This window comes from Pontimicrobium sp. MEBiC06410, assembly GCF_053601615.1.
In genome coordinates, this window is record NZ_JBSHNT010000161.1 from 230686 (window position 1) to 287330 (window position 56645).

Below are 56645 nucleotides of genomic sequence, written 5' to 3' on the forward strand. Positions count from 1 at the left end.
TACGTGCAATACTTCTATTTTATGAAGTTTTACCATATCTACCAACTTACTCGACAAAGCAAGTTCGTACGGCTGATAATGGAATAAAGGATACTCTGGTACATTAACCTCGTGGTAGTGTACATTGTTTCCTAATAATTCTAATCGAACAGGTTGATTATAGGTTATAAAATGAATGTTGTGACCTCGTTTAGATAGTTCTAATCCTAATTCTGTAGCTACAACTCCACTACCTCCAAACGTGGGGTAACATACTATTCCTATTCTCATGTTTTATATTACTGTGTTTTTTTGATTGATTATATTTTATTACAGTTTATTCTATAATGGCATCATAGATAGCCGCTTGAATGTCTGTTCTTATGTTTTCTCTTAATAACCTATTTTTCCCTTTAGATGTTGGGTATGTTCTATTTGCTAAAAATACATATACCAATTCTTGTTCTGGGTCTGCCCATGTATAGGTTCCTGTAAAACCTGAGTGACCAAAACTCGTCATAGATACACAGCCGCAAGTTGGTCCTTCTTCTCCTAACTGAGGTTTATCGAACCCAACTCCTCGCCTCACTTTCTTACTGCAATAATAACAAGTGTTAAACTTATTTATTGTTTCGGTTTTTAAATAACGCTTACCTCCATAATATCCTTTTTGCAAGTACATTTGCATGATTTTAGCAATATCGTTAGCGTTACTAAAAACCCCAGCATGTCCTCCTACACCGCCTTGCATTGCTGCTCCCATATCGTGCACGTAACCGTGTACTTTTTGAAATCTATAGTAATCGTCTATCTCTGTCGGAACTATATGCTTATTACTTACATTTTTGTATGGATTATATACTGTATAATTTGCGCCTAGGGATTTGTAAAAATGATCTTGGACTAATTCATTTAATGGTTTATCGTAATGTTTTTCTATATAACGCTTTAAAATATAATAAGGTAAGTCGCTATAACGATAACGTAAACGGCGTAACAAATCTGTATCTTTAATTAGTTTTGGTATAGAATCTTGGTAATCGCTACGCATGTATAGATTATTAGCCACTTTTACATTAAACTTTTTACTTTTAGTTTTACTGTAATATTCTGGAGATGGTTTTTTGGTTACAGAGTCTAATGTTGCATAATAAAATGGAATCCAAGGTTTTAGTTGTGCATAATGCGACAACATTTTCTTTATTGTAATATCCTTTTTATTCGATTCTTTATATTCTGGTAATATTGTTGATAATTTAGTATTTAATGAGACAATGCCTTTTTCTTCTAATTCCATTAATAATGGTAATGTTGCTACAATTTTAGTTAAAGAGGCAATATCGTAAATGTCATTGTATTTTACGTTTTCACTATTTTTATCATACGTATGTTTTCCAAAGTTTTTATTGTAAATAACTTTCCCTTTTCTTGCTATTACTAATTGAATTCCTGGTGTCATTTTGGCACTTACGGCATAATTAGCGATAGAGTCTATTTTTTTTAGCTTTTCGGAGCTAATCCCTACGCGTTCTGGTACAGTATAGCCTAATCGTTGAATTGCTGTGTTATGTATTCCTTCTCCTTCTTTAAAATATTGTCCTGCTGATACTGGTAGGTTTCCTTTAGAGGCTAATGCTCCAAAAATAATTTGTGCCGATTTTTCTTGTGCTATTTTACTGTTTTGATAGCTTACTATTACACTTTCTATGTTTGTAATTGTTTTAATATCTAGCAGCGCATAAGGTTTTGCAAAAACGTTTAAAATAACATTATTTGTTCTTGCTATTTCGTATAACCATGTTAGCTCTTTATTAGAAAATTTATGATCTTTCCATGGGTTTGCATTAGATTTATGATATCCAATAATGACTGTATTATACGCTCTTAGGCGTGCTATTAATTCATCTAAATTATCTGCTTTTATCTCGTGTATTTCTGTGTAGTTTTTAAGTGTTCTTAAAAACGGTTTACCATCATCGTCCCCTAATTTAACGTAGGCAATTTTTTTAGTTTCTAAATGACGTAAAGGCAGTACTTGGTTAGAGTCTTTTACTATTGTAATAGCATTTTCCATTAGGGTTTCGTAAAGGATATCGTCTTTTGCTCTATTTAAATCTTTTACTAAGTTATGGATTCCTATTGGAGAGTATTTATTTAATCCTACTTTATACTTTGCTTGTAATACTTTTTTTACAGAGTGTGCTAAACGGTCTTCGGTTATTGTTCCTTTATTATATGCTTCGGTAAGTTTTTCTATACCTATGGCTACATTACTAGACATTAACATGACATCGTTTCCTGCCAAAAAGGCCACTAAATCTATATCTCCTGGTTTGCTAAAATTAGACGCTCCTTTCATTGTTAATGCATCTGTAAAAATAAGCCCTTTAAATCCTAGACGTTCTTTTAATATAGTAGTGACTATGTTTTTAGATATTGAAGATGGGTACCCATCTCTAGGTTCTAAACTTGGTATATTTAAATGCGCTACCATAACGCTAGACAAGCCTTCTTTTATTAATTTTTTATACGGGTATAGTTCTACTGAGTCTATTCGTTTTTCATCGAAATCTACCGTTGGCAATGTTTTATGCGAATCTGCCGAGGTGTCTCCATGTCCTGGAAAATGTTTTGCATTAGCTAAAACGCCAGTGCTTTGCATCCCTTTCATAAATGCTAATGCTTTATTGGTTACATTGTCTCTGTCCTCTCCAAAAGAACGGTTCCCTATTATTGGGTTTTTTGGATTGGTATTAATATCTACTACTGGTGCAAAGTTAAAATGAACTCCTAAACGTTTGCAATGCTCTCCTAACTGCTTCCCTGTTTGTTCTATTAGTCTATTATCTTTTATAGCTCCCAACGTCATATTCCATGGAAAAGAATATGTAGAATCTAAACGCATACTTAGCCCCCATTCTGCATCCATACCTATTAATAATGGTATTTTAGAAACTGCTTGTAATTTGTTATTTAATCTTGCTTGGCGGACTGGACCTCCTTTTGAGTAGATAATCCCCCCTATTTTATGGTCGTTGATAAGTTTTACTATTTTCTTTTTTTCTTGGGGTGTTTGACTAGAAAAAACCTGAACCATGTATAGTTGCCCTATCCTCTCTTTTAACGATAGTGAATTATAAACACTGTCTACCCACTTTTTTTGACCTTCAACGTCTTTTGCTAGTAATGGATTATTTGTAGTTTGAGCATAGAAAGTGCTCGTTATTAAACTGAAAAATATAAGAAAAAATAATTTGCGCATAAATAATAGGGTTTAATAGTTGTTCTATTAGTATTTACAACTAAAAACTATGCCAAATTAGTATATTTCCTACGATTATTAAAGACTTTAAGATAGTTTTATAAAGAAGTAATTAACCATTATAAAGTTTTATACACGATTATGCGACTTTAGATACAAATTGCGTAGCTTCTGTATACATTTTTCTGTATTAAATCTGTTTGTTAGCGCTGTTAAACTAATCTTTTTTATATGCTTTACCTAGTCCGTTTAAAGGTTTTTCACCCTCTATTATTAAGTCGTTTGAGAGGTTGTGCTTTGTTATAAAACTAATAACTTCTTCTTTTCGATTTTTTAAACTCAAATTAGCTGACAATTAGCTATTCAGGTTCTATTAAAATCAAAATAGCCAAACTCAATATTAAAATAATACCGTTTTTGGCTATTGTTATTTTTAATTTAAAAAACGATTATGCCAACTCTCGCAAGCTGGTACTTCCCAGTTTTCTTTTAACTCGGCAATGTTTGTAACTAGATTATTGAATACTATTGTTTTTTTAGAAACTGCTTTTTGCTTAGCCATTGTTCTAAAATCTGTTAATGTTTTATGCGCTACAAATTCACCTTGCTTGTAAGAGACATTCATTTTATCCATTAAATCAACATTATATGCTTTTTCTAACTCTTGAATAAAATGTACAGAAGCATCTATAGAACAACCTGTTGCTGCTTGTATATCTTGGTCTAAAGCGATTATTATAAATCGTTTATATCTAATTTCGTATCCTGCTTTTAAGTCGCTACCATGAGCTGTCCAATTAGTAATAAATATATTAAGTTTTTCTTTTATTTCTTCTAATTCAGCTTCTGAAAATGAACGATTGGCTTGGTAAATCCAGACTCTTGACGTTTCTGGTAAAGTGTTAAATTCTACTAACATATATATTGTGCTGTATTTTTAAATTGTTTGTTGTACAAAAATACGATTTTACATCCAATCTAACCGTTGAGATTCTACCTTATACAATAAGTAATCTGCTATTGTTTTTGCTTGTTGCGCCTTAACATAAGGAATAGTTATTGTTTTTGATGATGTTGCAATTTTTACAGATGCTATATATCTACGTTTTTGAAAAATACTTTGTACAATACTTACAGTTTGTATTTTATGAATTTCTAACAGCTCTATACTAGAGCTTAATACACCTCCACTACCTACAGATAAATAATTGTCGTCCATAGTATAAAATGCTTTGTTGTATCTAGATTGTATTGCTAATATTAGGTATGGAATAAATAGTAAGTTAACCAACCAAAAATAGATTTCAAAAAAACTAAAAGCTAGTGTATTAATGATAATTAAAACAGGAATTGTTTTTAAAATTAAAATTCTTTTATAATACCATTCTGGTTTATAGCGCTGCAAATCTTTATTAAATGTACTATATAAACGTTGTACTAAATAATCTATTTGTGCTTTTCCTAATCCTATAATTGAAAAATGTTTCTGTTCTTTTTTTGCAACCATAGCTTGTTTAAAGTTCATGGTGTGCAATCCAAGATATTGCTTTACTTTATTTGTTGTAATTTGAATATTTTGTATTCTAGATGGTGTAAGGTTTAAAGACACTTTATTTAATAAGCCTTTTGTTATTTCTATACTTTTGTTATTGTCAACAACTTTTAGGTTATAATTAACAATTACAGTTTTTATTAGTGATACTAAAAAAGTGGTGATTACTAAAACAATTATAATAAAAGAGTTAAACAGAAGCATTTTTAGAAACGAGCTTTCATCCATTTTAAACCATTCTCCAAAATAATCTTGCCAATCCAATTGCTTTACAAAATCCTTAAAATTAGTGTAAAGCCCGCCTATAAAGGCTACAATAATAAAGAAACTCTGTAAATGATTTTGACTAATACCTTCTAGTAATAGTTTTTTTATAGAGGCTTCATAAAACACATTATTTTTAGCGCTTTCTCTCTCTTGGGGTTCAACAATTTCTGTATCTATTATTTTAGAGTTTAAAAATAGGGCTTCTTTTAATTGTAATGCTTTTTTACGTTGTAATGCTGCTATAGAAATCTCTGTACTATTGTCTCCTGCTGTTTCTATATTTACTTGTACTACATTTATTAATTGCTGAAATATATTTTGTTTTATATATACGTTTTGAATTTTTGATTTTGGTATTAAAATGGTTTCTTTTTTTAAAATACCAGTAGATAAATGGAAATCGTCCTTAGAAATGTAAAATGTAAAGTTTAAGTATTTTAAAATTGCCTTAATTAACATTATTAAAATAACACCTGCAAATAGTAGCATTATACGGTTTTTTGAAAACCCAAAGACACTGCCTTTTTGGAATAGACTGTACGTAAATACAAGCAGTAACGTAATACTCTTTTTTACAAATTTATAGGTATTAAGTACAAATAATACTAGAATTCCTTTAACAGATTGCCGGCTAGGGTTACTAAAATCAAAGTCATTCATTTAACTTACTTGTTATATGATCGTTTAATCTATTTGCAACATCTATTGGTAAGCCTTTTATAGATAAATCTTCTCCTGAGTCTCCCGCAGAATAGATATTAAGTGTTGCTAAATTTAATTTTCTTGCTAAAAAGGATCTAGAAATTTCAATATGTTGTATTCTAATAAATGGTAATGTAGTAATCTTGTTTACCAAAAGCCCTTTAGTGTATATTATATCGTGTTCTCTTAAGGCATAGCCCCGTTTAGAAAATGCTAAAATGGTTGTAATGCTATTTATAAGAAAGGCTGCGCTAATAGTAATTATCACGGGTATAAAAGAAAACTCTATTTCTTTAAATTTTGGAGATTGTTTTAATACAAAAAGTACCATTATTATAATAGCGTATATAATTACTCTATTAAATAATAGTACTTTTAAATATGTTTTAGAAACAGGTTTATATGTTATAGATTCTAGTGTTGGTAACTCGTCTATATTTATCTGTTCGTTTTTAAACATTCATAATTATTTAAAATATTTAGGTGCCATACACCTACCTTTTATAAATCTTTTGCATTAGCAATTAATTCTGCTATATCCATGACTTCAATGTCTCCTTCTTTTTCTTTCCCTTTTACTCCATCTGTCATCATTGTATTACAAAAAGGACAACCAGCTGCTATAATTTGTGGTTTAGTTTCTAGTGCTTGTTCTGTACGTTCTATATTAATGTCTTTATCTCCTTTTTCTGGCTCTTTAAACATTTGCGCTCCTCCAGCTCCACAGCATAAGCCTCTAGATTTACAGCTTTTCATTTCTACTAGTTCTGCATCTAACTTACGTATTAAATCTCTTGGAGCTTCGTATACATTATTTGCACGACCTAAATAACATGGGTCATGAAATGTTATACGTTTTCCTTTAAACTGACCGCCTTCTATAGTTAACCTTCCGTCATCCAGTAATCCTTTTAAAAACTGTGTATGGTGAACAACATCATAGTTACCACCTAATCCAGGGTATTCATTTTTTAATGTGTTAAAGCAATGTGGACATGCTGTAACTATTTTTTTTATTTCGTAAGCATTCATTACCTCGATATTAGTAACGGCTTGCATTTGAAATAAAAATTCGTTTCCTGAGCGTTTCGCCGGATCTCCTGTACAACTTTCTTCTGCTCCTAAAACAGCAAATTCTACATTTGCCTTATTTAACAATCTTACAAACGCTTTAGTTATTTTTTTAGCTCTATCATCAAAGCTTCCAGCACATCCTACCCAAAATAGTACTTCTGGTTGTTTGCCTTCTGCCATAAACTCCGCCATTGTAGGCACCTTTAGTTGTTCGCTCATGATTTGTTAATTAGTTTTTGTTTGTTTTTTACTCTCTAACATTAAATTTTGATTGTATGCTTTAGCATTTTCAAGAATTTCTACCGATAATATTTGAAAAAAAATTGGTGAGTCTGGATCGTAATTTAATGTCTTCCACGACTTATTTGTTGAATCGTCTTTTATAAAAATGATTAGTCTATCTTTCATTAATACATTCAATGTATTGGTTGATAAAAATTCTACATCCATGCCTTGAATTTTCATCATTTTCTTCATTGTCTCTTTTTGCTCGTCTGAAAACGTCTTATTATTAAACGTCATTTTCATTTTTAAATCGTAAGATAAAAAAGCATAGTCTGCCTTAGTTTCTTCATCTTTGAATATACCTGACAATTTATAGTTAGGAATCTCATTAGGAATTTCTATTGCAAATTCATCGTTACCCTCAAACATCGATTTTATAATAGGCAACATCGATTCTTTTGGAACTATTTCGAAAAGCTTTGGGTAAGTCATGTCTAATAAAGTGTCAAAATCTTTATTATTTACACTCTCAAATATTTTTATTGCAATTGTATCTAGTTCCTGTGATGCTTTATCATCTTGAGCATAAAGCTCTGCAAAGCCAGTAACTAAAAACAGAGTAACAATTAATGTTTTTATTATATTCATGAACTTACTTTAATTAGTCTTTTTGGGTATCATCAAAAACTTGAATAGTTACGTTTTTATCTACTAAGTCTGTAAATTTCCCTTTATATCTAGTTGCTTTTACTAAATGGTTATCTATCCAATGGTAATTACCTCCTCTAGGTTTTCCCATTAATAAACTATGGAATTTAAATCCATGTTTGTTTAACCAATCTGTAGTAACAGTACGATGCTCTTCTGTTCTAGAAGTAAAGAAACAGATCATGTGTCCTTCATCATACCATTTGTTACATGTTTCTAATGCGTCTGGGAATGGTTCGCATGTAACCATACGTTCTGGTTCTTCGTTAGGTACGTCTTCTGTAATTGTGCCATCTATATCTACTAGGTAGTTTTTTACTCCTTCTGGTAATACTGGGCTAATTTTTTCTCCAGCTTCAACTTTTTCGTGTAGTAGTTTATCTGCTTCTTCGCGTTTCATTCCTTTAGTTTGATGTTTATCTTAGTCTCTTTGGTTATAGATTTAAAATCTTCTTTAGAGATTCTTATATATATAGCTAATCGTTTTTTTCCGTTCTCTAATTTATTTTCAGGATAATATTTTTCTAAATCTGCTCTTCTTAAAGCTTCTTCTCCTATACTTTTTGTTTGTTGTTTTGTACAGTAATCGCAAAATACTTTTTTAAGCTTTATATTTGTCGCTTTACTACTCTTATATGCTATTTCTGTATAGACTTTTATTTGAAGAGAGTCTTTTTTATAGGATTGCGCAAACATTGTATTAAGTCCTAGACCTAGGAATATAAACAGAGTACTGTATGTTATTTGAGTTTTACTCACTTGTTTTTGTTATAATTAAAACAAACAACATTGTTACAACTTATAATAATTGTATTAAATGTTATAGTAATCATTAAAGCTTTTATAGGTAATGAGTACAATAACAACCAATATTTATTCGTCTTTCCAATTTAATCTATCCATCTGATTATATGGCCATGGCGCTCCATTATTTTCAATATTTGTCATCATATTATTTAATTCCATAGGGGCTGCCGATTCTTCCATTACCAAGTAACGGCGCATTTCCATAATAATATTTAGTGGGTCTATACTTACTGGGCAAGCTTCTGTACAGGCATTACACGATGTACACGCCCAAAGTTCTTCTTTTGTAATATAATCGTTTAATAGCTGCTTACCATCATCTTTAAATGCTCCTTTATTAGCATCAATATTTTTACCAACTTCTTCTAAACGGTCTCTTGTATCCATCATAATTTTACGAGGAGATAGTTTTTTACCTGTTTTATTAGCTGGGCATTCGCTAGTACAACGTCCACACTCTGTACAAGTATATGCGTTAAGTAGGTTTACCCACGACAGGTCTTGTACATCGCTGGCTCCAAATTTAGCTGGAGGTTCTTCTGTTTCATCTTCTGCTGGCGCTGCAAATGGATCTGCATTAGGATCCATCATTAACATCACTTCTTTTGTTACTGCTTCATTATTTGAAAATTGACCTTTTGGGTTTAAATTTCCATAATATGTATTTGGGAATGCTAAAAGAATATGTAAATGTTTTGAATAGTATAAATAATTTAAGAATATTAAAATCCCTAATATGTGTAGCCACCATGCAGAACGTTCAATAATGTGTAACCCGCCTTCTGATACTCCAGAGAAAATCGGTGTAATGTATTGACTTATAATATTTCCTGTACCTAATTCTTGAAATGTTGTGTCTGTTGCATTCATGACTAGAAAGAGTGTCATTAACACCATTTCGAAATATAGAATAAAGTTTCCGTCATTTTTAGGCCAACCTTTCATTTCGGCACTCATAAAACGTTTAAGTTTTACAATATTACGTCTAATCCAAAAAACGACTACTGATACAAATACTAAGGCTGCTAATACTTCAAAACTACCTATTAAAAAGCCATAAACAGATTCGGGTAAGACTTTTAACCCAATACGGTGCGTTCCAAATAACCCATCTATTATAATTTCTAGAACTTCAATATTTATAATTATAAAACCAACATATACTACAATATGAAAAAAACCAGCTACAGGGCGTTTCACCATCTTACTTTGCCCTAAAGCAATCATAGCCATGTTTTTCCAACGTTGCGATTTGTTATCGCTAACATCTTTATCTTGCCCTAGTTTTACATTTCTCCACAGTTTTTTTACGTTTCTAGCAAAATAGCCAATGCCAAAAATTAATGCTATTGCAAAAAGTATATTGGGTATATAATTCATAAGTTAATTAGGTTGGTTTACTCTCTTTCGTCTTCAGGTTTAACGTATCCTTTTTTATCTTTTCTTCCAAATACAGAGACATTAATGTAACGTTTTGGATTTAACTTAAAGTCTTGTAATAATTCTTTTAATTGGCCAGAAGCTACTTCTAAGTTATTATATAACTTTTCGTCTTTCATTAATTTTCCTAATGAGCCTTCTCCTTTTTCAATATTTGCCAATACATTATTTACACTTGTCAATGTTTTATCTAAATTATCAACAGTTTTAGATAGTTCTACATCCTTTAAATCATTAGATAATACTGCAAGATTTTTACTTACTGCATTAAAGTTGTTTATGGTAGCTGTTAAACTATCTTTATTTTTTGTTACTACAGATTTAAATGAGTTTGATAAGGATTTAAAAGATCTTAATGTCTCATTTAATTCTGCTATAGTTGTTTTTAACCCTTTTTCAGAATCATCTACTAGTATATTGTTTAAGTTTACTAAAAGCGTATCTGCAGATTTTAATGTTGTATCTAGTCCTGCGCTTAAATCTGAAAAATTGCTAGAAAGGTTTTTTACTAATCCTTCTTCAACTTCCGATGTTATAAAATCTCCGCTTTCTGCAATTACATTGTCTTCTGCATCTATTATAGCCAAACCATTTCCACCCATTACACCTAGCTCATACATTCGTATTTTACTATTTTTTGAAAACTTTAGTTGCTCGTCTACAATAAATGATACTCGGGTTTTTCCTGTTTTAAAATCGTATATAATTTCTGTGACTTTACCTATATTATTCCCTTTAATTGTAACTACAGATGCTTCTGTAAGACCATTGTAATCGAATTCTGTGTAGAATACATTTGAGGATTCAAATAAATTTTTCCCTTTTAAATAATTAAAACCGAAGATAAAAAAGACTATTCCTAATATTACTAATATCGCTGCTTTTACTTCTCTAGAAATTCTCAATGTGTATTAGGGTTTGATTAAACAACAAAAATAAAAATAATTTACTAAGAATGGCTCTAATTAGCGTCTTGTTTTAGAGCTTTTTCTAAACTTATACGTTTTCCATTCTTAAAAGCAACTAAGTAACAATCTTTATATCCCTTTTTCTTGGCTGTAGATTGTAATTTTTGGGCTTTAATATAGTCTGATGTATAGCCATAATAGTATTTATAGAAGCCGCCTTGTTTTTCTCTAGATACGTTTTTTAAACCTTTAAAATTGTACGATTTAGGTTCTAGTTTTTTTGAACTTGCTGCTAGTTGTACTTTAAAAACAATGTTTTTATATACTTTTTCTTTAGAAGATGCTGCTTCAATTGCGGTACTCTCGCTATCATAATCGAAAGTTCCTGTATTATCGTCTACTCCTTTTTTATATTTAATAATGGCTTTTTCTATTGCCGATGCTAATTCTAATTGTCCTTTTTTAGAGTTTAGGTACTTCCCTTCTTTAGTATTAGTTATAAATCCTGTTTCTACAAGTACACTTGGCATTACCGTTTGGTGTAGTACAATAAAACCTGCTTGCTTTACGCCTCTGTTTTTTCGTTTTAATTTTTTTGTAAAATTATCCTGAATGTTTTTAGCTAATTGAATGCTTTGGTCTAAATACTCTTCTTGCATTAGGGTTAAACCTATAAAGGATTCTGGAGAATTGGGGTCGTAACCTTCATAATTTTTCTTATAATCTTTCTCTAAAAAAATTACTTCGTTTTCTGCTTTTGCAACGTTAAAGTTTGTTTTATTTCTATGCACTCCTAATACGTAAGTCTCAGAACCATAAGCTTGTGTATGGTGAGCATTGCAATGAACGGAAACAAATAAATCGGCATTTGCTTTATTAGCTATTTTACCTCTAACAAATAAATCTACAAATACATCTGTTTTTCTTGTATAGACTACTTTTATATTTGGATGCTTAGATAATGCTTTCCCTACTGCTAAAACAATTTTTAAAGCAATGTCCTTTTCCTTGTAACCATATTTTGATGGTTTTCCAGGATCATGTCCTCCATGTCCAGCGTCTAACACCACCACAAATTTCTCATTATTGGATTGTGCTGTTATTGTTGTAGTAGCCGTAAATGTTAATAGTATTATAAAGGATACGAAAAAGGTTTTTATATACGTTAGCATAGATATTATAAACAAATTTTAAGCAATTATTATTATTTCTTATTTTTTTACGAATAATAAATTAATCATAAAAAATATATTTAATTTTGGCAATTCAAAAACCGAGCCATACTTTAGCAAAAATACATTTAAAAGCATTGCACACAAATAGATTTTATATACTTTTAGCCTTAAGTTTTACAGTGTTTATCAACACTTTTAGTTATGCACAAGTTGATGGTGGCGAAACTAAAGGAGGAGAAATACCTCCTGTTCAAGTAAAAGAAGAGACCATTAAAGAAAACGACTCTTTAACTCAGGTTAGTATTCAAGACCTTGTTCTTAACGAAAAAAAAAGCGATAGTACTGTAACAGACTCTGTAAAACCTAAAAAGGAATTATTAGAAGGTATTATTACTTACAATGCTAAAGACTATACTTCCTTTAACAGGAAAGAACAAAAAATGTATTTATATAATGAAGCCGAAGTTTTTTATAAAGACATGGAAATTAAGGCGGGTATTATTGTTATAGATTACAGTAAAAATGAAGTCTATGCCGGACGATTAAAAGATTCTGCAGGAGTATACTCGCAACTTCCAGTTTTTAAACAAGGGCAATCTGTTGTTGAACCCGATTCTATTAGGTTTAATTTTGATACTAGAAAAGCTTTAATTTGGAACTCTAGAACAGAACAAAATGGTGGTACTATTATAGCGGAGTTAACTAAAAAAGAAAACGACTCTGTATACTTTATAAACAGAGGAAAGTTTACTACTGCTAAAGATTTAGAGGATCCTGAATACTATTTCTTGTTACGAAAAGCTAAAATTGTTCCAGATAAAAAAGTCGTTACTGGGTTAACTAACTTATTTATTTACGATGTACCTACTCCTATTGGTTTACCTTTTGCCTTTTTTCCTTTAAGTAAAAAGCGAACTGCTGGTGTTATCTTCCCTAGTTTTGGAGAGCAAAACGATAGAGGGTATTTTCTACAAAATGGTGGGTACTATTTTCCTATAAGCGAGTATGTAGATTTGGCCATACTTGGAGATTATTATACTAATGGAAGTTATGGGCTTAGAATAGAAAATAGATATGCCAAACGCTATAGATTTAACGGGAATTTTGCTTTTAGATATGAAAATCTTATAAATAGCGAACGTGGATTTCCAGATTATTCAAAGAATACAATATATAACTTACGTTGGGCTCATAGTCAAGATGCTAAAGCAAACCCCAATTCTAGGTTTTCTGCTTCTGTAAACTTAGGAAGTAGTAATTACTATCAACAATCAAATAATCAAGTTAATACTGCAAGTTTCTTAAACAACACATTATCGTCTTCTGTTTCATATTCAAAAACCTTTCAGGGAGAACCTCAGGTAAATATGAGTTTAACAGCTACGCATTCGCAAAACACACAAACAGAATCTATTAACCTAACATTGCCTACACTTCAAGCTAGTGTTGGTAGAATATTCCCTTTTGCGCCAAAAGTAGGTAGCAAAAAAGGATTAATTCAAAATATTAACTTACAATATAATGTTAGAGGTGAAAATAGAATTACAACAACCGATTCTTTATTCTTTAAGAAAGAAATGTTTGATGATGCAAAAGTAGGTATGCGCCATTCTATTCCATTATCTACAAACTTTAAAGTACTACAATATTTTAGTTTTAGTGCTACAGCAAATTATGAGGAAACTTGGACTTTAAACACTATTAATAGATTTTATGACGATGTAAGAGAAGAAAGAGTTACAGAAGAGCTTAATGGGTTTGACTCGTTTAGAACCTATAATTTTTCTACTAGTGTTGGTACTACTATTTACGGAATGTTTCCGCTTGAAAAAGAAGGGCAAGATAAAAAAATTAAAGCTATACGTCACGTTATTAGACCTGCTATAAGTTATAATATAAACCCTGCTTTTGATAGGTATTATGATACTTATGTGGAAACGGATATAAATGGAGACCCTGTAAATGTTGAATATTCTCGCTTTGAAGGGAGTTTATTTGGCTCTCCTAATAGAACCTATTCAAGTTCTATTGGTATTAATGTTTCTAATAATATTGAAGCAAAAGTTAGAGATAGAGACACCACCAAAACTGAGGCCAAAAAAATAATATTATTAAATAATTTAAATTTCTCTACATCTTATAATTTGGCTGGAGACTCTTTACGTTGGAGTCCTGTACGTATGTCTGGGGGAACACAATTATTTAACAATAAAATGAATATTAATTTTGGTGCTACTCTAGATCCGTATGCACTGGATAGTAATAATAATAAAATAGAGAAGTTTAACATTAATAATGGTGGCAGCTTATTTAGAATGACAAGTGCTAACCTTACTATTGGTTACAGTTTAAAAAGTAAAGGCGCTAAAGACAGTAAAACGAGTAAAGCGAGTAGAAACGAAACACTACAAAGTGGTGGTCGAGACGATGATTTATTTGGTAGGTCTCAAGATTTTGCAGATCAGCGATATAATGAAGAAGATGATGATGACGAAGAAGAAACTATAGGTAAACTCTATAATTATGGTATTCCATGGAGTTTACGTTTAGCTTATGCTCTAAATTACTCTAATGCAAGGAGACAACAAGAAATATCTTCGCATTCTTTAATGTTTTCAGGAGATTTAGATATTTCACCGAGATGGTCTGTTGGTGCTTCTTCTGGTTACGATTTTAAAAATCAAGGCTTCACATATACTCAATTACGTTTTTCCAGAGATTTATTAAGTTGGAGAATGAATTTTAGTTGGATTCCTTTTAGTAATAGAAGTTCTTGGAATTTCTTTATAGGTATTAAATCAAACATTTTAAAAGATATTAAATACGAAAAACGTAGAAGACCAGATCAACGTTTATAGTATTCATCACAAATTTTTAATATCATTATGAAAAAAATTATAACAACATCTAAAGCTCCTGCACCTATTGGCCCATATAATCAAGCAGTGTTAAGCGGAAACACGCTTTATACTTCTGGGCAAATTGCATTACATCCAGAAACTGGTGAGCTAATTCTAGATTCTATTCCTACAGAAACTAAACAGGTTATGGAGAATATGAAAGCCGTATTAGAAGCCGCTGATATGACTTTTGAAAATGTTATAAAAACATCAATATTTATTAGTGACATGAATAACTTTGCCGAAATAAACGAAGTGTACGGTAGTTATTTTGATGAAGCAACTGCTCCTGCTCGCGAGACTGTAGAGGTTGCTAACTTGCCAAAGTTTGTAAATGTTGAGATTAGTATGATTGCTGTTAAATAACAACATGCTTTACACTTATTTTCTAGTATTACTAGAAAACTATTTAACAATTAAAAATACTTAAATTTTTAATCGCTTAAAATAACTTTTAGCTTCAACAAGAACTTTAGACGATAGTGCTATTGTTGTAAACATAGTTGGTATTGCCATTAATGCAAAGAAACCATCTATTAAGTTTATCATCATATCTAAAGACGTTGTGGCCCCTACAATTATACTTAGTATGTATATATAGTTATAGTAATGTTGTTTATTGGCTCCTAATAAAAAAGACATGCATTTTGTTCCGTAATAGGAAAATGAAAACAATGATGAAACACTAAAAACTACAATACATACTAATAACAAATATTTACCAAAACCAGGTATTGCATTACCAAAGGCTGCTGCAGTTAGTGTAACGCCATTGGCTCCACTAGTTTGCCAAACACCTGTTACTAAAATAGCTAGTGCTGTTAGTGTGCATACAATTAGCGTATCTATTGCAGGGCCAAGCATTGCAACCAACCCTTCTCTAATTGGTTCGGCTGTTTTTGCTGCGCCATGTGCCATGGGTGCTGTCCCTATTCCTGCTTCATTAGAAAAAGCGCCTCTACGAATACCTAATAGAATTAATCCGCCTAAAACTCCCCCAAAAAAAGAGTCCCCTGTATAATTATTTGCTGCAAAAGCATCTGTAAAAATGAGTCCAAAATACTTTGGAACAACATCTATATGCAATCCTAATATTATTAAAATTAATACAAAATATAAGCCAACCATTGCTGGCACTAGCTTTGATGCGACTTTACTAATTCTATTTAAACCTCCTAGTATTACTATAGAGGTTATTATTACTAAAATAATACCAATAATTAAATTACTAGTATCTCCTGTTTTAATACCATTGGGTTGTAATAGTATTGCATTTACAGCTTCTGTTAACTGGTTTACATTAAAAACAGGTAAAGCGCCTACAAGACCACAAACACTAAAAAATAGTGCTAAAGGTTTCCATTGCTTACCTAAACCTTCCATTATAAAATACATTGGCCCACCTTGTACTTCTCCTCTACTATCTTTTCCTCTATACATAACGGCTAAAGAAGAGGTAAAAAACTTAGTAGACATCCCTATAATGGCACTAATCCACATCCAGAATACTGCTCCAGGCCCTCCTATAGAAATAGCGACTGCTACTCCTGCAATATTACCCATACCTATAGTAGATGATAATGCTGTTGTTAAAGCTTGAAAATGACTAATTTCTCCAGGATCATTAGGGTTATCATATTTTCCTCTAAGCACTTGTATGGCGTGACCTAAATAACGAAATGGTAAAAATTTAGAACGGATTATTAAAAACAGCCCACCTCCAATAAGCAATGTTAATAATGGTAGTCCCCATACAAATGAAGCAAACTCTTTTATAATCTCATCTATTAATTTCATTAATGCAATTGTTATAATTCTAATCAAATGTATTAAAATTACATTGAATACAATTCAACTTAATTACAGATTGTTTATAAATTGAACTAGTTATTTTTAAGCATAAAAAAACCATTCTTATCTTGTTAAGGGAGCGATAAGAATGGTTGTATATATCTAGTACCAACTAAATCCTAAATATATATTCCGTAATGTGCTATCATTAATTTGTAGAGGGTATTTATACTTTAATTAAAAATATAAACACATTTACAATACACTTCAAAAATATATTCTTAGGTAGAAACCACCAAAACATATATGGTAACAAAAGGTAACATCCTATTAAAAACAACTATAAAGTCTGAATAAATTGATCTAATTCCATTTCTGAGGGCAAATTTATCTTCTTTCTAATTCTTGACCTAGACATTTTTATCGCACCAATACTTACGTTTCTAACTTGAGCAATTTCTTTTGTAGAAAAATTTAATCTAATAAATGAGCAAATTTCTCTTTCTGTTTTTGTTAAGTGTTGGTATTTTTCAACTAAAAGTGTATCAAAATTGGCATTTGCATTGGTAAGATCACTTTGCAATGTGGTAAGGCGTTCTTCTATTTGTATTTGAGACTTTATATCAAAAGCTAATTCTTTTACAATCTTATCTGTATTGCCCGATAACTTATTCTCGTCTTCTATTTTATTTAACAGTTTAATAAGAAACTTAGTTCTCATTTCATTATCTGCCACAACATTAATAATATCCTTTTCTTTAGATTCTAATATATCATTTAGTTTTTCCTTTTCTAAAGTAGTATTTCTTAATGTTAATTTTGTAATTAAGTTATCTTGTTCTGTTCTCTTTTTACGTTGCTTTATTGCATAATTAATTATAAATAAAGAGGTTATAGTAAGGCACAACATAAATATTATTAAAAACAAAAAAAACCTATCTTTTTTATACGATGCGTCTTTTTCTAGTGTTAGTTCTTTCTCTAATTTTAGTTTACTTTTAAAGTCACTTTCTTGAAGCTTAATGTAACTTGCTATAGCTTCTTCATTTTTTATTTTATTATAATCGAACTGCTTTTTTAAAAAACTTGATAATGTCTTAGAGACTTTAAAATACTCATTATACTCCTTTGTATATTCATAATTAAACAGCTTAGCTTTTAAATATCTTTCATAGGCTAATGCGACATCTTGATCCTGAATAATTTCATTACTATCTTTATTTTTAAAATAGGAGTCTATATTTTTTTTGAGCTTATTTGCTTCATCAAACTTTTTAGTTATTGTTAAACTTTTTAAGCGTTCAATATCCGCAGATATTGCTCCTTTTTCATCGTTATACTTTCGTCTTATTTTTGCTACTTTTTTTTGTATTGCAGCTGCTTCATCATACAGTTTAGAATACTCTAAATATATGTGTGCTATATTTTCTAAAATATTTAAATAGTATAGTTCACTCCATTTTCCTAGAGTATCTATATTTATATAACTTTTTGCTTTATTATAATAACTAAGTGCTTTTTCATAGTTTAACTGTGCGTAATAGTAATATCCTAAATTATTATAAGCAGACGACAGCCAAATTGTATTATTTAAACATTTAGCTTCTTCTAGTGCTAAATTATAGTAATCTAGTGCTAAAATTTCTTTCTTTTTTAGTGCGTATTGATAGGCTAAATCACTTATTAATAAGAATCTATTATGCGTCGATTTTTCGGTATAACTATTATAAATAAGCAAAGCTTCGTTATAAAACTTTATAGCATGATCATAATCTTTTGCTTGCCTAAAATAAATGGCGCAATTCATGGCTAATGCGTACCCAAACTCTGAAAACTTAAGTTTTTTATCAAGCATATTATAGACTAGACCTGAGTAATAATGTGCTTTTGTTTTATCGCCTTGGTAATTATAATATGATGAGAATATATTATTTGCTATTATTTTTGCTTCTAGATTATTTTCTTGTTCTGCAATAATTAAACTTTCTTTTGCAATCTTATAACTTTTTTCTGGTGCATTTTTTACATTATTATATGTAGCATTAAGTTTCTCTATTAAAGCATTCTTGTTAGACACGTCTTCTTTAATAGTTGTATTCTGACAATAAATACTATTTATAAAGAGTGTTAATATAATATAACAAAGTTTAAATTTGCGAGGGAACATATTGTAGGGATGGATTATTTTTTCCTTATAAGACTAAAGTTCTAGTATTATTTATGCTTTTTCTTCTTTTTTCCTTCATCATCTAAAGGTGTTTTTGCATTTTGAAGCATATAATTTGCCAATAGTTTCTCTATCAATTCATCTTTTGTTAAATGATGGAATACAGTCTTAATATTCTCTTTAAACTCTATGGAAAGATTATGATTTGGTTTTGTTTTAAATATTTGCCTAGCCCAAAGTACAGCATTATTTTCTTCTATACTTTGTGCATTAGGTTTATTGTATTTAGTAAATGTAATTCCTAATTCATCCTCAAATTCTGGAATTTCAAATGCTTCCTCTTTTTGTAATACTGTTAAAGCTAACCCTTTTGCTCCTGCTCTTGCTGTTCTACCGCTTCTATGTATGTAAGACTCGTAAAATTCTGGTAAATGGTAATTTACAACATAAGTAACGTCTTTAACATCTATTCCCCTTGCCGCTAAATCTGTAGCCACTAAAATATTAATATAACCTTCTCTAAATTGCTCCATGATACGATCTCTAATTCCTTGAGTTAAACTACCGTGCAATGCTCCTGAAGAAAATTTATTTATAGCTAAGTTTTTTGCAAGTTTATTTACTGCTGCTTTTGTTTTACAAAATATAATACCACGTTGACCAGTTTTTGAGTTTAAAAAATGCATTAGCACATTTAATTTTTCTATAGGCTCTACAATAACATATTGGTGATTTATTCCTTGATGTCCTTTGGTTTCCATGTCTACAGTTACCTGTTTTACATGTTTAGACAAATAATTTTGTATTAATTGCTTAATTGCGCCTGGTAAAGTAGCTGAAAACAAAATAGTTCGCCTACTTTTTGGTAAAACTTCCACGATTTGATCCAGACTTTCCTTTAAAATAGAAATCATCTCATCTGCTTCATCTAAAACTAAATACCCCGCTTCTGTAATATTTATTGCTTGCCTATTTATTAAATCTATTAAACGACCAGGGGTTGCAACTACTATATGTGTTGTTTTAGTTAAACGTTCTATTTGTGGCTTAATTGGTACGCCTCCGCATATACTTGCTATAGAAACTTCTGGCCTATACTTAGCAAACTGCTCTAAATTATTACAAATTTGTTTTCCTAGTTCTCGCGTTGGTGCCAATACTATTGCTTGAATAGCTGTTTTATTAGTATCTATTAATTGTAATAAGGGTAAACCAAAGGCTGCTGTTTTTCCTGTTCCAGTTTTTGCAATACCAACAAAGTCTGAGGTATTAGATAATAAATGCTTAATAGCATGTTCTTGTATTTCTGTTGGTTTTACAATTTTTAAATCGTTTAACGCTTTTAATAAATTTTCGGAAAGTTTTAAATCTAGAAAGGATTGTGACATAATACTATTTTAAACAAAGGTAACATTCTTAATAATTATTAATAGCTATTATTATTTGAAATTACAGGAATAAAAAAAGCCCATCAAAATAATGATGGGCCTTGTGGTAATAAAGTTTAAGTATATCTATTTAAATAACTTTTACGTTTACTGCATTTAAACCTTTTTTTCCTTCTGTTAAATCGAATTCTACTGCATCACCTTCTCTAATTTCATCGATTAATCCCGAAATGTGGACAAAATGGTCTTTGTTTGAACCTTCTTCTGTGATAAAACCATAACCTTTTTCATCATTGAAGAATTTTACTGTTCCTGTACTCATTGTAATATAAATTTATGTATTAATTACTTTAAAGAGTCCAAATACCATGCCATATATAATTATATAACACTTACTCTCACCTTCTTTTTTTTCAATCTGCTATTATTTGTTTTAGTAATAACAGTATTGACTTTATGTTTTGGTACTGCAACAAAAGCACAGTCCTGCTTAAGCTCTATAACACCTAATTCATTTTTATCTAATCCACCTTGTTTAAAGAAAAGACCAGCAATATCTCCTTTAGATATTTTATCTTTTCTACCTCCTGAAATAAATAAAGTTGTCCACATTGAAGGTTCTGGACTTAAATTATTGTTTAGTTTAACAACCGTTTCTGTTTCAATAAAATCTGGCAAAGTTTCTTCTTGCCATTGTAGCACATACGCAGTTCCTTCTGTATTCATACGTGCAGTTCTACCATTTCTATGAGTAAATTCTTGAGCTTTTAATGGTAATTGGTAATGAATAATATATTTTAATTCTGAAATATCAAGACCTCTTGCTGCCAAGTCGGTAGCTATAATAATTTGATGCGTACCATTTCTAAATTTTATTAAAGCGCGCTCTCTATCTTTTTGCTCCATACCGCCATAAAAACAACCATGAGCGATATTATGTTCTTCTAAAAAATCACTAACATAACTTATAGTATCTTTAAAATTACAAAATATAATTCCAGGTGCATTCCCAATATGACATAATAAATCTACCAAAGTTTGAAGTTTGTTTTTAGTAGGGGAAACAACTTTTTTAATTTTTAATTGAGACGCTTCTGTGCCTAAATAATTAATTACAATTTCATCTTTTAATCCAACAAAACGCGGAATCTCCATATCCTGAGTTGCAGAGGTTAGTATTCGTTTTTTTATTTGTGGCAAAAATGCGATGATTTCACTCATTTCAGATTCGAAACCAACTTCTAATGATTTATCGAACTCATCCAATACTAGTGTTTTTATAGCATTTGTCGTAAAAGTTTCACGCCGTAAATGATCTGCTATACGCCCAGGAGTTCCTACAAGTATCGCTGGCGCATGATTTAATTCTATTTTATCTTTAGAAAATGGTCTACCTCCATAAACGGCATTTGTTTTAAACCCAGCTCCCATTTTACGAATAACTTGCTCTATTTGTATTGCTAACTCCCTAGATGGCACTAAAATAATGGCTTGTATAGATTTTAAGTTAGCATCTAACAAGCCCATAACAGGCAATAAAAATGCTAATGTTTTCCCTGTTCCAGTTGGGGATAATAAAACAATATTATCTACCGAAGGAATGGCTAGACAAGCCTCCTCTTGCATAGGATTAAGTTCCTTAATATTTAATTTACTTAATATTTGTTGTTGTAATTGATATGATTTAGACATAGTGCAAAAATACTGTTTAGCCCTTAGAGTTGATTGTTTTTTGAAAAAAATGTAAGCTAGTGTATTAGTATAAATTTATAGTATATTTAAAACATGAAATTGTTATTAAAAAAAGAAGTTGTAAGCGCTATTGTAATCTACCTATTTACATGGTTATTCTCTTTTTTATTTGTAATCTATCAATTTATTAGTAATGGAGAGTCTTTTTCTGATGGTTTAGATTTTTTTCCTGACTTTATTCTTAAAAAGAATGCACAAATTGCACTTCTTATTTTGTTTATAATATTCTATACCCTCTTTTTAGTTATTCGGTATTTTATTAGAATTTATAGAAAAAAGGGCGTTTTTATTATGCTAAAGCGCTTTACTGTTAGATTATTGTTACCTGTTTTATTGTTATCGTTTTCCTACCGTTATATCATTAATAAAAATAGTTTTGAGAATTTTAATTACCAATGGGATTATTCTGTAGAAAATAACACTAATTATTCTAATAATTTCTATGCTGTAGATAACAAGCATCGTGGAGTTCATGCTTTTGGATGGAGAAATAACCGTGAGCAAACTATAAAAGATTTATTAAAAACAAATATAGAATGGGTTGCTATGGTTCCCTTTATAGACCAAGAAGATGAACAAACAAAAGAAATGAATGCACCTAAAGTTGTAGGACAATGGAGAAAAAATGACTCTATATTTATAACCGCTATTAAGGAAGTTCATAAAAAAGGGATGCATGTTATGTTTAAACCTCATATTTGGTTAAGAGATGGTTGGCGTTCTAACATAAACTTTGAAACAAATGCCGATTGGGATATATGGTTTAAAGCTTACAGAAAAAACATGCTTCATTATGCTTCTTTAGCTGAAATTTCTGGAACAGAATTATTTTGCATTGGTACAGAATTAAGGACATCTATTAAACAACAGCCTAAAGCTTGGATACAATTAATTAAAGATATTAAAACCATTTATTCTGGGAAGTTAACTTATGCAGCCAATTGGGATGATGATAATGATTTAGGTGAGTTTTGGGAAGCTCTAGATTATATAGGTATACAAGCTTATTTTCCTTTAACAGACCATAAAAACCCAGCCTTAGATTCAATTAAAATTGGATGGAATAAACATATTATTGGATTAGAGAAACTTTCAAAAAAATACAACAAACCTATTTTATTTACAGAAATAGGTTATAAAAGTGAAGCTTCTGCAACTATAAAACCGTGGGAATGGGATAGACTCTACAGTGGTCTTTCTAGAGAGAAGTCTGACAAAACACAACAGCTTGCCTACCAAGCACTTTTTGAAAGTTTATGGCATAAAGACTGGTTTAAGGGGTTTTATATTTGGCAATGGCATACACATAGTAAACAAGAAAACTCATATAAAAATATGGATTTTACGCCTCGTTTTAAACCCGCTGAGAATACTATAGCCAAATGGTTTGGTAAACCTGCTAAAAATAGTTTATCGCTTTACAATAACTTAAAAAACTCAAATTGATAATTTTATTGAGTTATTTCTACAAAGGTAAAGTCTTAAGCATAGTTTGATACCATATTTTTAATAATTTCTAAAGATTTTAGTGCTGTATTAGCCCTTACACTTGTACTTATAGATGAATAACCTCCATAAGTATCCCCTTTACCTATGCGTAACGTTTGAAATAAATTTCCGCTTGAACCTCCTCCAAAAATTCCATTTGCAAACCTTAGATTGTTTACTTTTTCATCTGCAGTATATAAGATAATGCTAATTTTCCAATTCGGATAACATCTTCTGCAGTTACCTCGAAATATAGAGACTTAAAATTGTTAAGTTTTACTGGCGTTCCCAATATATCTTCTACCTTAGGACCGCTTGATATTTCGCCAAACTTTTTAAAGATAATTATTATAATTAAATGAGTTTCATAAAAGTAAATAAAGATTATTCTTAAATAATATTTGGTTTTTTCTTAAGTTTACAGTCCAACTAAAACTAATTCTTACATGAAAAAAATTACACTCGCATTCTTTGTGATGCTTTTTGCTGTAGTTTCTACAGCTAGTGCACAGCAGTCTATAGCTAGAGAATGGAATGAACAATTATTAGATGCCATTCGTAGCGATTATGCTAGACCAACTGTACATGCTAGAAACTTATTTCATAGTAGTGTTGTAATGTACGATGCTTGGGCAATTTTTGATGATACAGCAGAAACAGTTTTTTTAGGTAAAACCTTTGGTGGGTATACTTGTGCTTTTAATGGTATTGCGCAACCAGCAGACAATGATGTTGCAAGACATGAAATTATTAGTTACGCAATGTTTAGGCTATTAAACCATAGGTTTCAAAACTCTCCAGGTGCCACAACTGTTTTAGCAGATTTTGAAACACTGTTTACAAGCTTAGGCTACGATACAATGTTTACATCTACAGATTATTCTACAGGTTCTTATGCAGCTTTAGGAAACTATTTGGCAGAACAAATGATAGCTTTTGGATTGCAAGATGCTTCAAATGAAGTTAACGATTATGCAAATCAGTTTTATACACCATCTAATGATCCTTTGATATTAGAGATTTATTCAGATACTAATCCTTTAAACAATCCTAATGCATGGCAACCATTAGCTTTTGATGTATTTATAGATCAAAGCGGAAATCCTTTTCCTTTAAATACACCAGATTTTTTAAGTCCAGAATGGGGAGAAGTTACGCCATTTTGTTTAAAACCAACGGATTTAGAGGTATTGAATGATGGTTTTGATTGTTACGTTTATAAAAATCCAGGAGCACCTGTTTACATACAAAACTCTACAACAGGCAACGGCATCGATGATCCTTATAAATGGCATTTTGCTTTAGTTGCATCTTGGTCTTCGCACATGGATCCAAATGACCCTACTGTAATAGATATATCTCCAGCCTCTATTGGTAATTATGATATTGCAGATTACCCAGAAACCTTTGCAGAATACCAAACTTTTTATGATTTTACTAATGGTGGAGACGCGAGTACAGGCCATGCTTTAAATCCTGTAACCAATGCGCCTTATGTACCACAAATGGTTAAACGTGCAGATTATGCTAGAGTTCTTGCAGAATTTTGGGCAGATGGCCCAGACTCTGAAACACCTCCAGGTCACTGGTTTACTTTATTAAATTATGTTAGCGACCATCCACAAACCGTAAAAAAAATTGAAGGTGTTGGCGATTTGTTAAGCGATTTAGAATGGGATGTTAAAACGTATTTAGCATTAGGTGGTGCTATGCATGATTCTGCTGTAGCTACTTGGGGAATTAAAGGGTACTACGATTATATTCGCCCTATATCTGCTATTAGATATATGGCAGGTAAAGGCCAAAGTACAGATAGTAGTTTACCAAGTTTCGACCCTCACGGCTTACCATTAATTCCTGGTAAAATTGAACTTATAGAAACTGGAGACCCACTAGCTGGTACCAATGATGAAAATGTTGGAAGAATAAAAATAATGGCTTGGAAAGGTCCCGATTTTATTACAGACCCAGATACTGATGTTGCTGGTGTAGATTGGATTTTAGGAACACATTGGTGGTCTTACCAACGCGGCACATTTGTAACCCCTCCTTTTGCTGGCTATTTATCTGGGCACTCTACATTTTCTAGAGCAGCAGCAGAAGTACTTACACAACTTACAGGAGATGCGTTCTTCCCAGGAGGAATGGGAACTTTTGATGTTATCGCTAATGAATTTTTAGTATTTGAAGATGGCCCTTCGGAAAGTTTTACACTACAATGGGCAACCTACAGAGATGCTTCCGACCAAACAAGTTTATCTCGTATATGGGGAGGAATCCACCCTCCTATTGATGATATTAAAGGGAGACAGATTGGAGCAGAAATTGGTGTTGAAGCTTTTGAATTAGCAAAAGATTATTTTAATGTAGACACATCTTTATCTTCTAATAATGTTACTCTGGCAGATAGTATTATGGTATATCCTGTGCCATTTAATAACGAATTAACGATTTCACACAATAGTGAAACAGCTTTAAATGTGAAGATTTATAATATTACAGGCGCTTTAGTTTTAGAGCAAGCTGTTAATTCTAACACAGCTATTAAAACAAATGCTTTAGCTTCTGGTGTATATTTTGCAAAACTATCCACTGGAAACAACGAAGACTTAACGGTTAGAAAAATTATTAAAAATTAAAAACTGAATATGCTTAATATATTCCGAATTACTGCCTTTTTAGAAGGTGTTTCTTACATCTTATTATTGTTTATTGCTACTCCAATAAAATATTTAGCAGACGATCCTCAATATGTAAAACTATTAGGTATGCCACATGGCCTATTATTTGTGGCATACATTGCTTTAGCTATTGTATTGCGTTCTACTTACAAGTGGGATAATAAAACGTTTGCTATAATTTTAGTAGCGTCTTTAATTCCTTTTGGAACGTTTTACGTTGATAAAAAGTATTTAAAGTCTTTGGCTTAATAATTTATTCTAGTCTATCTTTTATAAATTCTACTTGGTTTTTACCATGTGGTTTAACGTTTCCGTTTTTATCTAAATTTACCATAACAATATTGTCTATAGTAATAATGGTTTCGCGTGTCATCATGTTTCGTACTTCGCAACGTAATGTTAACGATGCATTTCCGAATTTTACAACTTCCATTCCTATTTCTATAATATCCCCTTGTTTTGCAGAACTTTTAAAATCGATCTCTGTCATAAACTTAGTAACCACATGTGGATTTTCTAATTGTACCACAGAATATAATGCAGCTTCTTCATCTATCCAAGCTAATAGTTTACCTCCAAATAAAGAGGCGTTTGGGTTTAAATCTTCTGGTTTTACCCATTTACGTGTATGAAATCTCATGTGTTTAAAATAAGGTTTGTTGTTCGTTAGTATCGCCATTGGGAATTGTTAGATTATACCCAAGTTTGGCATTTAATTGTTTTATAAAATAAGCAGATAATAATGGGGACTCTACTTCTATGTTTTGATGAATAAAAAAATCAATTTCCTTCACACCTTGCGCTTTCCATTCCTTTAATCGTTCTACCCAATCATCTAATCGTGTATAATCGCTTTCATGGTTTGCGCCTACATAGCGTACAAATGCTGTTGCATTAGTTAAACGCATATGCATAATATCGCGTCTTCCAGCAGTATCTACAATAGTGTTAGATACGTTATTTGCTTCTAATAGCTGGTATAGCTCTTCGGCAACTGTTGCATCGTTAAACCAATCGGTATGCCTAAACTCTACTGTTAAAGGTATTTGTTTTGGCCATTTTTCAATAAAAGTAACCACTCTATTAAAATCTTTAGGCGAAAAATTATTATGCATTTGCAAAAAGATTGTACCTAGTTTTTCTTTTAAATTCGAGGCATTGTATAAATAATGCTCTACAACATCTTCTGTTGCTTGCAAACGTTTCCAGTGGCTAATTTCTTGATTTAACTTTGGGAAAAATTTAAAATTTGCAGGGGTTTTATCATACCATTTTGCAAATTGCTCAGCTGGAAAAATACGATAAAAGGTTGCATTTAATTCTATAGAATTAAATTGTGAGGAGTAATAGACTAACTCGTCTTTAGTGCCTCTAGGATAGAATCCTTTTAAATCTGCCCTATTCCATTTAGCACAGCCAACATATATTTCTGGTATAGCATCATCTTTAACTGCATTAAGAACACGCTTGGTGTCTTTATGGTCTTTGGGAAAAGTAAAATCTATAAGCTCTGGATTTGTAACGCTTCCGAATTTCATAGTTATTAAATTATCTGTTGTTGTATCTCAATTATAATATAAGTCCTCTTAAAACCTAAAACATTGGTATACAATTTCTATAAAAACATAAAGATAAATGTTCATAAGCCGGTTAACAAGTAAATTGATATTGAAAATTTTTAATACACTTAATTAATACTTTTATATAGTAAATGTTTGAACGCTTATAAGTTTCAAACGCTTTGTTATTATCAAAAAACTATTAATTATGACTTTAAGAGATCAACAATTATTAGACAGTAGACCTATTATTACTTCTATTAAAATCACTGATAATATGAGTAGTGATGAACGTTTCCAAAATATTACACTACGCCCAGTTATAAAGCTTCAGAATGATTTACTAATTGAAGTGTTTAAAAACTATATTAGAAAACATAAAAATACTTTTTATGACCTAAGTATAGAAAAAGGGTTAATATATATTGCTAACGCGATTAACAAGGATATTAAGTTTAGAAACTCTATAAAAGGAATGATTATAGGGCAATTTACGGTAGAAGAGTATTTACTATATATAGAAAATTCTTCGGCTTTAAATAAGCGTATGATGACTATTGTTAAACAGCGTTTACAAGATAACATTATGTTGTTTATAAAACCTGAGACTAGTTTAGCTAGTTAAACGACATAGAATAGTATCATAAAAAAATGACATATAGCGCCTGCTAAAACAAAAAGATGCCAAATAACATGGAAATAAAGTTTCTTTTCTATGGCATAAAAAATTATACCCAAAGTATAAGCCGCTCCACCAGCCATTAATAAAATAATACCGTTAGGGTGCATTAACTCAGAAAGTCTAGAAAAATCAAAAACTATAAGCCATCCCATTATTAAATATAGTATAGTAGAAAATAAATTAAATTTCCCTGTAAAAAAGAGTTTTAAAATAATGCCAAAAATAGCAATCCCCCATACTACGTATAATAATTCCCAACCTAAACTATGCTCTAATGTTATTAATAATACGGGAGTATATGTACCTGCAATAAGTAAGTATATACTAATATGGTCTATTACTCTAAAATAATGTTTTCGTGTGGTTTTCTTTACATAGTGATAAGCTGTAGAAGCTGTAAAAAGGATGATTATTGATAGTCCATAAACGACAACACTAAACAAACTCCATTCTGTTTTATGTGTATCTTTTATTATTAATAAAATTAAACCAATAACACCTAAAACAGCACCAATACCATGTGTTATAGTATTTAACTTTTCTTCAAACTCGGTTTGCGCTCTCATTAATGCTCAGCTTCGCTATTTTTATCTTCTTTTAACCATTTATTGGTTAATTCATAAAAATCAAATTTTACAGCAGGTTTTTGTCTTACTAATACTCCATTTTGAAAATTACGCTCTAAAATATCTTCTATTAAATAATCTTCTTTAACTTCTTCTGGATTGAATTCTTTTTTTAATGAAATATTAAACAGTTTTGCTGTACTATTAAACCAAAAGGCTCTCCAGCCGTTTCTTAATGTTTTAATGAGTTGAAATGTGGTCTGCCCTGTTTGTCTATGAATTAATTTTACCAAAATTTGTCCTTCGGTACGCGTTAGTTTCTTTAATTCGGCAGAAAATTCTCCTTCTATATATTTCTGAATTTTTTTTGCATACTTTTTTCTAGCACGCTTACTTTCTAGAGAAGCTAATCGTTCGTTTAAAGACTCTAAACGCTCTGCGGCTAATTTAGCATACGGGTATACTTTAACCGTTTTTCGTTTTAAAATCATATAACGTCTCCAATCTTGCTTACTATCAAACTTTAGTTTATGCAATAGCATCACTTCATCTAAATCTATAGATGCTCTTGGAATAGAGTCTCCTTCTATTATAATATATTCAATATTAGTAGAATCTTGTACCGTTTCAATTGTTTCCTGTGCAAACATTAAAAATGGAAAAAATACAAGTAAAAAATTTAAATATTTCATTTGGGTAAACATACTGTTGTTCTAGCTAAAATCGTTCCAAACTATATAATTTAAAACGTTTTCTACCTTTAACTTTATATGGTGTAAAATTACTAATTAACTTTATTCTAACTGTTAAATATAACTGAATATTGTTATTTTAGTAAAAAATTAAAATAAATGGCAAAAAATAGCATACTTAATAAAAAGTCTATGGACTTTTTAGAAAAATATTTAAATAATGCAGCCCCTACTGGTTACGAGTGGGATGGTCAAAAAATATGGATGGATTATTTAAAACCCTATGTAGATGAATTTATAACAGATACTTATGGTACTGCAGTTGGTGTAATTAACCCAAAAGCAAAATATAAAGTTGTAATAGAAGGGCATGCAGATGAAATTTCTTGGTATGTAAATTACATTTCAGATAAAGGATTAATTTACGTTATTAGAAATGGAGGTAGCGACCACCAAATAGCACCTAGTAAAGTTGTAAATATACATACAAAAAAAGGGATTGTAAAAGGTGTATTTGGCTGGCCAGCAATACATACGCGCAATCGCTCTAAAGAAGAACCACCAAAGCCAGATAACATTTTTATAGATTGTGGTTGCAAGACAAAAGAGGAAGTAGAAAAATTAGGAGTACATATTGGTTGTGTAATAACGTACCCAGATGAATTTCATATTTTAAATGAAAACAATTTTGTTTGCCGTGCCTTAGATAATAGAATGGGTGGATTTATGATTGCTGAGGTCGCTCGTTTATTAAAAGAAAACAAAAAAGAGCTTCCTTTTGGCTTATACATAACAAATTCTGTACAAGAAGAAATTGGACTACGTGGAGCAGAAATGATTACACACACAATTCAACCAGATGTAGCCATTGTTACAGATGTAACACATGATACTTCTACCCCAATGATAGATATGAAAGTACAAGGAGAAGCAGAAATAGGAAAAGGCCCAGTTATAGCCTACGCTCCTGCTGTACAACAAAGGCTACGTGATTTAATTACAGACACTGCCGAAGATAAAAAAATACCTTTTCAGCGTGCTGCATTATCTCGTGCCACAGGTACAGATACCGACGCTTTTGCATATAGTAATGGTGGGGTTGCTTCTGCACTTATCTCTTTACCTTTAAGATATATGCACACTACTGTAGAAACTGTACATAGAGAAGATGTTGAAAATGTAATTAAATTAATTTATGAAACATTATTAAACATAAAAGATGGAGAAACATTTAGTTATTTCGATTAATTAAAAAATCCATTTTTAACGAATAAAACAAAGCCTCGTAATATTATAATTACGAGGCTTTGTTTTGTTTATATATAAGTATAAATAGTATTCGTTTTATATTGTAATGATAACCTAAAACAAGTTCTGGTTAACGTAATCCTTTGTGCCTAATCTCTGGTATTCATAAATTTAACACACTAAATTAATTATTAACTATACTTAAATTCTGAATTTTAATTAATTTTAAAGCATGAATTTACACGAGAAAAAAGACTTATTTAACCTCTCAGATAATATTACTTATCTAAACACAGCTAGCTTATCGCCTTCCTTTAAATCTGTTGAAGCAGCAGGAATTACTGCTGTTTTAGAGAAAAGTCAACCTTATAAGATTCCTGCATCAGATTTTTTTGATCCAGTAATAGAGCTTAAATCATTATTTGCAAAAATCATTGATGTAGAGAACTATAATAGGATAGCTACAATTCCTTCTGTATCCTATGGTATGGCCACTATAGCAAATAATATAAAACTAAATTCTGGGGATGAAATTATAGTAATAGAAGAACAATTTCCTAGCAATATTTATGCATGGAAAGCATTAGCAAAACAATATAAAGCCTCTATAAAAACAATTAAACAACCAAAAACTAAAAATAATTGCGGGAAATTATGGAATAACGCTATTATAAATGCTATTAGTGATAAAACAGCTGTTGTAGCAATGGGTAATATACATTGGACTAATGGCACTATTTTTAATTTAAAAGCTATTAGAGCAAAAACTAGAGTACATAAATCATTGCTAATTATAGACGGGAGTCAATCGGTTGGTGCTTTTCCTTTTTCTGTAAAAGAGATAGAACCAGACGCTTTAATTTGTGCGGGATACAAATGGTTATTTGGTCCTTATGGTTGTGCATATGCTTACTACGGTTCTTATTTTGATAATGGAACACCTATAGAAAATAATTGGGCAAATAGATTAGGAAGCGAAAATTTAGCAGATTTAACTACTTATCAAGACAAGTATAAACCATTAGCAAACCGTTATGATGTTGGGGAAAGTGGGAGTTTTATTTACACTAAAATGCAAATAGCTGCTTTAAAAGAAATTTTAAAGCTATCCCCCCTTAACATTCAAGAATATTGTAAAACTATTACTTTAGAGCTTGTACACGAATTAAAAGTATTAGGCTGTTATATTGAGGATGATACCTTAAGAGCCCATCATTTATTTGGAATTAAATTACCTAATTATATCGCTATAGAGCCTCTAAAAATGGAGTTAAAAAAACAAAATATTTATGTTTCTTTTAGAGGTAATTACATGAGAGTTTCTTGTCATTATTTTAATACTTCTCACGATTTTAAAAAATTATTAAATTGTGTAACTCCGTTTTTAAATCATAACTAAAGACATAAAAAAGCCTTGAAATTAACACTTCAAGGCTTTTTACTAATTGTCCGTTTGTATCATAATGCTACTTATAACGTCATCCTGAACTTGTTTCAGCATCGCATAATACCTAAAACATATGCTTCATGGTGAGAACCATAAACTAATTCAGGTTAATGGTAGCCTTTTATAATTGATTACAGATATTCAACTTTTTTATTATACTACTTTATAAATAGTATTTAATTTTTAGTAGTTAAAAGCTTATTTACCATTTCTTTTAATGCTTTCACTTCTTTTTCTAAAGCATCAATACGCTCATCTTTACTTTCGCTACCTGTTTTAGAGCTTGCTCCAGACTCAATATTTTCGGCATATTTTGCACGTATAGCATATGGTACACTCACAAAAGGAGACGAGCCAATAACCACATAACTACCTCCTCCTGCTGGATCTAGTTCAACTCTTAAATTATTAACATGAGACCAATCTATATTTGCAAATGTTCCAGTAATTACAATACCACTACCAATAGTAAAACTTACAGCTCCTGTAGAAGATGTTGTAACATTGTGTATTTCTGAATATACCGTTGTATTAGATGCCGTAACATCTTGTATGTTCATTCTAAAACTAACAGATTGATTTGTTAAAGGTTGCCCAGTATTATCTCTTAGTATACTTTGGTAATTTAGTAATTCAGGAACAGCACTAGTTGCTGGACCTACAGGCTCTTCTATACCAACTTTACCCCATTCTGTACCTTCCCAAATATATAATGATTTCTCAGTAGTATCATACACCATCAATCCAATATCTACTCCACTTAACGCCGACCCAGAGGCTGGTGTTGTAGCCATAGTATTCCTTTGTGAGGTCGTTACTCTATTAATTAGCAATCCTTTATCTGTATCACTTAAAGTTAATGAAGCATTTCTATTAGCATTAGCTGTACCAATACCTACACTAAATCTGTTAGCAGCTGTATTACCACCTAACAATAAGGTATTGGCTACATTATTTGTAACATTACTACCAATAACAACAGAATTATCTTGAAATGTTTGACTGCTTACACCAATAACAATTTGGTTATCTCTACTTACAGATGTCGATGTCTTCGAATCATATCCTAAAACAATGTTGTCTGTACCTCTTACTCGTGTATTATTGCCTATAAACACATTTCTGTTTGCTCCAGAAGTAAGCGAAAAATTAGCATCATGACCAAGACCAACGTTATCATTTCCAGATCGGTTTAAAGATCCAGCAATGGCTCCTAGGTAAGTATTTCTATCCCCTCCTACTAAGCTTGTAGATGAGGTATCGTTATTCCACCCAGAACCATAACCAACAAATGTATTTAAATTGCCTTGTTGATTTCTAGCTCCAGCATTATAGCCCAAAAATGTATTCGCTGTACCTTCTATATTTGAGTGTCCAGAGCCTCCTCCAAAAAAAGAGTTAGCCTCCCCAGTTGTATTACCATATCCACTACCTCTAACTGTAAACGTATCTAAATCATACTTATTAGGATTACCGAAAAAGGCGTCTACTGTGGTCTGTATTCCTGTATCTCCTCCAACAAAAGTATTCCCAGTCGCAGTTGTATTAAAACGCCCTGCTCCAGAACCTATAAAAGTGTTCGCTCCACCTGTTGTATTAGAAAACCCAGAGTCTTCCCCTACAAAAGTATTATTTGAGCCAGAAATATTAGTGGTTCCAGATTCTTCGCCTATAAAAGTATTATCTGTACCTGTATCATTATTTTCCCCTGCTTCAGCTCCTACAAATACGTTATCGAATGTTGTTGTAAAACGCCCAGCTTCAGATCCTATAAAGACATTTTCACTGTCATCACTAGAATTGGCACCTGCTAATGTACCTACCATTACGTTTCTAGAACCATTAACAAGAGTGCCTCCTGCACCATCACCTATAAAAGTATTAAAATCTCCTGTAGTTAACGAAGCTCCTGTAGTATAAGTTTGCTGTGCTCCATTAGCATCGAAAGAAATAACACTTCCTCCTAAAATTTCATTTGCGGTCTGAGAAAAAGACATTGCGCACACGATCATGCACAAGACTAATAATAATTTTGTTTTCATAAAATTGATTAGATTAATTAATTGTAATTACACTGTATTTCAACAATATAGCACCATAAAATAATACTATTATTTACATTAGCAAAATATAACTTACAAACGGTAAAATATTAGGGTGTTTTTCCTGTTTTAGCTTCAGAAAACCCCCATATTTTATTAATTCACAATATATTATTTTTGTATTCTTATGGATGAATACATAGATATTGTTACAAAAGCTGGAAAATATACTGGGCATTCTGCTTTAAAGTCTGAAATACATACTAAAGGCTATTACCACAATACTGCGCACATATGGTTTTATACCAACAAAGGTGAAATATTATTACAACAACGTGCAAAAACGAAACAGATTTGTCCTCTACTTTGGGATGTTTCGGTTGCTGGACATATAGATGCTGGTGAAACATTAACTAGTGGAGCTATTAGGGAAATAAAAGAAGAGATTGGACTCTCTATTTCTGAAAAGGACTTACATAAAGTTGGTGTTTTTGAGTGTTTTAATAGTTATGATAATGGTATTATAGATAACGAATTCCATCATACATATATAGCTGAATTAAAAGTAAACATTCTAGACTTAACACCACAAAAAGAAGAAGTTGAAGCTTTAAAGTTAGTCTCTTTTAAAAGTTTTGAGGCTTTACTTAAAAACAGTGCTACTAATGGTCATTTTATAGCTTCAAATGCAAAATATTATAAGCAAATATTACAGGCTATTACTAATGTTATTAGTTAGTTTTACACATTATTTTTATACATTCGCTTAATGGATTTAATTCTTTATGCACTTGCTCCAATTTCTGTTATTATTTTCTACATCTATCTTAAAGATAAATATGAAAAAGAACCTAGGCGGTTATTAATTATCTCCTTTATTCTTGGAGCCATTGTAAGTGTTATTATTACACTTATTCTTTATTCTGCTTTTAATATTGTAATACCGCTTAATGACAAGTATAGTGTATGGGAACAATTTAAACAAGCCTTTTTTGTTGTTGGATTTTCTGAAGAATTAAGTAAATATTTAATTGTTTTGTTTTTTGCGCAGAGACATAAAGAGTTTAATGAGCCTTTTGATGGTATTGTTTATGCCGTTATGGTTTCTATGGGGTTTGCTGCTACAGAAAATGTTATGTATGTATGGAATGGTGGGGCTTCTACCGCATTAGTAAGAGCTTTTACTGCTGTACCAGCTCATGCTACTTTTGGTATTTTAATGGGTTATTTTATGGGAAAAGCTAAGTTTTCTACCAAAAGAATACCGTTAAATCTAGCTGGACTAGGATTAGCCATTTTATTTCATGGTGCTTACGATTTCTTTTTATTCATACAGTTTATTCCTGGTATTTGGATTGGCGCTTTTGTATCCTTAATCATTGGGATTATTCTATCTAAAAAAGCTATAAAGCGACATCAAGACAATTCGCATTTTAAAATAGAAGATTAGATTAAACACATCATTATCAATATTTTATTGCTTTTGTGTTTAAAAATATTTAAGTTTGAGTAACCACTCAACTTAATATTATAATTCGCTATGTCATCATTTATTGAAAAAATAAAAAAGACGCCGCAATGGGCTGTATTATCACTGTCTACTTTACTTATACTTGGTTTAACATATTTAGGTTTTATATTATCTATAAATCAATTTGAGAGAACCAGTCATGAATCTCTCTCTTATTTTGATAATGCTTATAAAGAAAACATAGAGCTTATTAAAAAAAGACCTAGCGACTCTTTAAATAAAGAGCAAATAGATATTTTATTACGTAAAGTCTCCATTATAGAGCAAAATAAATTACACCATTTAGATCTTGTAAAAAAGTTATATAAAAATAATTACGCATTATTAACTTTATTTCCTTTTATATCTGCTATTACAGCCATAATTGCTTTTTTGCTCATTCAAAAAGGTTGGACCTCTAGTGGCGTATATTTAAAGTCCTTTTTTATACTATTTACAACCTTAACTGCTTTAATAGGAATTTATCCAGAGGTATATAAACAAACTGAAAGTATAGAGGCTAATTTAGAAGCTTATCTTAGTCATAAAAAAATACAAAAATCAATTTTTAACTACGCATTAACAGCTCCAGTTATTGAAAAAAAAGAGATTAGTTTTAATGTGTTTTTAGATAGTATTAATACAAAAGAAAAAGCGCTTTCAAATATTATATTTGGTTTACAGAAAAAAACAGTAAGTAAACAAATTTTTGAGGCTGCAAAAGAATAGTTATACTTAACAAACTACTATATTTGCTTTGTAAATTATAGCAAAGTAAGTGTGCAGCAAATTAAAGAGTATCTTGAACAAATTGCGACTATTTCAGATTTAGATTGGGCGTTTTTTACTTCTAAATTAAAACGTCATGTTATTTCTAAAAAAGAAATCTTTTTAAAGACCAATGAAATAGAAAATCATATCTCGTTTATAGAGTCCGGTGTTGTGCGTTTATTTATACCTAAAGACAATCCTGATAAAGAGATCACTTTTGGTTTTAGTTTTAAAAATCAATTTATAAGTGCTTACGATTCTTTTTTAACACGTAAACCTTCTCAATACCAATTACAAGCCTTAACAGATACGACTATTGTAAGTATTACATATAATGACTTGCAAGAGGTTTACAATACAACTCAAATTGGAAACCTAATAGGTAGACTAACTGCCGAACGGTTATTTTTAATAAAATCTAAACGCGAGCAATACTTACTAAACCTCTCAGCAGAAGAGCGTTATTTAAAACTATTTAAAGAGCGTCCAGAGCTTTTAAAGGTAATTCCATTAAAATATATTAGTTCGTATATAGGCGTTACAGCACAGGCGTTAAGCCGTATTCGTAAACGGCTTTCTTAACTTAGGTTCATTGTAAAACATATTTCGCAGAAGTAACTTTGCGAAAATTTTTTATATATGATTATTATTCTTTTCGTCCTTACGCTTTGGTATGGCGGATTATTTTTTCAGTCGTTTTTTTTACACCGTTATGCAGCGCATCAAGTATTTACCATGTCTAAAACCATGGAACGCATTACATTTATTTTAACTTGGTTTTTTCAAGGCTCTAGTTATTTAAGCGCTTATGGTTATGGTATTATGCACCGTATACATCATGCCTATACAGATACCAAAAAAGACCCGCACTCCCCTGCTTACGATGCTAATTTGTTTGCTATGATGTGGAAAACTAAAACGATTTATCAAGATATTAATATGGGGCGTGTAAAAGTCGATGAGCGTTTTACTAAAAATGTACCACAATGGAAACGTTTTGATGCTTTTGCTAGCTCTAGGTTTTCTAGATTAATATGGATAGTATTATATGTTTTGTTTTTTGTTTGCTTTGTTTCTAGTCCTTGGCAATGGTTATTATTACCTATAACCTTTTTAATGGCTCCTATTCATGGTGTTATTATTAACTGGTTTGGTCACATCTATGGTTATGTAAATTTTAAAATGAAAAACACTAGCAAAAACCTCTTTCGTTTCGATTTTTTAATGATGGGAGAAGGTTACCATAATAATCATCATAAACATGCCAGCCGTGCTAATTTTGGTGTAAAATGGTACGAAATAGATGTAACGTATTTAATTATACGTGTTTTAAATGCTGTAGGTATAATACAATTAAAAACTATAAACGTTAAAACATAAGTTTAATAACTAATCAAAGCCAAACTAAATTGTATTTGGCTTTGATTTTACAAGTTATTTATCTTCTAAAGACTTCATAAAGGCTATAATATCTTGTATTTCTGTAGTTTTTAGTTTTAACGAGTCTGTTGGTAAGGTTTGGTATTCTAAATTAATTCCTACACCAGAGCCGCCACCATTATTATAAAAAGTCATTACTTGTTCTAAAGTAATATATACCCCATTATGCATGTATGGTGCTGTTTTAGATATATTTCGTACTGTTGGTGTTTTAAAAAAATGTTTGCGTTCTTCAGTTTTAAATAAATTATATCGCCCAAAATCATTACTTATTTTAGAGGTTGTTAAAGTATCATTTGGTACACCAATAGCTTCAAGTTCGCTTTCTTTAAAGTTTGGAGGTACAGTACCATTAAACACTGGTGCAAAATGACAGGTAGCACATTTGGCTTTCCCATTAAAAAGATTAAACCCGTTTATTTCTTGTGCAGTTAATGTGTTTTCTAATCCATTAATATTTCTATCAAATTTAGAATTAAAAGTTGTTAGACTTCTAATGTAAGTAGCCATAGCCTGCCTAATTGTTCTATCTGTAATTTTTCCATATAATGTATTAAAATCATTTACATAATCGCTATTAGAACTTACTGCTTTTGTTATCGTTTTTAAATCTGAATGAAATTCGTTTTCATTATTAATAACATTAATAATTTGCCCTTCTAAACTCCCCGCTCTTCCATCATGAAAAAAGCTTTTTTGTAAGGCTGCATAATGTAATGTTGGTGTATTTCGTGTTTGTCCTTTAAACTGTTTTAAACCATCTGTAAATGCTTTTTCTTTTTGATGACATGAAGCACAACTAATAGCTTTAGACTTTGATAGGTTTACATCGTTAAATAATCGTTTTCCAAGGTTTGATTTTTCTACAGCGTTTTTTGTTGCTTTATTAATGTCCGAAAAATAATTAAGGTTAAATGTTTTAGCTGAAAATAAAGACGTTATATCGTTTTTTAATGCCAACTCAAAAGGGAATTCTACTTGCCAATCGTTTTGGGTTTTTACTAATAACTCTAACTGTTTGTGCGTGTGGTTCTTTATAAAATAATAGCGATTAAAAGCCTCAAATTTTGATGTTAATTTTTCTTGAGTAAGCACAAACTCTTCTGTCCATTGTTTTAATACAGATTGGTCTTTGAAATTAGATTTATAAATATTTAAAAGATATTCTATTTCTTTATAAACAATTTTAGCTTCACTAAGTGATTCTTCTAAAACTGGTGAGTCGAAACCTGTAACTCCAGTTAAGGCAACTCTTGCTATTGCATCTCTAAGCAACCATATAACATGATGTTTTTTTATGTTTAAATGCGTATTAGTTGCTATTAATTGCAAGCGATCTTTAATAACTTTAGTGTTTTTAAGGAGCTCGTTTTTTGATGTATCTCCAAACAGTTGTTCCTCTAGTACTTGAAATCCTTTTGGTGATTTTATTTTAATATCTGTAGCATCTTCCTCTTCTACTTTAAGTATATTCGATTGGTTTAAAAACTTGTAGTTTTCACTATCTATAAATGCTAGAAGTGGTTCTAAGGTTTTAAAACGTGCTCTTGCTTGTTTATAAAAATAGACTCTTTTGTTTGAAGTTGTTTTTTCTAAGGAATCTAAAAACAAAATGGTTTCGGCTATATTTTTCTTAAAATGAGTTTTTAAAGCAACATTTGGTGTTATACTTTCGTAAGTTTTAGTTTTTTCTTTGCAGCCAAAAAAACTAATACAAATTAAACACGTGCATAATAATAATGCACGTGTTTTAATTACTAATTCAAATTTATAAAATGTCATTTATCGCTCTAATCCATTTATAGTATAAATCATGCTTCCTTGTCCTGTCCATGGTGATGTATTTGCTTTTGGATCTGTGAAGCCTCCTTCCCATCCATGGTTTTGTGTAATAACCATAAATGTTTCATCTATTCCAACTATATCCGATACATCTATCATACCTGTAATTTCCCAAATCCCATTTGTGGTACCATAGCCTTGCGCCATTGCTGCTTCTTGATCGCACTCTAACACTGTTTTTAACTCTCCAGTAACTAAATTGTATTGGTATAATCTTGCAAAGTGTGTTTTATCTGCCGAATCAAAATATCCGTTTGGATCTTCTTGAATATATGCATAGTTATTGGTTACTAATATATTATCTGGACTATGAAACGTTTTTGCTTTTCCATTTATTTTATCTCCATCTAATACACATGTAATAGTACCTGTACCTGTAGGATCGTTTTCATTTAATGTTACTTTATATACTCTACCATAAGTGGTTCCTTTACCTATTAATCCTGGTTTTTTTCTACCTGTTACACAAAAGTATATTTCTCTGTTATTAGCTGCAGATCCTCTTCTCCAATCTATATCTTCTAATCTAGAAAATCCCATTGCTCCTTTTGTTTTTGCTTCTGCATCTAACATATCTATTTGTGTTTCTTGTAAAGCAACAAAATCGATTGGATACGATTGCCCTTCTTCCATATCCACTTCAAAGTCAATAGTATCATCTGTAACTCTTAAAGCAAATAATTGTCCGCCATATAGGTCGCCTTTATCACCAACATACATTCCTAATTGTCCAGAAGGTATTTCGTTATTAGAGTGGTCGTCTCCAATAAATACTACTGTTTTTTCTGAGTATGCATTTTGCCCTATAGCAACTGCATTTTCTGTAGACCATTGTCCCATTGCTGGTAACATTTGTGCAAATGATGCTGAGTTAGCATCTCGTAATGGGTCTGTTAAAAAAACACCTTTTGAGGCTCCACCCCATTCTCCTCCTGAAAGGTATAATGGACCAAAACCATGCTCTTCTGGCGTTATTAAAGATCCTGAGCATTGTGCTGTATTTGCCGTAGCTGTAGCATTTAATATATGCTCTCCTTTTACAGGTTTAAAAGTTTCATCTAAAGTTATTCTAGCTATAGCAAAATCGGCTTCAATATTATTAATTAATGTATAGGTATTGTCTTCATTTTTAATAAGCCCTGCACCATCTGCCATAGAACCGTATACAAATGCAGGAGATTCTGGCAGCATATCTTCAGAAGATATTAAAGGGTATATATTAACGTCTGAAAACTCTGATGTTGTTTTTAAAAAATTAGGAGAAACAGAGTGTGCTTTTAAAGTAACTGGGTTTGATGGTTCTTGCCCTATAGTGTTGTCATCATCATTATTGCAGCTTATTAAAGATGTTAATGCTAAGGTTATAAAACCAAATTGTAAATAGTATTTCATTTTTTGAGTTGTTGTTTTTATTTTGAACAGTTCAAATTAACAACTCAAATGTTATGTAAGTTTTAGTACTATTTTAATAGATTTTAATTTAATTGTTACCTGTATTAAATAATAGTAAACTTAACTTTTAGAGAATGTATTATTATTGTTATGTGTATGTTACTGCTCTTATTACTAAAGCTCTAACAATTTTATACTATAAACGCGCTATAAAACAAAAAGACCTCAATAATAATTATTGAGGTCTTTTGTTTATGATAATTAAATAAATTAGATTTTTTTAACTCGAACGGCATTTAAACCTTTCATTCCTTTTTCTAATTCAAATTGTACTTTATCGTTTTCAGTAATTTCATCTATTAGCCCACTAACGTGACAAAAATATTTTTCACTATCAAGTGCATCTATAATGAAACCAAAACCTTTAGATGAATCATAGAAAGATACTTTTCCTTTGTGGATTGGATCTACTTCCTCTACATCACTATCATCTTTTTTAGGTATGCCCAAAACAATGTTTTTAGCTTTTACCTTAATTTTGTCTTCAGGGTTTGGAGGCGTATCTGTTAGATTTCCATTAAAATCTACGTACGCAAATTGGATTCCTTTTTTTCCGCTTTCGGCAGCTTCTGCTTTACGGGCTTCCATTTTCTTTCTCTTCTCTTCTCGCTTTTTAAGGCGTTTTTTTTCTTTTTCTAATTTGTTAAATGTCTGTTGCGACTTTGCCATTCTTTGCTTTAAATATTAAATTTTTATATAAATTATAAAGTAATTTACAATCTATTTTTTACAAAAGTAAATATTTTCAATGATTTTTCTATGTTTATGCTTGTTATTCTTTGAAATTTGGTGCAGATATTACTTTTGGCAATCTAGTTTTCTTCTTTTTCTTTAACTATTGTTATTGTAGCTTTTACACCTGTAGCTAAATTCCATTGGTTCATAGATATGGTTTGCCCTTTATCATTCAACACCTGAAACTCTGCAGTATTTGGCCCGCTGGTTCCTTGGTTTAATGCTTGGAAATCTATAATGTTATCTCCTTCTTCTAAGTTTAAGAAAATTCCTTTATATCCTGTTTCTAATAACACTCTTGATTGTACTACCTTTCCATTTACAAACACGCGTATTAAATCGCCATCTGGATATTGATGGTCTCTATATATTACATTAACTCGTTTAGCTAACGTTCTAAACTCTCCTAAATACTGTGTAATTTTACTACCATTATTACGTTTTTCACTTTCTTGTCTAAACTTTAAACTTCTTTGTAGTTTTTTTTCAAATAATTCAGCAGGATTTCTAAACTTATTTTCTTTTTCTATAGAAAAATCAGGGCGTTTAACGACTGGTTGTTCTTCTGCTTTAGGTAAAACCAATTCGTTTTTAGCAGCTTCTGGTTCTGCTTTAGCTTTTGGTTTAGGTTTTATAATGAGTTCATTGTCCTCTTTTGGATCGTCAACATTTTCAGCAGGAATAGCTATAGACTTATTTTCACTATCTAATTGTGCACTAACGGATAGTACAAAAAAGAAAGCTAATATGGATAATAAACGTAATTTCATACAGGGTTAAATAATTCTGTTTGTCGAAAATAAGACAAAAACCATACCTAAATATTAAAATTTTATTAATCTATTCAAATTTAATAAAATTTACCTCTACTCTTTTGTCTTATTGTACTTTATAAATAAATATTAAAATCTATAATTTGTTAAATTTTGTTAAAAAAGTACTTTGTAATGCATAGTACTGTAACAAAAATAGAAATGCGTCGTCTCTTTAGTATAAACAAGACATTATTTATCAATCAAAAAAATTAAAATCATTATGAGAACTTTAAACACAAATCAAATATCTGGAACACTTAAAGGAACAAAAAGTAACACTTGGAACTCTAAAAGACGTTACAGGTAAATTTTAAAAGCATTTCATCAATCAATCAATCAATCAATCAATCAATCAATCAATCAATCAATCGAAAAACTGGAAATCATGAAAACTCTATTTAATGTTTTAAGGCAAGCTAATACTATAACACAGGAATCTGTAATAGTAAATAGAAAAGTATTAAAGTTTGATAATTCAAAAGGTACGCTTTGGAGTCGTGCAAAGCGTTATGCTTATTAATACAGTTTAATTTTTTCCAAGTAAAAGCCAGTAAGTGTTATATTTACTGGCTTTTAATTTTATTTAATATTTTAATAACTCTAGCAATTCTCCTTCAAATTTATCTCTAGAAAGGTACTGGTCTTCTAATTGATTTATAAAAGGTATCGGTGTTTCTAAACTTGCTACTCGTTTTACTGGAGCATCTAAAAATTCAAAACAGTGTTCCATTATTAATGCAGATATATCACTGGCTATTCCACCAAATAAAGAGTCTTCTTGTAAAATTATAACACGGCCAGTTTTTTTAACTGAAGCATATATTGTTTTGGTGTCTAAAGGCTGTAAAGAACGTAAATCTACTACATCTGCGTTTATATTAGGGTGCTTATCTAGTGTGTTTAAAGCCCAATGCACAGCAGCTCCATAAGCTATTACAGTAATATCTTCTCCTTCTCTAAGCATTGCTGCTTCTCCTAATGGAATTGTGTAATAATTGGTAGGTACTTCTTGCCTAATGCTTCTGTATAATGCTTTATGCTCGAAAAACAATACTGGGTTAGGATCATTAATTGCTGTTGCTAATAACCCTTTTGCATCTTTAGGGAATGCTGGATACACGACTTTTAAACCTGGTGTTTTTGTAAACCAAGCTTCGTTTGTTTGCGAATGGAAAGGCCCAGCTGCTACACCTGCTCCACATGGCATTCGTAATACTGTATCTGCGTTTTGGTTCCATCTGTAATGCGATTTTGCTAAATAATTAACTACTGGATTAAAACCAGAAGTAACAAAATCTGAAAATTGAAGCTCTACAACACTTTTAATTCCTGCTATAGATAGTCCCATTGCCGTTTCTATAATAGACGATTCGCATATTGGTGTATTACGAACTCTATCTTTTCCAAATTGCTCTACAAAGCCATCTGTTATTTTAAAAACACCTCCATATTCTGCAATATCTTGTCCCATTATAACCATATCTGGATGCTGCTCCATGGATTGTTTTAATCCTTCAGAAATTGAGTCAATTAAGCGGAGTTCTTTTAATTCTTTATTTTCTTCAACACCCTCATAATCAAAACCTTTATAAACATCACCTAACTCAACACTTTCATTAGGTATTATAGCTTCTTCTGCATTAGCAATACGCAATCCTTTATCTATTTCTGTTTTAATTTCTACTTTAAAAGTTTCGTCTATCGTTTCTGTTAAAACACCTTCTTCTATTAAGTAGTTTCTGTAATTATTTATTGGGTCTTTTTTTGCCCATGTGTCCATTAAATCTTGCGGTACATATTTAGTTCCACTAGCTTCTTCATGCCCACGCATTCTAAAGGTTTTAAACTCTAATAGAACAGGGCGAGGGTTATTTCTTATACTTTCTGCTAACTCAGAAACTTTAGTATAAACTTCTAAAATATTATTACCATCTATTATATGAGATTCCATCCCGTACCCTAGAGCTCTATCTGCTAAATCTTTACAATTGTACTGCTCGCTTGTTGGTGTAGATAATCCGTAACCATTATTTTCTATACAAAATAATACAGGTAATTGCCAAACAGAAGCCACGTTTAGAGCTTCATGAAAATCACCTTCACTTGTTCCGCCTTCTCCTGTAAATACGGCTGTTACTTTCTTCTCCTTACGCAACTTACTTGCTAAAGCAATACCGTCTGCAACGCCTAATTGGGGCCCTAGATGAGAAATCATACCTACTATATTATAGTCTTGTGTCCCAAAGTGAAAAGAACGATCTCTCCCTTTAGTAAAACCAGAAGCTTTTCCTTGCCATTGTCCAAATAATCGCTCTAAAGGAATTTTACGAGTTGTAAACACACCAAGGTTTCTATGCATTGGTAAAATATACTCTTCTGCATCCATTACAGAAGTAACCCCAACCGAGATGGCTTCTTGCCCAATCCCAGAAAACCATTTACTTATTTTACCTTGTCGAAGCAAGATGAGCATTTTCTCCTCTATCATTCTAGGCTTTAACATGCTCTTGTACAGATTGATAAGTATACTCGAATCTAATCCGTGTTTTTTGTACTTAATATTACTTTTCATCAAGGTCTTTTAATTTGTGAAAATGTTTTGTCAAATATAGCATAATTGAATAATAATTATAAAAAGACTAATAAAATTATCAATTATATATTCTGCCTACTTTTCTTTACATTTGTATTACTAACTTCACTTAACTATAACTAAAATAAAGAGCCTAATGCATTTTTGTTTTTTTAAATGGCTTAATTTATTTGTGCTTTAGTTTTTAAAGTGAATAATGATTAAATTTAAGATTATAAAAAATAATAACGATGAATAGTATTCCTAGCGTTAATTTACAGGATTTCCTTTCTGAGGATCCAAAAAGAAAACAACAATTTATAGATGAAATTGGTAAAGCTTATCAAGAAATAGGCTTTGTTGCATTAAAAGGGCATTTTTTAGATGAACAATTAGTTGATAAGTTATATGAAGAAATTAAAAATTTCTTTTCACTTCCTGTAGATACTAAACGTAAATATGAAATACCTGGCATTGGAGGGCAACGTGGTTACGTCTCTTTTGGAAAAGAAAGTGCAAAGGGTAAAAAAGAAGGAGATTTAAAAGAGTTTTGGCATTTTGGTCAATATGTGGAAGATAACCCCGAGTTAGCAAAAGAATATCCTGATAATGTTGAAGTTACTGAATTACCTGCTTTTAATGAAGTTGGAAAAGAAACTTACAAAATGTTAGAAAAAACTGCTAAATATGTATTACGTGCTTTAGCTTTATACCTAAACTTAGAAGAAACCTACTTTGATAACTATATACACAACGGAAACTCTATATTAAGACCAATACACTACCCGCCTATTTTAGAAGAACCAAAAGCAGCAGAACGTGCAGCAGCGCATGGAGATATTAACTTAATTACTCTTTTAATGGGTGCGCAAGGTCGTGGTTTACAAGTACAAAATCATGATGGCGAATGGATTGATGCTATTGCTGAGCCAGATGAATTAATGATAAATGTTGGAGACATGTTATCTAGACATACTAATAACAAATTAAAATCTACAATACACCGTGTAATTAATCCGCCAAGAGAGCTTTGGGGAACATCTCGTTATTCCATTCCATTCTTTATGCATCCTGTAAGCGAAATGAAATTAGATGTATTAGAAAGCTGTATAGATGACAACAACCCTAAACAATTTGACGATATTACAGCAGGTGATTTTTTAAATCAGCGTTTAGTAGAACTAGGTTTAATTAAGAAATAAAAATATAATTAAATAGTATTCTATTATTTATTAATTGTAATAGAATACTATTTTAGTAGTACTAGACATTAAAAAATGGATTTACAAGATCAATTAAAAAACTTATTCCCAGAACATATTCCAGAAGAAACACCTGTAGATAATAGTGATTCTGGTATATGGATGCAAGACGATCCTATTTTATGTAAATACGAGAAACGCAAAGGTAAACCCATCACTATTTTAGAGGGTTATACTGGAGCTACCGAAGATTTTAAAGCCTTAGCAAAAGAGTTAAAACAACAATTAAGTGTTGGTGGTAGCTTTAAAGATGATAAAATAATTATTCAAGGCGATTATAGAGATAAAATAATGACCATCTTAAAAGCGAAAGGCTTTAATGTTAAACGTGTTGGAGGATAATTAAAATGAAAGCCAATTCGCCTTTACATATTACCAATGGCTCTAGCCTTACAGATTACCTTAAAGATTTAAAAATTGAAGGAGACATCATCACATGGAACGAAATGCTTTGTGAAGGCCCAACAATTAACGCTATAGACTCTGAAGCGTTTATAAAAATTAGAACAGACTTTTTTAAAACCACTTACAATGCAGAATACAGCGATGGCGGATTTGTATCGGAATTAGCTAAGTTTAATCATTTAGCCAATTACACCGAAATTGTTTTATGGTTTGAGTACGATTTATTTTGCCACATAAACCTTATAGCAGCTATTAGTTTATTAAAACAAAAAGACGTAACCGCACAACTTTATTTGGTTTGTAGTGGTCGTGTTGAAAATGAGCCTGAGTTAAAGGGGCTCTCAGAATTAACTCCTAAACAATTAAAAGCGCATTATAACAACAAAACAGCTTTAACTGTAGATGATATTGCTTTAGCGCAAAAAGCATGGAATACCTATTGTGGTAACGACCATAATTTACTAAAACCTTTAATAGTTAAGCCCTCTAACTTTACATATTTAAGTAATAGTCTAAAAGCGCATATTAGACGCTTTCCAGACACTCGAAGCGGTTTAAATACTTTAGAATATAACACTTTAAAACTAGTAAAAAAGCACAACATAAAATCTCGTCATCATTTATTAGGTTACACATTACACTATCAAGGATATTATGGTTTTGGAGATACTCAGCTAGAAAAAATGATAGATCGATTGGCTATATTCTTTAATGAAACAGAAACTGCTCTAACATTAAATAGAGATGGCCATTTAGCATTAGAGTTACAACAAAACTTTTTAAACGAATTACAAACAGATTTTTATTTTGGAGGCGTTAATAAAGCCGACTTTTTATACAATAAAAAAGAAAATAAATTGATTAAACATGTATAATTAAATGCCTATAAAAGATTCAGAATTAATACTCAACCCAGATGGTAGTGTTTATCATTTAAATTTACGTCCAGAACACATTGCCAATACAATTATTACGGTTGGCGATCCAGATCGTGTAGAGGCGGTAACTAAGCATTTTGATACTATAAATTTTAAAACACATAAACGAGAATTTCATACGCAAACAGGCACATATAAAGGCAAAGCTATTACAGTTATATCAACAGGAATAGGTACAGATAATATAGATATTGTTTTTAACGAGCTAGACGCCCTAGTGAATATTAATTTAGAAACTAGAGAATTAAAACCAAACTTAACAAGCCTTGATATTATTAGAATAGGAACATCTGGATCCATCCAAAAAGAAATTCCTATTGATTCTTTTTTAATTAGTGAATATGCCACTGGTTTTGATAGTTTATTGCATTTTTATAATAGCGAACATGTACAACATAAAGCTATTTCTAATGCTTTAATGGAGCATACCAATTGGTTCTCGGATAAATCCAGCCCCTATGTTGTAAAATGTAATGATACTTTATTAAACAAGCTAGACTCTAATAAAACACGCAAAGGGTTTACAGCTACCAATGTAGGGTTTTATGGCCCTCAAGGTCGTATTTTAAGGCTTCCAATACAAGATAACAGTTTAAATGATAAATTAGCAAGTTTTAGCTATGAAGGTCGACCAATAACAAATCTAGAAATGGAAACTGCAGGTATTTACGGCTTATCTGCACTTTTAGGACATAAAGCACTATCTATGAATGCTATTATTGCTAACAGAGCCACTGGTGAGTTTAGCGATAATCCTAAAGCTGTAGTTGAAGATTTAATTCTTTATACTTTAAATAAATTAGTTGAGTAAGTATTTTTCCATTTATTAAGGAAATAGTAAAAAAGGCACTCGCTTTCTCGAGTTATAGATATGAAACAAATTAATATTGGAGGCGTTCCAGAACATTTTAATTTAGCTTGGTATTTAGGTTTAAAAAACGGTGAATACAAAGAAAAAGACATCAATTTACGTTGGAAAGATTATTTTGGCGGAACTGGTGCTATGTGTAAAGGACTTCGTAATGGAGACATAGATATGGCAGTTATACTTACCGAAGGTATTATTAAAGATATAATTGCTGGTAATAAAAGTAAAATTGTACAAACCTTTGTACAAACTCCACTAATTTGGGGCATTCACGTTGCTGCAAACTCTAATTACAATACTATTAAGGAACTAAAAGGAACAAAAGCAGCAATAAGCCGTTACGGTTCAGGCTCACATTTAATGGCCTATATAAATGCACAAAATAACAAATGGAATCTAGACAAAGATTTAAATTTTGAAGTTATAAGAAATCTAGATGGCGCCATTGAAGGCTTAACAGCTGGTAAAGCCGATTATTTTATGTGGGAGAAGTTTACCACAAAACCTTTGGTAGATGATGGCACCTTTAGGCGTGTGGGCAACTGCCCTTCTCCTTGGCCTTGTTTTGTTATAGCAGTAAGAGAAGACTTTTTAAAAACAAATGAAGATGATGCAAAAACCATTTTAAACATTGTAAACACCACTACTGCAGAGTTTAAAGACATCCCAAGCATCGATAAAATGATTGCCAACAGATACGAGCAAGAATTAGAGGACGTACAAGAGTGGTTAAGTTTAACCGAATGGTCTCAAGAGCTCATAGACAAAGACACTATTAATAATGTACAAGATCAATTATTAGCATTAAATATTATTCCTGAAAAATGGGATTATAAAGATTTAACTTATAAGCTATAATACTATTAAAAACCAAATTAAACCCTTTACCATTCAATCGTTTTTAAACTGTTCTCTTTTAAAATAGCATTTGTTTTACTAAAATGAGTATTCCCAAACCAATAGCCTCTATTAGCGCTTAACGGAGATGGATGCCCAGAGGTTAAAATATGATGTTTACTGGCGTCTATTAATTTAGATTTCTTTTTAGCAAAGCCACCCCAAAGCAAAAACACAACATCGGTTTTATGTTCGCTTATGGTTTTAATCACAGCATCTGTAAAAGTTTCCCAACCTTTACCTTGATGACTCCCCGCATTGTGCGCACGTACGGTTAATGTTGCATTTAATAAAAAGACACCTTGCTCCGCCCAACGTTCTAAATTTCCACTTTTAGGATACGGTATTCCTAAATCGGTTTCAATCTCTTTAAAAATATTAATTAACGATGGCGGATGCGCTATACCATCATTTACAGAAAAACAAAGCCCATTTGCTTGATTATAGTTATGGTAAGGATCCTGACCAATAATAACGACTTTTAAATCCTCGAAATGGCATTTTTCGAAAGCATTAAATATGAGCTTTCCAGGAGGAAAACAAGTTGTACTAGTATATTCTTGTTTTACAAACGCTATTAACTCTTTAAAGTATGGTTTATTAAATTCGTCTTGTAAATGTGTTTTCCAACTATCATGAATAGCTACATTCATATTTTATAAGTGTCTAAAATTATTATAAGTGTAAAATAATACTATCTTTAATTTTATTAAAATTTAAAACCAATTTTATTACAAAAAGAGACTGTTATTTAAAATGAAGAACATAAAATTCCCAACAGCACAAACCATATTAATTATTATTGCAGGATTAGTAACACTATTAACGTGGCTTGTACCCGCTGGTAAATATGATACATTATTATACAACAAGGCAGACCATACTTTTATACAAACAGGTATAGAAGGCACTAAAACATTAAAAGCAACTGAAGAAACTCTAGAGACGTTAGCTATAAAAATTCCCTTAGAAAAATTTACTAGTGGAGAACTATATAAACCTATAAATATTCCAAATACCTATAAAACACTAGAAGCGCAACCATAAGGCGTAACAGACTTTATAAAGTCGCCAATACAAGGAATTATTGAAGCTGCAGATATTATATTTCTGGTGCTTATTATAGGAGGACTTATTGGTATTATTAATAAAACAGGCGCTTTCGATGCTGCTATATCTTGGTTAGCTAATGCTTTAAAAGGCTACGAATTTATACTAATTGTAATGGTAACCCTATTAGTTGCCATTGGAGGTACTACTTTTGGTCTAGCTGAAGAAACAATAGCCTTCTACCCTATTTTAATCCCTATATTTCTAGCGGCTAAATACGATGCTATGGTGCCTTTAGCTTCTATTTATTTGGGGTCTTGTATTGGTACTATGTGTTCTACTGTAAATCCGTTTAGTACTATAATAGCAAGCAATGCCTCTGGCATAAACTGGACAACAGGATTAATAGGGTGTATTATAATGTTAACACTGTGCCTTATTATTGCGATAATTTATATTATGCGTTATGCTAAACGTGTTAAGAATAATCCAGAAACCTCTATTCTTTATAACCAGAAATCTCAAATTGAAGCCTTATTTGGCAACTCTACAGAAACTACGGTGCAGTTTACTACACGTTTACGTTTAGCTTTATTAGTTTTTGGATTATGCTTTGTGGTTATGATTATTGGAGTCTCTATGCTAGATTGGTGGTTTTTAGAAATGACAGCCGTATTTTTAGTCGGCGCCGTTGTTATTGGAGTTATCACCAAAATAAAAGAAACAGACTTTGTAGAAACCTTTGTAAAAGGTGCTAGCGATTTATTAGGTGTTGCCTTAATTATAGGAATAGCAAGAGGTGTTTCGGTTATTATGGAAAACGGTTTAATAAGTGATACCATGTTATATTATGCAAGCGATTTAACAACAGGAATGTCTAAAGGTATTTTTGCTAATGTTATGGTATTAGTATATGGTGCTTTATCGTTTTTTATACCAAGTTCTTCGGGAATGGCCGTTTTAACTACGCCAGTTATGTCTCCTATAGCAGATACTGTTGGTGTGGGCAGAGACATTGTGGTTAATGCTTACCAATATGGTATGGGACTATTTGCTATTATAAACCCTACAGGCTTAATTTTAGCATCTTTAGCCGTTGTAAAAGTGGGCTACGATAAATGGTTAAAGTTTGTTTTACCTTTATTATTCATTTTAATAGGCTTTACATTGTTAGTTATGACTATTTCTGTGTATTTATAATTAAAATTACTAAGACTAAAAGTAAAAACGACAGCTTTCCCCTATTCTTTAGACTTAAAAAATATACGTAGATATACGTATTGTATAGGTCTAATAAAAGTTATATCTTTAAATAATTATTAAAAGGTACGCATAACCACCCATTTACTGGTTATGTTAAAAAAACACAATAAGTACTGATAACCTCCTATTTTAAGGCGGTTATCAGTACTTTTTTGAGTAGGTACTTATATACTAACGTTGTGGGCAATATAGACTAACATTCTCACTAGAAATGAACAGATTTTCATTAAGAATAAAATAAAAAAGTATATACACTTACATTACCGAACTAAATCAAGTATTATGAAAAAAATTCACTATTTCATTGCAATAATAGTTTTATTACTTTTAGTAAACAGTTGCTCTAAAGACGAAGAAACAGCACCTGAACCAGTTACAACAGACATATCAGTTATAACATCTGAAAGTGTAATCTATTGGACAGATAATATTGAACTTGCTAATAAAATAGAGAATGCATTAACTTACAATAATGGAAACGCATTATAGAAAATGAACTAAATAAATTTTTAGTTTTTAATTCTGATTCAACGATTGTTACGGCTACAATTAATTTTAAACAAGAATTTCAAAATAAATATTTTGACTCTAATTTGGCTAATAATACAGTATCAATTTCACTAGTTCGAGGAATAACAACAGAAAATGATTTTGAAATATCCGACCCTATTACTGAAACCCAGTATGACCAACTAATAGACTTATTTCATAATTCACAGTTTGATATAAACAACACTCAAGAAATGGAAATTCCTATTACTTTTCATCTAGTTACCAAAAGTGATTTCACTGGAAATACCATTCCTGGTGGTAGGATTAGTGAATTAATCGACAGATTCAATACACTTTTTTCAGAAGCTAATTTGAATTTTATAGTTTGTGATATAAAAACAATTAACGACACTAATATTTATGATATTAATTCTAATAATGTTGGAACGAGAAATGAAATACTAAATACACATAATGTTACCAACACACTTAACATTTATTTTGTTAACGAAATTAATGGTAATAGTGGTATTAATGGATATCATACAAATTTCAGCAACAACATTACTGATGATTTCGTTGTTATAAAAAACGATAGAACATCTGATGAATGGGCTACTTCTGAACACGAAGTAGGTCATTATTTTGGATTAATACATACACACGGTCCATCCAATACGATACTTACATATGAACTAGTCAACGGAAATGTTGAAAATAGAGAAACCACTGGAGATTTAGTTGCGGATACAGCACCAGATCCGAAGCTTACCAGAGGCTTTATTGTAAACAATAATTGCGAATATACTGGAGACTTATTAGATAGAGCAAACGACCCTTTTATTCTCAACGAACAAGATGTATCTAACATTATGTCTTATGGTTATGCTCGTCCTTCTGGAAACGATTGCAGGGCTATTTTCACAAATGGACAAATGATAAATGTTGCTAATTATGCCAGAAACACAAGGTCATATTTAGATAATAGTAATTGTCAATCTTCAGGAAATTCTACTATTTCATTATCTGGAAATATTAACTTTAGTAATACACAAATAAACACAACTTCTTCACAAATGTCATTTACAATTACAAATTCAGGTGATGAAAATTTTAATGTTTCTGGTATTACATCTTCAAATAATAATATTTTCACTATTGTAAACCCACAAACTGGAGTTATTACACCTACTGGCGAAATGACTATCTATGTTACATTCAATCCAACGCAAGTACAATCATATGATGGCACAATAACAATTGAAAATAATGCAGATAGTACAATTTCTCTGACAGGTACTGGAATTGATAATAATTCGGGAAATAGCACCATTCAAATTACACCTAACAACATAAACTTTAATGACACACAAATAAATACAACTTCTTCACAAATGTCATTCACTATAACTAATACAGGTAATTCAGATTTTAATGTAACAAACATTACTTCTTCAAATAATAATATTTTTAATGTTGTAAATCCACAAACTGGTATTATTACACCAAGTAATGATATGACAATCTATATTACTTTTAATCCTACACAAGTTCAAAATTATAATGAGACAATAACAATAGGAAATAATGCCGATAATGGTAGCGGAACAGTATCTTTATCTGGAAATGGGGTTGACAATAACAATACTGGAAATTCAGATTTAAAAATAGAAGATATTTGGTTCGATGAGGAATCAAATGGAAACTGGGAAATAAATACTAGAGTAAAAAATGTTGGAAATGAATCTACACCAAATAATGAAGTTATCAATATAAGATATTATGTTAATGGTAATCAAGTAGGTTCAGATGAAGCATCATATCCTTTAGATGTAAACGAAGATGATACAGAATATCTAAACGACTATGAATTTCCTTATAATGGCAATCATACTGTAGAAGTAGTTGTTGAACAAGTATCAAATGAAGTTATTACTTCTAACAATTCGATGACAATTAGTTTTGACAATTCAGGTTCTGGTGGTAATAATTCAATCACACCAGCTGATTCTTGTAATAGTGCACCAACTTTACAATTAAACACTGAATATGATGTAAATATTGATGTCGCAGATTATGGAGCTTCAAGTCCTATAGATGGGCAGAGTTCAAATGGTGAAAATGTAAGAGGTTTTTGGGTTAAATTTAATGAACCTTCGGGATTTGTAGGTGATATTGATATAAAAATCACAGATGTTAGTAATAATTTTGACCCAGTAATTGGACATAAATTTAGTTGTGGTGGTATTTATTACACACAATGGAATCAAAGTTCTTATGTTGCCAATTCTAACTCTTATGGTGGCTCTGAAACTTTTGCTGACCATTCTGAAAATAATGGCTACACACATTACGTCAGAATTTATCATTATTATGGTAATGAAACACCAAATATTAGTTTTAAAATAAAAATTGAACAACAATAAATACTGCACACAACAATGGTGACCGTTGCACAAGCCTATAATTTCACATAAAATAATTTTCTACAAGCTTCTTTTAAGAGGCTTTTGTGTTTTTTAAGACAAACTAAGTTAAATTTTTAGACCCTATAAAAAGATGCTTATATGTTGTAAAAACATGTTGTTTTGTTTAATAATAGAAACTTGAGTGCTTGCACCACTTTTTACAGTTTTATTTATAAATTTCAAATATTTTTTCAAGTTATATGCTATAGCAGACAAGTGCATAACCTTATTTGCTTGCGCTATACCTATGGTGTTTATTTTCCTGAGTCCCATAAATTGTGTGAGTGTTCCAAAAACTGGTTCTACTGTACTTTGCCGTTTACGTTTCATATAACGTCCTTGTTTAGAGTTTACTCTTGCTATGTTTCGCTCATATTCTGCTCGGTAATACGTAATAGTAAATTTCTTTTCTTGTGCAGATTTCCCTAAGCATTGACTTCTAATAGGGCAGTCTATACACACCTTTTTAGAGGCTCTGTATTCTTTTTTCTTTGTATGGTTTTTCTTTTCTATAAAGGTTTTTGTAAAGGGGACTATTTTACCTTGTGGGCACACATAATGATCTTCTTGTTCTTTATATGTAAAACCTTTTGGTCCGCCTTTGTAAGTACCATGTGGAGGAATAAAACTCTTAAGCTCCTTACGTTCTAAAAAGGCATAGTTTTCTCCGCTACTATAACCTGTATCGGCTACACAGTTTTCCCATAACAAACCAGATCTCCAAAGCCGCTTTTGTACACGAGTAGTGATATCTTGTAATTGTTGGTTGTCTTTGCCATCGGCATGATAGGCTTTAATATCGGTTATTACATGATGTCCTGTATCTACAGTAAGCTGACTGAGGTAATTTAGCTTTCTCGCCTTACCTGGTTTTACACTTATTCTGGCATCAGGGTCACTTGGACTGTAATGGGTTTTGTTACTAGTATAACGGCTGCCTTTATTGCCTGCTCCAGGTCTTTGGTCTTGCTCTCTTGCCCATTTTTTAGTTCTACTTACAATAGCTTGTAACTCTTTATTGGTTGCACTAATGGTTTGCGTTTCTTTACTGGCCTTATTTGTCTGTACTTTTCGAATAGGACTTTGTTTATCTCGCTGGCTTATATGCCTTAGTTTTTGTAGGTGCTTTTCTAAGTCTTCTTCTGGGACTTTTAACTCTAAACTATCCATAGAGGCATTTGCTTTTATAGGTGCTGAGTCTATTGCTTGGGTATGCCCACTGACCATACCGTTGTCTATACATAAACTCAATACTTTTGTAAATACCGTTTCGAAGATTGCTTCTGGAAATAATTGACGCGTTCTACTTAATGTCGAATGCCAAGGTAAGCACTCATCGATATCGTAGTCTAAAAAATAAAGA

50 protein-coding genes and 1 pseudogene (1 of these 51 running past the window's edge) are annotated in these 56645 nt (G+C 31.2%); 22 read left to right on the plus strand and 29 right to left on the minus strand.

Annotated elements, in window-relative coordinates; all coding sequences use genetic code 11:
• From bshA to ACVC08_RS15650, 12 genes are all read right to left on the minus strand, one after another.
• Positions 1–270 carry the beginning of an N-acetyl-alpha-D-glucosaminyl L-malate synthase BshA gene (gene bshA / locus ACVC08_RS15595; protein ID WP_452600153.1) on the minus strand. Its footprint begins 876 nt before the window's first position, so the window shows 270 of its 1146 coding nt (coding positions 1–270); it begins with the start codon at positions 268–270; its stop codon lies beyond the left edge, outside the window.
• A gap of 46 nt (positions 271–316) precedes the next feature.
• Positions 317–3241 carry a glycoside hydrolase family 3 N-terminal domain-containing protein gene (locus tag ACVC08_RS15600; RefSeq protein WP_452602729.1) on the minus strand — a complete coding sequence of 975 codons (2925 nt, stop codon included), beginning with the start codon at positions 3239–3241 and terminating at the stop codon, positions 317–319.
• A 433-nt stretch (positions 3242–3674) separates the two neighbouring features.
• Positions 3675–4160, minus strand: a complete 486-nt coding sequence (locus ACVC08_RS15605) for an ABC transporter ATPase (protein ID WP_452602730.1) — start codon at positions 4158–4160, stop codon at positions 3675–3677.
• Positions 4161–4208: 48 nt separating this feature from the next.
• Positions 4209–5720: a PH domain-containing protein gene (locus ACVC08_RS15610; protein ID WP_452602731.1), complete on the minus strand. Its 1512-nt coding sequence runs from the start codon at positions 5718–5720 to the stop codon at positions 4209–4211.
• Positions 5713–6222: a PH domain-containing protein gene (locus ACVC08_RS15615; RefSeq protein ID WP_452602732.1), complete on the minus strand. Its 510-nt coding sequence runs from the start codon at positions 6220–6222 to the stop codon at positions 5713–5715. The genes ACVC08_RS15610 and ACVC08_RS15615 overlap by 8 nt, the downstream gene beginning before the upstream one ends.
• 41 nt (positions 6223–6263) lie before the next feature.
• Complete coding sequence (locus ACVC08_RS15620; RefSeq protein WP_452600148.1) at positions 6264–7055, minus strand: (Fe-S)-binding protein; 792 nt, start codon at positions 7053–7055, stop codon at positions 6264–6266.
• Positions 7056–7061: 6 nt separating this feature from the next.
• Positions 7062–7709 carry a hypothetical protein gene (locus tag ACVC08_RS15625; protein ID WP_452602733.1) on the minus strand — a complete coding sequence of 216 codons (648 nt, stop codon included), beginning with the start codon at positions 7707–7709 and terminating at the stop codon, positions 7062–7064.
• Positions 7710–7722: 13 nt separating this feature from the next.
• On the minus strand, positions 7723–8169 hold the full coding sequence (locus ACVC08_RS15630; RefSeq protein WP_452602734.1) for an LNS2 domain-containing protein: 447 nt from the start codon (positions 8167–8169) through the stop codon (positions 7723–7725).
• A complete protein-coding gene (locus tag ACVC08_RS15635; protein WP_452602735.1) occupies positions 8166–8528 on the minus strand; it encodes a hypothetical protein in 363 nt (120 codons plus the stop codon). Before ACVC08_RS15635 ends, ACVC08_RS15630 begins: the two co-directional genes overlap by 4 nt.
• Positions 8529–8642: 114 nt before the next feature.
• On the minus strand, positions 8643–9956 hold the full coding sequence (locus ACVC08_RS15640) for a 4Fe-4S dicluster domain-containing protein (RefSeq protein ID WP_452602736.1): 1314 nt from the start codon (positions 9954–9956) through the stop codon (positions 8643–8645).
• A gap of 17 nt (positions 9957–9973) precedes the next feature.
• Positions 9974–10921 carry an MlaD family protein gene (locus tag ACVC08_RS15645; RefSeq protein WP_452602737.1) on the minus strand — a complete coding sequence of 316 codons (948 nt, stop codon included), beginning with the start codon at positions 10919–10921 and terminating at the stop codon, positions 9974–9976.
• 56 nt (positions 10922–10977) lie between these two features.
• Positions 10978–12096: an N-acetylmuramoyl-L-alanine amidase family protein gene (locus tag ACVC08_RS15650; RefSeq protein ID WP_452598736.1), complete on the minus strand. Its 1119-nt coding sequence runs from the start codon at positions 12094–12096 to the stop codon at positions 10978–10980.
• An 86-nt stretch (positions 12097–12182) separates the two neighbouring features.
• On the opposite strand from ACVC08_RS15650, the gene ACVC08_RS15655 reads away from it, so the two are divergent.
• A complete protein-coding gene (locus tag ACVC08_RS15655) occupies positions 12183–14957 on the plus strand; it encodes a putative LPS assembly protein LptD (protein ID WP_452602738.1) in 2775 nt (924 codons plus the stop codon).
• 27 nt (positions 14958–14984) lie between these two features.
• Positions 14985–15365, plus strand: coding sequence for a RidA family protein (locus ACVC08_RS15660; RefSeq protein ID WP_452602739.1), 381 nt, complete (start codon positions 14985–14987; stop codon positions 15363–15365).
• Between the two features lie 60 nt (positions 15366–15425).
• Here the strand turns inward: ACVC08_RS15660 and ACVC08_RS15665 are convergent, their stop codons facing one another.
• The 5 genes from ACVC08_RS15665 to ACVC08_RS15685 form a co-directional block, all read right to left on the minus strand.
• Positions 15426–16796, minus strand: coding sequence for an alanine/glycine:cation symporter family protein (locus ACVC08_RS15665; protein ID WP_452602740.1), 1371 nt, complete (start codon positions 16794–16796; stop codon positions 15426–15428).
• 334 nt (positions 16797–17130) lie between these two features.
• The gene (locus tag ACVC08_RS15670; RefSeq protein WP_452602741.1) at positions 17131–18867 is read right to left on the minus strand and encodes a LuxR C-terminal-related transcriptional regulator; all 1737 of its coding nucleotides are present in this window, start codon (positions 18865–18867) and stop codon (positions 17131–17133) included.
• Between the two features lie 137 nt (positions 18868–19004).
• A complete protein-coding gene (locus ACVC08_RS15675) occupies positions 19005–20345 on the minus strand; it encodes a DEAD/DEAH box helicase (protein WP_452602742.1) in 1341 nt (446 codons plus the stop codon).
• 130 nt (positions 20346–20475) lie between these two features.
• A complete protein-coding gene (locus tag ACVC08_RS15680) occupies positions 20476–20667 on the minus strand; it encodes a cold-shock protein (protein ID WP_452597183.1) in 192 nt (63 codons plus the stop codon).
• A gap of 59 nt (positions 20668–20726) precedes the next feature.
• The gene (locus ACVC08_RS15685; RefSeq protein ID WP_452602743.1) at positions 20727–22037 is read right to left on the minus strand and encodes a DEAD/DEAH box helicase; all 1311 of its coding nucleotides are present in this window, start codon (positions 22035–22037) and stop codon (positions 20727–20729) included.
• Positions 22038–22130: 93 nt separating this feature from the next.
• Between ACVC08_RS15685 and ACVC08_RS15690 the strand changes: the two genes are divergently transcribed.
• From ACVC08_RS15690 to ACVC08_RS15700, 3 genes are all read left to right on the plus strand, one after another.
• A complete protein-coding gene (locus tag ACVC08_RS15690) occupies positions 22131–23543 on the plus strand; it encodes a glycoside hydrolase family 113 (protein WP_452602744.1) in 1413 nt (470 codons plus the stop codon).
• Positions 23544–24031: 488 nt separating this feature from the next.
• Positions 24032–26224: a T9SS type A sorting domain-containing protein gene (locus ACVC08_RS15695; RefSeq protein ID WP_452602745.1), complete on the plus strand. Its 2193-nt coding sequence runs from the start codon at positions 24032–24034 to the stop codon at positions 26222–26224.
• Between the two features lie 9 nt (positions 26225–26233).
• On the plus strand, positions 26234–26515 hold the full coding sequence (locus ACVC08_RS15700; RefSeq protein ID WP_452596896.1) for a DUF3817 domain-containing protein: 282 nt from the start codon (positions 26234–26236) through the stop codon (positions 26513–26515).
• Positions 26516–26519: 4 nt separating this feature from the next.
• Here the strand turns inward: ACVC08_RS15700 and ACVC08_RS15705 are convergent, their stop codons facing one another.
• Together ACVC08_RS15705 and ACVC08_RS15710 are read right to left on the minus strand one after the other, a co-directional pair.
• Positions 26520–26906 carry an acyl-CoA thioesterase gene (locus ACVC08_RS15705; protein ID WP_452602746.1) on the minus strand — a complete coding sequence of 129 codons (387 nt, stop codon included), beginning with the start codon at positions 26904–26906 and terminating at the stop codon, positions 26520–26522.
• Positions 26907–26910: 4 nt separating this feature from the next.
• Positions 26911–27804, minus strand: coding sequence for a DUF72 domain-containing protein (locus ACVC08_RS15710; protein WP_452602747.1), 894 nt, complete (start codon positions 27802–27804; stop codon positions 26911–26913).
• 229 nt (positions 27805–28033) lie between these two features.
• On the opposite strand from ACVC08_RS15710, the gene ACVC08_RS15715 reads away from it, so the two are divergent.
• Positions 28034–28450 (plus strand): glyoxalase, encoded by a 417-nt coding sequence (locus tag ACVC08_RS15715; RefSeq protein WP_452602748.1) that lies wholly within the window; start codon positions 28034–28036, stop codon positions 28448–28450.
• Here ACVC08_RS15715 and trhA read toward each other — a convergent pair.
• Together trhA and ACVC08_RS15725 are read right to left on the minus strand one after the other, a co-directional pair.
• Positions 28447–29073 carry a PAQR family membrane homeostasis protein TrhA gene (gene trhA, locus ACVC08_RS15720; protein ID WP_452602749.1) on the minus strand — a complete coding sequence of 209 codons (627 nt, stop codon included), beginning with the start codon at positions 29071–29073 and terminating at the stop codon, positions 28447–28449. The genes ACVC08_RS15715 and trhA overlap by 4 nt on opposite strands.
• Entirely contained in the window at positions 29073–29765 is a 693-nt protein-coding gene (locus ACVC08_RS15725) for a DUF4294 domain-containing protein (protein WP_452596901.1), read from the minus strand. The genes trhA and ACVC08_RS15725 overlap by 1 nt, the downstream gene beginning before the upstream one ends.
• Positions 29766–29924: 159 nt before the next feature.
• Here ACVC08_RS15725 and ACVC08_RS15730 point away from each other — a divergent pair, with 159 nt between their 5' ends.
• Entirely contained in the window at positions 29925–31013 is a 1089-nt protein-coding gene (locus ACVC08_RS15730) for a M42 family metallopeptidase (protein ID WP_452602750.1), read from the plus strand.
• Between the two features lie 232 nt (positions 31014–31245).
• Positions 31246–32412 carry an aminotransferase class V-fold PLP-dependent enzyme gene (locus ACVC08_RS15735; protein ID WP_452602751.1) on the plus strand — a complete coding sequence of 389 codons (1167 nt, stop codon included), beginning with the start codon at positions 31246–31248 and terminating at the stop codon, positions 32410–32412.
• 224 nt (positions 32413–32636) lie between these two features.
• Here ACVC08_RS15735 and ACVC08_RS15740 read toward each other — a convergent pair whose 3' ends face one another.
• Positions 32637–34502, minus strand: coding sequence for a hypothetical protein (locus tag ACVC08_RS15740; RefSeq protein ID WP_452602752.1), 1866 nt, complete (start codon positions 34500–34502; stop codon positions 32637–32639).
• 187 nt (positions 34503–34689) lie between these two features.
• On the opposite strand from ACVC08_RS15740, the gene ACVC08_RS15745 reads away from it, so the two are divergent.
• The 5 genes from ACVC08_RS15745 (at position 34690) to ACVC08_RS15765 (ending at position 38163) form a co-directional block, all read left to right on the plus strand.
• Positions 34690–35241 carry an NUDIX hydrolase gene (locus tag ACVC08_RS15745; RefSeq protein WP_452602753.1) on the plus strand — a complete coding sequence of 184 codons (552 nt, stop codon included), beginning with the start codon at positions 34690–34692 and terminating at the stop codon, positions 35239–35241.
• Positions 35242–35271: 30 nt separating this feature from the next.
• Positions 35272–35952 carry a PrsW family intramembrane metalloprotease gene (locus ACVC08_RS15750; RefSeq protein ID WP_452596701.1) on the plus strand — a complete coding sequence of 227 codons (681 nt, stop codon included), beginning with the start codon at positions 35272–35274 and terminating at the stop codon, positions 35950–35952.
• Positions 35953–36042: 90 nt separating this feature from the next.
• The gene (locus ACVC08_RS15755; RefSeq protein ID WP_452602754.1) at positions 36043–36741 is read left to right on the plus strand and encodes a hypothetical protein; all 699 of its coding nucleotides are present in this window, start codon (positions 36043–36045) and stop codon (positions 36739–36741) included.
• Between the two features lie 51 nt (positions 36742–36792).
• Complete coding sequence (locus ACVC08_RS15760; RefSeq protein WP_452602755.1) at positions 36793–37365, plus strand: Crp/Fnr family transcriptional regulator; 573 nt, start codon at positions 36793–36795, stop codon at positions 37363–37365.
• Positions 37366–37422: 57 nt separating this feature from the next.
• Positions 37423–38163, plus strand: coding sequence for an acyl-CoA desaturase (locus ACVC08_RS15765; RefSeq protein ID WP_452602756.1), 741 nt, complete (start codon positions 37423–37425; stop codon positions 38161–38163).
• Between the two features lie 54 nt (positions 38164–38217).
• Here ACVC08_RS15765 and ACVC08_RS15770 read toward each other — a convergent pair whose 3' ends face one another.
• From ACVC08_RS15770 to ACVC08_RS15785, 4 genes are all read right to left on the minus strand, one after another.
• On the minus strand, positions 38218–40005 hold the full coding sequence (locus ACVC08_RS15770) for a cytochrome-c peroxidase (protein WP_452602757.1): 1788 nt from the start codon (positions 40003–40005) through the stop codon (positions 38218–38220).
• The gene (locus ACVC08_RS15775; protein ID WP_452602758.1) at positions 40006–41457 is read right to left on the minus strand and encodes an alkaline phosphatase PhoX; all 1452 of its coding nucleotides are present in this window, start codon (positions 41455–41457) and stop codon (positions 40006–40008) included.
• Positions 41458–41727: 270 nt separating this feature from the next.
• Positions 41728–42186: a cold-shock protein gene (locus ACVC08_RS15780; protein ID WP_452596675.1), complete on the minus strand. Its 459-nt coding sequence runs from the start codon at positions 42184–42186 to the stop codon at positions 41728–41730.
• 143 nt (positions 42187–42329) lie between these two features.
• Positions 42330–43022 carry a hypothetical protein gene (locus ACVC08_RS15785; protein ID WP_452602759.1) on the minus strand — a complete coding sequence of 231 codons (693 nt, stop codon included), beginning with the start codon at positions 43020–43022 and terminating at the stop codon, positions 42330–42332.
• 430 nt (positions 43023–43452) lie between these two features.
• On the opposite strand from ACVC08_RS15785, the gene ACVC08_RS15790 reads away from it, so the two are divergent.
• Positions 43453–43587 (plus strand): hypothetical protein, encoded by a 135-nt coding sequence (locus ACVC08_RS15790; protein ID WP_452599830.1) that lies wholly within the window; start codon positions 43453–43455, stop codon positions 43585–43587.
• Positions 43588–43650: 63 nt separating this feature from the next.
• On the opposite strand, the gene ACVC08_RS15795 is transcribed toward ACVC08_RS15790, so the two are convergent.
• Positions 43651–45639, minus strand: coding sequence for an alpha-ketoacid dehydrogenase subunit alpha/beta (locus ACVC08_RS15795; RefSeq protein ID WP_452602760.1), 1989 nt, complete (start codon positions 45637–45639; stop codon positions 43651–43653).
• A 251-nt stretch (positions 45640–45890) separates the two neighbouring features.
• On the opposite strand from ACVC08_RS15795, the gene ACVC08_RS15800 reads away from it, so the two are divergent.
• From ACVC08_RS15800 to ACVC08_RS15820, 5 genes are all read left to right on the plus strand, one after another.
• Positions 45891–46841 carry an isopenicillin N synthase family dioxygenase gene (locus ACVC08_RS15800; protein WP_452602761.1) on the plus strand — a complete coding sequence of 317 codons (951 nt, stop codon included), beginning with the start codon at positions 45891–45893 and terminating at the stop codon, positions 46839–46841.
• Between the two features lie 75 nt (positions 46842–46916).
• A complete protein-coding gene (locus ACVC08_RS15805; protein WP_452599833.1) occupies positions 46917–47243 on the plus strand; it encodes a translation initiation factor in 327 nt (108 codons plus the stop codon).
• A 5-nt stretch (positions 47244–47248) separates the two neighbouring features.
• The gene (locus ACVC08_RS15810; RefSeq protein ID WP_452602762.1) at positions 47249–48181 is read left to right on the plus strand and encodes a DUF1835 domain-containing protein; all 933 of its coding nucleotides are present in this window, start codon (positions 47249–47251) and stop codon (positions 48179–48181) included.
• A gap of 4 nt (positions 48182–48185) precedes the next feature.
• Entirely contained in the window at positions 48186–49055 is an 870-nt protein-coding gene (locus ACVC08_RS15815) for a nucleoside phosphorylase (RefSeq protein WP_452602763.1), read from the plus strand.
• Between the two features lie 60 nt (positions 49056–49115).
• Entirely contained in the window at positions 49116–49970 is an 855-nt protein-coding gene (locus tag ACVC08_RS15820) for a substrate-binding domain-containing protein (RefSeq protein WP_452602764.1), read from the plus strand.
• A 26-nt stretch (positions 49971–49996) separates the two neighbouring features.
• Here ACVC08_RS15820 and ung read toward each other — a convergent pair whose 3' ends face one another.
• The gene (gene ung, locus ACVC08_RS15825; protein ID WP_452602765.1) at positions 49997–50662 is read right to left on the minus strand and encodes a uracil-DNA glycosylase; all 666 of its coding nucleotides are present in this window, start codon (positions 50660–50662) and stop codon (positions 49997–49999) included.
• A gap of 103 nt (positions 50663–50765) precedes the next feature.
• Here ung and ACVC08_RS15830 point away from each other — a divergent pair.
• The 3 genes and pseudogenes from ACVC08_RS15830 to ACVC08_RS15840 all read left to right on the plus strand — a co-directional run bounded on the left by ACVC08_RS15830 (position 50766) and on the right by ACVC08_RS15840 (position 55240).
• Positions 50766–52259: pseudogene (locus ACVC08_RS15830) on the plus strand (YfcC family protein).
• A gap of 345 nt (positions 52260–52604) precedes the next feature.
• The gene (locus tag ACVC08_RS15835) at positions 52605–52811 is read left to right on the plus strand and encodes a hypothetical protein (RefSeq protein WP_452602766.1); all 207 of its coding nucleotides are present in this window, start codon (positions 52605–52607) and stop codon (positions 52809–52811) included.
• Positions 52812–52915: 104 nt separating this feature from the next.
• Positions 52916–55240 carry an Ig-like domain-containing protein gene (locus ACVC08_RS15840; RefSeq protein ID WP_452602767.1) on the plus strand — a complete coding sequence of 775 codons (2325 nt, stop codon included), beginning with the start codon at positions 52916–52918 and terminating at the stop codon, positions 55238–55240.
• Between the two features lie 123 nt (positions 55241–55363).
• Here ACVC08_RS15840 and ACVC08_RS15845 read toward each other — a convergent pair.
• The coding region (locus ACVC08_RS15845) for an IS1182 family transposase (RefSeq protein WP_452602768.1) at positions 55364–56645 on the minus strand (1282 nt) is incomplete at its 5' end.

What these genes read in the sequence shown, in the direction of transcription:
- ACVC08_RS15700 (WP_452596896.1), top strand. Translation starts at nt 26,234, where the DNA reads ATGCTTAATATATTCCGAATTACTGCCTTTTTAGAAGGTGTTTCTTAC.
- ACVC08_RS15780 (WP_452596675.1), bottom strand. Translation starts at nt 42,186, where the DNA reads ATGGCAAAGTCGCAACAGACATTTAACAAATTAGAAAAAGAAAAAAAA.
- ACVC08_RS15710 (WP_452602747.1), bottom strand. Translation starts at nt 27,804, where the DNA reads ATGAAATTCGGAAGCGTTACAAATCCAGAGCTTATAGATTTTACTTTT.
- ACVC08_RS15775 (WP_452602758.1), bottom strand. Translation starts at nt 41,457, where the DNA reads ATGAAATACTATTTACAATTTGGTTTTATAACCTTAGCATTAACATCT.
- ACVC08_RS15625 (WP_452602733.1), bottom strand. Translation starts at nt 7,709, where the DNA reads ATGAATATAATAAAAACATTAATTGTTACTCTGTTTTTAGTTACTGGC.
- ACVC08_RS15750 (WP_452596701.1), top strand. Translation starts at nt 35,272, where the DNA reads ATGGATTTAATTCTTTATGCACTTGCTCCAATTTCTGTTATTATTTTC.
- ACVC08_RS15790 (WP_452599830.1), top strand. Translation starts at nt 43,453, where the DNA reads ATGAAAACTCTATTTAATGTTTTAAGGCAAGCTAATACTATAACACAG.
- ACVC08_RS15805 (WP_452599833.1), top strand. Translation starts at nt 46,917, where the DNA reads ATGGATTTACAAGATCAATTAAAAAACTTATTCCCAGAACATATTCCA.
- ACVC08_RS15725 (WP_452596901.1), bottom strand. Translation starts at nt 29,765, where the DNA reads ATGAAATATTTAAATTTTTTACTTGTATTTTTTCCATTTTTAATGTTT.
- ACVC08_RS15620 (WP_452600148.1), bottom strand. Translation starts at nt 7,055, where the DNA reads ATGAGCGAACAACTAAAGGTGCCTACAATGGCGGAGTTTATGGCAGAA.
- ACVC08_RS15810 (WP_452602762.1), top strand. Translation starts at nt 47,249, where the DNA reads ATGAAAGCCAATTCGCCTTTACATATTACCAATGGCTCTAGCCTTACA.
- ACVC08_RS15820 (WP_452602764.1), top strand. Translation starts at nt 49,116, where the DNA reads ATGAAACAAATTAATATTGGAGGCGTTCCAGAACATTTTAATTTAGCT.
- trhA (WP_452602749.1), bottom strand. Translation starts at nt 29,073, where the DNA reads ATGAGAGCGCAAACCGAGTTTGAAGAAAAGTTAAATACTATAACACAT.
- ACVC08_RS15740 (WP_452602752.1), bottom strand. Translation starts at nt 34,502, where the DNA reads ATGAAAACAAAATTATTATTAGTCTTGTGCATGATCGTGTGCGCAATG.
- ACVC08_RS15680 (WP_452597183.1), bottom strand. Translation starts at nt 20,667, where the DNA reads ATGAGTACAGGAACAGTAAAATTCTTCAATGATGAAAAAGGTTATGGT.
- ACVC08_RS15640 (WP_452602736.1), bottom strand. Translation starts at nt 9,956, where the DNA reads ATGAATTATATACCCAATATACTTTTTGCAATAGCATTAATTTTTGGC.
- ACVC08_RS15695 (WP_452602745.1), top strand. Translation starts at nt 24,032, where the DNA reads ATGAAAAAAATTACACTCGCATTCTTTGTGATGCTTTTTGCTGTAGTT.
- ACVC08_RS15660 (WP_452602739.1), top strand. Translation starts at nt 14,985, where the DNA reads ATGAAAAAAATTATAACAACATCTAAAGCTCCTGCACCTATTGGCCCA.
- ACVC08_RS15785 (WP_452602759.1), bottom strand. Translation starts at nt 43,022, where the DNA reads ATGAAATTACGTTTATTATCCATATTAGCTTTCTTTTTTGTACTATCC.
- ACVC08_RS15770 (WP_452602757.1), bottom strand. Translation starts at nt 40,005, where the DNA reads ATGACATTTTATAAATTTGAATTAGTAATTAAAACACGTGCATTATTA.
- ung (WP_452602765.1), bottom strand. Translation starts at nt 50,662, where the DNA reads ATGAATGTAGCTATTCATGATAGTTGGAAAACACATTTACAAGACGAA.
- ACVC08_RS15630 (WP_452602734.1), bottom strand. Translation starts at nt 8,169, where the DNA reads ATGAAACGCGAAGAAGCAGATAAACTACTACACGAAAAAGTTGAAGCT.
- ACVC08_RS15685 (WP_452602743.1), bottom strand. Translation starts at nt 22,037, where the DNA reads ATGTCTAAATCATATCAATTACAACAACAAATATTAAGTAAATTAAAT.
- ACVC08_RS15600 (WP_452602729.1), bottom strand. Translation starts at nt 3,241, where the DNA reads ATGCGCAAATTATTTTTTCTTATATTTTTCAGTTTAATAACGAGCACT.
- ACVC08_RS15765 (WP_452602756.1), top strand. Translation starts at nt 37,423, where the DNA reads ATGATTATTATTCTTTTCGTCCTTACGCTTTGGTATGGCGGATTATTT.
- ACVC08_RS15795 (WP_452602760.1), bottom strand. Translation starts at nt 45,639, where the DNA reads ATGAAAAGTAATATTAAGTACAAAAAACACGGATTAGATTCGAGTATA.
- ACVC08_RS15730 (WP_452602750.1), top strand. Translation starts at nt 29,925, where the DNA reads ATGGCAAAAAATAGCATACTTAATAAAAAGTCTATGGACTTTTTAGAA.
- ACVC08_RS15835 (WP_452602766.1), top strand. Translation starts at nt 52,605, where the DNA reads ATGAAAAAAATTCACTATTTCATTGCAATAATAGTTTTATTACTTTTA.
- ACVC08_RS15800 (WP_452602761.1), top strand. Translation starts at nt 45,891, where the DNA reads ATGAATAGTATTCCTAGCGTTAATTTACAGGATTTCCTTTCTGAGGAT.
- ACVC08_RS15615 (WP_452602732.1), bottom strand. Translation starts at nt 6,222, where the DNA reads ATGTTTAAAAACGAACAGATAAATATAGACGAGTTACCAACACTAGAA.
- ACVC08_RS15755 (WP_452602754.1), top strand. Translation starts at nt 36,043, where the DNA reads ATGTCATCATTTATTGAAAAAATAAAAAAGACGCCGCAATGGGCTGTA.
- ACVC08_RS15715 (WP_452602748.1), top strand. Translation starts at nt 28,034, where the DNA reads ATGACTTTAAGAGATCAACAATTATTAGACAGTAGACCTATTATTACT.
- ACVC08_RS15650 (WP_452598736.1), bottom strand. Translation starts at nt 12,096, where the DNA reads ATGCTAACGTATATAAAAACCTTTTTCGTATCCTTTATAATACTATTA.
- ACVC08_RS15705 (WP_452602746.1), bottom strand. Translation starts at nt 26,906, where the DNA reads ATGAGATTTCATACACGTAAATGGGTAAAACCAGAAGATTTAAACCCA.
- ACVC08_RS15605 (WP_452602730.1), bottom strand. Translation starts at nt 4,160, where the DNA reads ATGTTAGTAGAATTTAACACTTTACCAGAAACGTCAAGAGTCTGGATT.
- ACVC08_RS15735 (WP_452602751.1), top strand. Translation starts at nt 31,246, where the DNA reads ATGAATTTACACGAGAAAAAAGACTTATTTAACCTCTCAGATAATATT.
- ACVC08_RS15690 (WP_452602744.1), top strand. Translation starts at nt 22,131, where the DNA reads ATGAAATTGTTATTAAAAAAAGAAGTTGTAAGCGCTATTGTAATCTAC.
- ACVC08_RS15610 (WP_452602731.1), bottom strand. Translation starts at nt 5,720, where the DNA reads ATGAATGACTTTGATTTTAGTAACCCTAGCCGGCAATCTGTTAAAGGA.
- ACVC08_RS15745 (WP_452602753.1), top strand. Translation starts at nt 34,690, where the DNA reads ATGGATGAATACATAGATATTGTTACAAAAGCTGGAAAATATACTGGG.
- ACVC08_RS15675 (WP_452602742.1), bottom strand. Translation starts at nt 20,345, where the DNA reads ATGTCACAATCCTTTCTAGATTTAAAACTTTCCGAAAATTTATTAAAA.
- ACVC08_RS15665 (WP_452602740.1), bottom strand. Translation starts at nt 16,796, where the DNA reads ATGAAATTAATAGATGAGATTATAAAAGAGTTTGCTTCATTTGTATGG.
- ACVC08_RS15815 (WP_452602763.1), top strand. Translation starts at nt 48,186, where the DNA reads ATGCCTATAAAAGATTCAGAATTAATACTCAACCCAGATGGTAGTGTT.